Here is a 55,350-nt window from a genome sequence, read left to right as displayed (position 1 = left end):
ATGCTCCTGGTTTCCGCCTTGCTGTCTGTAGTTCACGCCTGAGTCAAGGCGACTGCCAAGGTCAGCCTTTTTTGACTTCCTTGACTTCAGCGTCCACCACATTGTCGTCGGCGGCTGGCTTGGCCTGCTCGGCGCCTGCTGCGGCACCGGCGCCAGCATCGGCTTGCGACGCCTGCATGTCGGCGTACATTTTCTCGCCGAGCTTCTGGCTCGCTTCCATCAGGGCTGTGTTCCTGGATTCGATCGCAGCTTTGTCGTCGCCCTTGAGGGCTTCTTCCATATCCTTGATGGCGGTCTCGATTTTTTCTTTCTCGCCGGCTTCCAGCTTGTCGCCGTACTCACCCAGCGATTTTTTCACGCTGTGGACCATGGCTTCGGCGCTGTTCTTGGCCTGCACGAATTCGACTTTTTTCTTGTCTTCTTCGGCGTTCAGCTCGGCGTCTTTCACCATCTGCTGAATCTCGGCTTCCGACAGGCCCGAGTTGGCCTTGATGGTGATCTTGTTTTCCTTGCCGGTGCCCTTGTCCTTGGCGCCGACGTGCAGGATGCCGTTGGCGTCGATGTCAAAAGACACTTCAATCTGCGGCGTGCCGCGTGCTGACGGTGGAATGCCTTCAAGGTTGAACTCGCCCAGCGCCTTGTTGCCCGAAGCAATCTCGCGCTCGCCCTGGAACACCTTGATCGTCACGGCTGGCTGGTTGTCTTCAGCGGTCGAGAAGGTCTGGGCAAACTTGGTCGGGATGGTCGTGTTCTTCTTGATCATCTTGGTCATCACGCCGCCCATGGTTTCAATCCCCAGGGACAACGGCGTCACGTCGAGCAGCAGCACGTCGGTGCGGTCGCCTGACAGCACTTGGCCCTGGATGGCGGCGCCAACGGCCACGGCTTCATCCGGGTTCACGTCCTTGCGAGGCTCCTTGCCAAAGAATTCCTTGACCTTTTCCTGCACCTTGGGCATGCGGCTCATGCCGCCGACCAGAATCACGTCCTGGATGTCGCCCACGCTGATGCCGGCGTCCTTGATGGCGGTGCGGCAGGGGGCAATGGTGCGCTCAATCAGCTCTTCGACCAGGCTTTCGAGCTTGGCGCGGGTCAGCTTGATGTTCAGGTGCTTGGGGCCAGACGCATCGGCTGTCACGTAGGGCAGGTTGATGTCAGTCTGGGCACTGCTGGACAGCTCGATCTTGGCTTTTTCAGCGGCTTCCTTCAGGCGCTGCAGGGCCAGTACGTCCTTGCCCAGGTCCACGCCTTGTTCCTTCTTGAACTCGGCAATGATGAAGTCGATGACACGCTGGTCAAAGTCTTCACCGCCCAGGAAGGTGTCGCCATTGGTGGACAGCACTTCGAATTGCTTCTCGCCATCGACATCGGCGATCTCGATGATGGAGATGTCGAAGGTACCGCCGCCCAGGTCATACACGGCAATCTTGCGGTCGCCCTTTTCGTTCTTGTCCAGGCCAAAGGCCAGGGCAGCAGCGGTAGGCTCGTTGATGATGCGCTTGACGTCCAGGCCGGCAATGCGGCCAGCGTCCTTGGTGGCTTGGCGCTGTGCGTCGTTGAAGTAGGCGGGCACCGTGATCACGGCGTCGGTCACTTCTTCGCCGAGGTAGTCTTCGGCGGTCTTCTTCATCTTGCGCAGAATGTCGGCGCTAACCTGCTGCGGTGCCATGCGGTTGCCGCGTACTTCGACCCAGGCGTCGCCGTTGTCGGCGGCGGCAATCTTGGAGGGCATCAGGTCGATGTCCTTTTGCACGTCCTTCTCGGAGAACTTGCGGCCGATCAGGCGTTTGACGGCGTACAGCGTGTTCTTGGGGTTGGTGACGGACTGGCGCTTGGCCGATGCGCCGACCAGCACTTCGCCGTCTTCCTGGTACGCAATGATGGACGGCGTGGTGCGCGCGCCTTCTGCGTTTTCAATGACCTTGGCGGTGTTGCCTTCCATGATGGCGACACAACTGTTGGTGGTTCCCAAGTCGATACCGATGATTCTTCCCATGATTTACTCCTGCGATATTAAAAATTCAGATGCAGCTAACTTGAAGCCTGTTCAGTGGAATTCAAGTGATATTTGTGGCCGGGCTGCGGTGGCGCGCCTGTGCTATTTCGGCGCCGTCACCGTCACCAAGGCAGGGCGCAGCACGCGGTCTGCGATGGAATAGCCCTTCTGCAGCAGGCTGACGACGGTATTGGCTTCCTGCTCCGACGGCACCACGCTGATGGCCTGGTGTTGATGCGGGTCAAACTTGGTGCCAGCCGTTGGAGCAATGGCGACGACCTTGTTGCGCTCCAGCGCTGCAATCAGCTGGCGCAAGGTGGCCTGCGCGCCTTCGCGGATTTGCTCGACCGTACCGTCCTTGATGGTCAATCCGGCTTCCAGGCTGTCGGCGACGGGCAGCAGGCTTTCAGCAAAGCTCTCGACCGCGAACTTGCGGGCCTTGGAAATTTCGTCCTCGGCACGTCGGCGGGAGTTCTCTGCATCAGCCTTGGCCCGCAGATACTGGTCTGCCAGGTCGCCGGTCTTGGCCTGCAGGGCCGCCAGTTCTGCCTGCACCTGCGCCAAGATGTCCGGTTCGGCTGCGGTCTGCGACGCAAACATGCCTTCGGTGCTCTGGAAGCTGGCTTCGGATGGGTCTTGTTGGGGGGAGGATGGCGTGTCAGACATGCAATTGGATAGAGGTTTGACGGTTGGTACAAATGGGTGAGCCTAGTTATGGGGGCCCACCAAGGCAATTCAAGAGGGCGCGCAGCCCTTTTTGTGCCGGGATATTGTGTCTTCGGACAGGTATCAGGCGGATGTGCCCAACAATTCAACGTCGAACTTGAGGGTCGCATTGGGTGGAATGACGCCACCGGCGCCGCGTGCGCCATAGCCCAATTCGGCGGGGATGATCAGGGTGCGTGCACCACCGACCTTCATGCCGGCTACGCCTTCGTCCCAGCCGCGAATCACCATGCCGGCACCGAGATGAAACACAAAGGGGTCATTGCGGTCTTTGCTGGAGTCAAACTTGGCACCCTGGGTCGCGTTGTTGTACAGCCAGCCGGTGTAGTGCACGGTCACGCTCTGACCCTTGGCGGCAACGGCGCCGGTTCCCTCGATGGTGTCCTCGTATTGCAGGCCGGTGGCGGTGGTGATCATTGAAAATCCTTTGGTGAAAAGCCTTAAATTATGCCGCAGACAAAAAAAAGACAGGCAGAGCCTGTCGTCTTTTTCACGGCCTGCAGGCCATCGGAAACGGGAATCAGCTGGCTTTTTTGGCCTGGCTGGTGGCCCATTTGCCGGCAAACGCCTGCAAATCACCCAGGCGCTTGAGCAAATCGGCTCCCAGATGGGTTACGGAGTAGCCGTCGCTGCCATGGGTCATCAAGCCTGCTTCGCGCAATTCCTTGATACGGGTGTTCAGGGTGTTCGGGGTGATGCCCCCAACGCTGTCTTGCAGCAGACGAAACGTCTGGGCGTGGCCGTCGCGCAGAGCCCACAGCACCCGAATGGCATACCGTGACTCCAATAGGCTTAATAACTGGCCAATGGCAAGCGATTCTTTTGCACTCATTAACTTACCTCTCCTCGATGCGGTTTTCTTGCAGGCGCATGGACAGGCTGGTTAGCCGCCATCGCAAATATATGTACAGCCTGTTAAATCAGTGCAAACTATATCGCAGTTTTCGCCATGCTACAAGTTTCATAGCTATCGGCTGGGCGGTGAGTTCGCTTGTCAGCAGCAGGTGGAGATGCTAAGGTTGTAATAAGAACGCTTTGTTTGTGTCGTGTTTTGGAGATTTCCATGGTGTTTAATTTTGAGCAGGTCCACAACTATTACGAACGCCTGGTATTTGAAGAAGTGGCGCGCCGCGCCGAGGCGCATCCCGATTTCACGTCGGACATGCTGGGCGATGTGGCCTGTGTAGCGCTGAACCGGCTCCCGGCACGCTATGTGCGCCATGACGTGGATCTGATGTTCTACCTGACCGAGCATGAGCGCCATGCCATTGAGCTGTCGATGGAGGAAGTGCTGCAGTTCGCCTTTGGATTCGTGTTGGAGCGGGCCAACAAATCAGGGCGCGGGGCCTAGCGACAAGCGCCGGGGTTAAAACGTTGCCGCCAGCTTGGCCAGTAGTTCTGGCGTGACGCCAGGGCTGACGCCAAACCAGGCCTCAAAGGCCGCCCGCGCCTGGTGGACCAGCATCCCCAGCCCGTTGACGGTCGCGTTGCCGCGTTGACGGGCGGCGGCCAGCAAGGGCGTCTCCAGGGGTACGTACACAATATCCGACACCAGCGCCTGCGGGTGCAGCCGCTCCAGCGACAGGTCCAGCGCGGGCTGGCCGTGCATGCCCTGGTTGGTAGTGTTAACCAGCAGCCCCAGATCATCCAGCGTGTCGTGACGGTCTTCCCAGACCACGGCGCGGACCGGGGATCCAAATTCCTGTGCCATGTCGTGGGCCTTGGCCCAACTGCGGTTGATCAGCCGGATGTCGCGCGCGCCGCTGTCGATCAGGCCGGCCAGGACCGCACGCGCCGCGCCACCGGCGCCCACTACCGTGACCGGGCCTACGCTGGCTTGCCAGCCGGGTTGGGCTTCGAGCAGGCTCTGGATAAAACCCAGTGCATCGGTGTTGCGACCGGTCAAGGCCCCTTCGTTTCCGACGACGATGGTGTTGATGGCACCAATACGGGCCGCCAGCGGCTCGATATGGTCTACCAGGGTCATGGCCGCCACTTTGTGCGGAATGGTCAGGTTGCAGCCGGCAAAGCCGAGTATTGGCAGGGCACGTAGGGCCGTCTGCAACTGCTCCGGTTGTACCGGCAGCAACACATAGGCTCCTTGCAGACCATGCTGGGCAATCCAGTGGTTGTGGATGACCGGTGAGCGCGAATGCGCCACCGGCCAGCCCATGATCCCCGCGAGCTTGTAGGTCACAGGTTGTCGGTGAAGCTGCGCAGCTTGTCGGAACGGCTGGGGTGCTTGAGCTTGCGCAGCGCCTTGGCTTCGATCTGGCGGATGCGCTCGCGCGTCACGTCAAACTGCTTGCCGACTTCTTCCAGCGTGTGGTCGCTGGTCATCTCGATACCAAAACGCATGCGCAGCACCTTGGCTTCGCGCGGTGTAAGGCTGTCCAAAATGTCGTTGACCACATCGCGCAGGCCGGCCTGCATCGCGGCTTCACTCGGCGCGGTGTTGGCACCGTCTTCGATGAAGTCGCCCAGGTGGCTGTCGTCGTCGTCACCGATAGGCGTTTCCATGGAGATCGGCTCTTTGGCGATCTTCATGATTTTGCGGATCTTGTCTTCCGGAATCTCCATGCGCTCGGCCAACACACTGGCATCGGGCTCAAAGCCGAACTCCTGCAGATGCTGGCGGCTGATGCGGTTCATCTTGTTGATGGTTTCGATCATGTGCACCGGAATACGGATGGTGCGGGCCTGGTCCGCAATGCTGCGGGTGATGGCCTGGCGAATCCACCAGGTGGCGTAGGTGGAGAATTTGTAGCCACGACGGTATTCGAACTTGTCCACTGCCTTCATCAGGCCGATGTTGCCTTCCTGGATCAAGTCCAGAAACTGCAGGCCGCGGTTGGTGTATTTCTTGGCGATCGAAATGACCAGGCGCAAGTTGGCCTCGATCATTTCCTTCTTGGCCGCACGTGACGAATACTCGCCTTCGTTCATCCGCTTGTTGATGTCCTTGAGCTGGTCCAGCGGGACCACGACACGGGCTTGCAGATCCGTGAGTTTTTGCTGCAGGTCCTGCACCGGCGGAATGTTGCGCGCCATGATGGCGCTCCAGGGCTTGCCGGCGGCGGCCTGCTTCTCGATCCATTTCAGGTTCAGCAACTGGCTGGCAACCTTGTTGCCATTCTTGTCGCGGCCACTGAAGTCGGCAATGAAGTTCTCTTGCGGGTAGCCGCATTTGTCCACAATGATGCGGCGCAGTTCGCGCTCTTTCTTGCGGACATCGTCCACTTGAGCACGCACCATGTCACACAGTTTTTCAATCGCCTTGGCGGTAAAGCGGATTGACATCAGCTCTTCGCTCAGCAGCTTCTGTGTCTTGATGTAGCTGGGTGTGCCGTACCCTTCCTTGTCATAGATCTTGTGGATCTTTTCAAACAACTCACGCATCTTGTCGAAGCGGACCATTGCCTCGCGCTTGAGCTCTTCCAGTTTTTTCGTGAGTGCTTTGGAGCCGCCTTTGCCATCGTCATCGTCGGCAGCATCAAACTCGTCAAAATCTTCCTCTGCCACGTAATCGTCGGCTTCATTGGGGTTGGAAAAGCCGTCCACGATGGTGGTGATGACGATCTTTCCTTCGCGGATGTCTTCACCCAGGCGCAGAATTTCGGCAATGGTGGCCGGGGATGCCGAGATGGCCTCCATCATGGCCATCAAGCCGCCTTCGATGCGCTTGGCAATTTCGATTTCACCTTCGCGTGTCAACAGCTCGACCGTTCCCATTTCGCGCATGTACATGCGCACCGGGTCGGTGGTGCGCCCAAACTCGCTGTCCACGGTTGAGAGCGCAGCTTCGGCTTCTTCTTCGGCTTCTTCTTCGGTGGCCGCGGTCGAGACATTGTTGTTGAGCAGCAGCGTCTCAGCATCCGGTGTCTGCTCATAGACGGCCACACCCATGTCGTTGAGCATCGCGATCACGACCTCGAGCGTTTCGGCATCGACCAGCTTGTCGGGGAGGTGATCGGAAATCTCGCCGTGCGTGAGGTAACCGCGTGTTTTGCCGAGCTTGATCAGGGCTTTGAGGCGCAGGCGACGCTTGGCGATGTCTTCTTCAGACAGCACCGTTTCGTCCAGGCCAAACTCCTTCATCAGCGCGCGCTCTTTGGCCTTGCTGATCTTCATGCGCAGGGGCTTGACTTTTTCGCCGGCGGCTACTGGTTCACCCACCAGGTCGGCTTCAATGTCGGACATGTCCATGTCGTCCGCACCGCCGGACGGGACGGCGTTTTTGGGTTTGCGGCCTCGCTTGGCCCCGGTTTTCGGCGCTGCACCGGATTCCGCGGTTGCGATTTTGGGCGGGCGCCCCGGTTTCTTCTTGACAACAACTTCGACGGCTGCGGCGAGGGGTGCCGCTTTTTTCAATTCAACGACGGACGCTTTGACGGGAGACTTGGATGCGGGCACTGTTTTGACTCTCAATTCGGGCTTTTTGATGGCGGTCTTGGTTGCCACTTTGTCCTGAGCCTTGGGAGGCGCGGACCTGGAAGCCGATTTGGCGGCAACCTTTGTGGCGGGCTTTGCAGCGGACTGGACAGGCTTCTTGGACTTTTGAGCAGGCATGTAAAAACCTCAGAACTTCAAAAAAACAGACAGAATGGACAGACGCCGCAATCGACCGGCGCAGTTTGTGTGACAGAGGAAACGAATCCCCGGTGGCAAGATGTGAGGGCGAACATTTGGTGTGCAGTCCTTGCGGTAGGGTAGCCGGTCGTGAACAGTGTCATCGTTTGGCTGGGCCCGGAGGTGCTGCTGTCGCTCTTGCCGAAAATCAACCTTGGATTATACCTCGGGTTTTCAAAAAATCAATTTTGAAGACTCATCCCCCAAGTTGGGCCATGCCGGGCCGTTTCAAGCTGGCGCAATTAATCGGCCCGGGAGAGCGCTGTTTCCAGTTGCAGTCTGCGGGACTGAAGCTCGCGGTAGAGGAGGAGGGCGGCCGGGTCCGCCTTGGAGGCCGCGATGGCCTCGGTTTGCTGGATTTTGATGCGCTCGACCAGCATACGGTTGAGGAGATCGCGCAGTTCGGCGGCGGATTCGTCCGCTTCTTCAGCGTCGCCGAGCTCGTGATCGGCCATGAGTCGAAGGGCGAGGTCTTCGCCCTCGTGCCCATGCAGTCCCTCACGCAGAGCCACCCAGGGCTGCGGGCCGTGTTCATGCAGTTGACGTTCCAGCCAGACAAACAGGGGGCCGTGCGGTGGGGGTAGCTCGCACAACATGGTGTGGTCTTCGGCCGACAAGACTTCAAGCGCAGCCATATTGCCCAGCAGGATACGGGTGGCATGGTCGGCCCGGCTGGCTGGCAGGGTGCGGCCACCTGAACGGGGTCGCGGGGCAAATTTTTTACGTGAAATACCGCTGTAGCCCCCGGATTCATTGTGTAACTTGCTATCTTTTGAATAGCGTTTTTGTTTTTCATCGCCGCTGCCTGCCGGCTTGGGGTTCCACACCTCGCTCAATTCGCGGTTGGACAATTGCACCAGGTCGGAAATTTCGCTTAATAACTGCTGCTTCAGCGCCCCATCGGGCAGTTGCATCCACAGGGGCTTGGCATTGCTGGCCATATGGGCGCGGCCTTCTGCGGTGTTCAGATCGCAGCCCTCACGCGCCGCATCGATCAAGAATCGACTCAAGGGAACCGCTTCGCTCACATAGCGTGCGAATGCTTCCTTGCCGAACTCGCGGATGAAGCTGTCGGGATCGTGCTCAGCCGGCAAAAACAGGAACTTGACGCTGCGCACATCGGTGGCAAAGGGCAGGGCGCCATCCAGTGCCTTGCGGGCGGCGCGCCGACCTGCGGCGTCGCCGTCGAAGCTGAATACCACCGAATCGGTGAAGCGAAACAGCTTTTGCACGTGCTCCGCCGTGCAGGCCGTTCCCAAGGTGGCTACCGCATTCGGGAAGCCGAGTTGGGCCAGAGCCACCACATCCATGTAACCCTCGGTCACCAGGGCGTAGCCATGCTCTCGCAAGGCATTTCGGGCTTCGAACAGGCCATACAGTTCGCGGCCTTTGCTGAAAACCGGTGTTTCAGGCGAATTCAGGTACTTGGGTTTTTCGTCACCCAGCACGCGCCCGCCAAAGCCAATGCAGTCGCCTTTGACGTTTCGGATGGGAAACATGATGCGGTCGCGAAAACGGTCATAGCGCTTTTCATTCTCGCCTTCTTCCGCGCTCAGGATCACCAGCCCGCTTTCCACCAGCAGGGGATCGTCATAGTTCGGGAAAACGCTGGCCAGGCTGCGCCAACCCTCGGGCGCATAGCCCAGTCCATATTGCCGCGCTACTTCGCCCGAGAGACCGCGCTTTTTGAGGTAATCCACCGCTCTCGGTGAGTTCTTCAGCTGTTTTTTGTAGGCGTCGCCCGCTTTTTCCAGCACATCAGACAGGGTGGTCTGCTTTTCCCGCTGTTCGGCCGCGCGCGCGCGGTCTTGAGGGCTGGCGTCGTCCTCGGGCACCTGCAGGCCGTATTGCTGGGCGAGGTCTTTCACCGCCTCCACAAAGGTCATGCCGGCGTGGTCCATCAGGAAGCTGATGGCATTGCCATTTTTGCCGCAGCCAAAGCAGTGATAGAACTGCTTGGCAGGACTCACTGAAAATGACGGCGATTTTTCCCCGTGAAACGGGCACAGGCCCATGAAATTGGCACCGCCTTTTTTGAGCTGCACATAGCGGCCCACGATCTCCACCACATCAGCGCGTGAGAGCAACTCCTGGATGAAGGTCTGGGGAATGGACATGCGTGGATTGTAGAAAGCTGAAAACCGGGCTGGCGTTCAGTCGCCGAGTACCACTCCTTCACGCCGGGGATCGGCACCACCAAAGAAACCGGCGGCGGTACGCTGAATGGCTTGCAGCCCGCTGGTCATGTTGACTTCGAGTACCTCATGGCCGCGGGCGTTGAGCGCTTTGATGGTTGCGGACGGGAAACGCCCCTGTTCCAGCAGGGTTGGGCCGTTGAGAGAGGCAAAATTAGGCAGGTTGATGGCGTCCTGCGCGTTCAGCCCCCAATTCAGGACGCCGTAGAGCGTCTTGGCTGTGAAGTGAATGATGAACGCGCCACCCGGGCTGCCAGTGCTCATCACGAGTTGCCCGGTCGCCTTGTCGAATACCAAAATCGGAGCCATCGACGAACGGGGTCGCTTGCCACCCTGAACGCGGTTGGCGATGGGAGCGCCTGTTGCGTCAGTCGGTGCAAAACTGAAGTCAGTGAGCTCGTTGTTCAGCAGAAAGCCGCCTGAGAGCCCAACGCCACGGTTGACCATCAGGCGCGCGCCCCAACCGTCTTCAATGGTCGTGGTCATCGCCAGTGCGTTGCCCCAGGCGTCGACGATGGAGATGTGCGAGGTGCCGTATTCGGGTTGATCGGGCATGGGCGCAAAGCCCTTCTTGACATTGCCGGGCCGGCCCGGCCGGGCTGTCTTCATGCTGGGGGCGCCACCCCCGGTGCCGATCAGCTTGCTGCGCCTGGCCAGATAGTCTGGCGCCAGCAGACTCATCCAGTCGCCGGCCGGGGCGCTGACGAAATCCGGATCAGCCAGGAACTGCGCCCGGTCGGCAAAGGCCAGCCGCGATGCTTCGGTATACAGGTGCAACCATTCGGCACCGGGTGCGACGCCGTGCAATGCGGGTTCAGGCGGGTGCGTGTCAGCTGCCGTGTTGTTCAGAATACCCAGAATCTGCGCGATGGCGATCGTGCCTGAACTGGGCGGCGGCATGCCGCAGATTCGATACTCCTTGCGGACAGCCGTTACGAAACGGGGTGGCTGAGCCGAGTAGTCAAAGCACAGCGGTGCGCGTCTTTTGGCCCGGTACCCAGCCAGGTCGCTCAGGGACAACAGGCCGGGATTCGCAGGGTGCCGCCGGACCTTGGTGACGATTGCCTGCGCGATGTCACCCTCCATCAGTGCCATTGCGCCGCCATTGGCGATGCGTCGGAGAACGGCTCCCAGTTCCGGGTTTATAAGCAGATGGCCGACGGGCCAGGCCTGGCCATTGGCATTGAAGAAGTAGCTTGCGGCTACCGAATCTTCTTTCAGGTGTTGTTCGCTGGCCAACAGTGTGTTCATGCGAGCACTGACTGGGAAGCCGCTCTCGGCCAGCGCAATGGCCGGCTCAAACAGTTGGGCCCAAGGCAATTTGCCGTGCTGGCGGTGGGCCATCTCCAGCATGCGAAGTGTGCCCGGCGTGCCGACCGAGCGGCCACCCACCACGCCCTCGATGAAGGGAACCGGTTTTCCATCCATGCCGATGAAGAGTGTCTCGCTCGCGGCAGCAGGGGCAGTTTCACGACCGTCAAAGGCTTCTGTTTCCTGGCCGTTGTAGTGCAGCAGAAAGGCGCCACCACCGATGCCACTTGACTGGGGTTCCACCAGCGTGAGCACCATCTGCACGGCGATGGCGGCGTCAACTGCGCTGCCTCCGGCCTTGAGCGCCTGGTAGCCGGCGTCGGCGGCCAGCGGGTTGGCGGCGGCGACAGCAAATCTGGATGTGCTCCACCCCGGCTTTTTGGAATAACCTGATGCGCGTTCAGGCGGGCTGGAGTTGCTGGAATTGAAATTGCCCTGGTTGCTGGCGCAGCCCGCTGCAAGCAGCGCCGCCAGCAGGGACAGGGCAACGAGTTTCATGGACGGCTCCTTGTGCCGGGAGCGTCCATATCTTTTGGTGGTGTCGTCGTGTTAACGTGGGGCCAGGCGAATGGCGCCGTCAAGGCGGATCACCTCGCCGTTGAGCATGTCGTTCTCGAAAATGTGCTGGGCCAGTTTGGCGTAGTCCTGCGGCGTGCCCAGGCGCGAGGGGAAAGGCACGCTGGCGGCAAGGGAATCCTGGACCTCCTTGGGCATGCCGAACATCATGGGCGTGCCAAAAATGCCGGGGGCGATGGTCATGTTGCGAATGCCATTTCGCGCCAGGTCGCGGGCGATGGGCAGCGTCATGCCGACGATGCCGCCTTTCGACGCGCTATAGGCTGCCTGGCCGATCTGGCCGTCATAGGCGGCGACTGAAGCAGTGGAGATCATCACGCCGCGTTCACCCGTGGCTTCCGGTTCGTTTTTGCACATGGCGTCGGCAGCCAGGCGAATCATGTTGAAGCTGCCCACCAGGTTGACGGTGATGCATTTTGTGAATACACCGAGGTTGTGCGCACCATTCTTGCCAACGGTTTTTTCGGCTGGCGCAATGCCGGCGCAGTTCACCAGGCCCATGAGTTTGCCCATGGACACAGCCTTGGCAACCACTGCCTGGCCATCGGCTTCCTGGCTGACGTCGCACTTGACGAATGCACCACCAATTTCTTTGGCAATGGCTTCGCCTTTTTCGGACTGCATGTCAGCGATGACCACTTTGCCGCCCTTGGCTGCCAGCATGCGGGCGGTGCCTTCGCCCAAACCCGATGCGCCGCCTGTGACGATGAATACTTTACCTGCGATGTCCATGTGAAAACACTCCAAAAAAATGCGGTTGACGTTGACGTTGACGTTGACGTTGACGTTGACGTTGACGTTGACGTTGACGTTGACGTTGACGTTGACGTTGACGTGAACGTCAATTATGGAGTATCCGTTTCAGATCCATTTTTCTTTTGCTGGCAGAAAAAATGCTCCAGGATTGCTGATATACTTTGTGGCTTCGGATAGTTTCAGGCGCATAGCTCAGCTGGTTAGAGCACCACCTTGACATGGTGGGGGTCGTTGGTTCGAGTCCAATTGCGCCTACCAAATTTCACTTTTGGTTTTTCACGCATCCTCAGGGTAAACCTTGGGGATTTGCGGTGGGACACTCCCTAAAATGTGTTGCAGTGCAATACAGTTTATTCAGCCTTGGTCTGAGTCAGAGGGACCCACATGCAAAACAAGAAAACCGCTGAGACAAAAGTCACCCAGCGCGTTATAAAGAAATACCCGAATCGGCGCCTTTACGACACTGACACGTCGAGCTACATCACACTGGCAGAAGTCAAACAGTTGGTGATGGACAGCGAGCCTTTCGTGGTGCGCGATGTCAAGACCGGGGAGGACCTGACCCGCAGCATCTTGCTGCAAATCATTCTTGAAGAAGAAGCCAATGGTTCCCCGATGTTCACAGCGCCGGTGCTGGCCAGTGTGATCCGTTTTTATGGGCATGCCATGCAGGGTCTCATGGGCGGGTACCTGGAGAAGAATATTCAGTCCTTGATGGAAGTTCAGGCTAAATTCGCTGAGCAGTCCAAGGGTTTGACGCCTGAAATGTGGGCCCAGTTCGTCGCCATGCAGTCTCCTGTACTGCAGCGGATGATGGGCGGCAATCTGGACCAGTCAAAAAATATGCTGGCGCAGATGCAGGAGCAGATGCAAAAACAGACCGACCAGATGCTCGGGGCTTTTGGGATCAAACGCTAACCAGGGCGAATGCTGGGACAATAGATACATGAGCGAAGTTATTACAAAAAGCAACACTGCACCCAAAGTCGGATTTGTCAGCCTCGGATGCGCGAAGGCGTTAACGGATTCCGAACTGATCCTCACGCAACTGAGCGCCGAGGGTTATCAAACCTCCAAGACATTTCAGGGTGCCGATCTCGTCATCGTCAACACCTGCGGTTTCATTGACGATGCCGTCAGGGAGAGCCTGGACACCATTGGTGAGGCGCTGGCCGAAAACGGCAAGGTAATCGTGACAGGCTGCCTCGGCGCCAAAGCGGGCGAGGGTGGCGGCAACCTGGTCAAACAAATGCACCCTAGCGTGCTGGCCGTGACCGGCCCGCAGGCAACGCAGGAGGTGATGGATGCCGTGCATGCCAATTTGCCCAAGCCACACGATCCGTTTATAGATCTGGTTCCCAATGCATTTGGTGTGGCAGGTGTGAAGCTGACGCCCCGACACTACGCCTACATCAAGATCAGCGAAGGTTGCAATCACCGTTGCACCTTCTGCATCATTCCGTCCATGCGGGGCGATCTGGTATCGCGCCCCATCGGGGATGTGCTGAAGGAAGCGCGAGCCCTGTTTGAAGGCGGCGTGAAGGAGTTGCTGGTGATCAGCCAGGATACCTCTGCCTATGGCGTTGACGTCAAGTACCGCACCGGATTCTGGGACGGCAAGCCGATCAAGACGCGCATGCTGGAATTGGTACAGGCACTGGGCGACATGGCGGAGCCGTATGGCGCCTGGGTTCGCTTGCACTATGTGTATCCGTATCCCAGCGTGGATGAGGTGATTCCCCTGATGGCCACCGGCAAGGTGCTGCCCTATCTGGACGTCCCCTTTCAGCACAGTCACCCCGATGTGCTCAAGCGCATGAAACGCCCGGCCAGTGGTGAGAGAAATCTGGAGCGCATCGAACGCTGGCGCGAGGCATGCCCTGAGATAGTGGTTCGCAGCACCTTTATTGCGGGCTTTCCGGGTGAGACCGAAGAAGAGTTTTCTCATCTGCTGGATTTCATGCGTGAAGCCAAGATTGATCGTGCCGGCTGCTTTGCCTACAGTCCGGTGCAGGGCGCTGCTGCCAATGACATTCCCGGCATGTTGCCGATGGAACTGCGGGAAGAGCGGCGTGCGCGTTTCATGGCCGTTGCCGAGGCTGTGTCGGCGGCCAAGTTGCATCAGCGCATCGGCGCCACCATGCAGGTGCTGGTGGATTCAGCGCCGGCAATGGGCAAGAAGGGTGGGCTGGGACGTTCCTATGCCGACGCGCCTGAGATTGACGGTGTGGTGAGGCTATTGCCGCCTGAAAAAATTAGCAAGACGCTAAAGGTCGGCGAGTTCACCAAGGCCCGCATTGTGGGTGCACAAGGACACGATCTCGTGGCCCAGCCGTTTTAAAACTAAACGCTTGAGATATTTCACGACAACAAAAAAGCTGCTGGAAGTCCAAGGACTAACAGCAGCTTGTTTGCAAAAAAAAGACCGGGAATCCTTGTTTAAAAGACTCCCGGAATTCATTTATATTGGTGCCCGGAAGAGGACTCGAACCTCCACACCTTTCGGCACACGGACCTGAACCGTGCGCGTCTACCAATTCCGCCATCCGGGCATTTCAGGAAAGAGAGTTATTGTATCAAAAATATTAGCCAAACCAGCGGCTTGCTGGACGAAGTTGAAGGAATTGTTCAAGGCCATCGCGATGGCCACGGTTTCGTGGCCCGTGATGACGGTGAATCCGACATCTATTTGCCACCCAATGAGATGCGTGCTGTGCTGCACAAGGACCGCGTCAAGGTTCGTATTGTGCGCAGTGATCGCAAGGGCCGGCCAGAGGGCCGCGTCGTTGAAATCGTTGAGCGGGCAAAACAACCCATCATTGGCCGCCTGTTGCAGGAAAGCGGGATCTGGATCGTTGTTCCTGAGGATAAACGCTATGGCCAGGACGTACTGATCCCCAAGGCCGCGACGGGCTCGGCCAAGACAGGCCAGATTGTTGTCGTTGAACTGACGGAGGCGCCGGCCTTGTACGGCCAGCCGGTGGGGCGCGTCACGGAGGTGTTGGGCGAGGTTGACGATCCCGGCATGGAGATTGAAATTGCGGTACGCAAATACAGTGTGCCGCATGAATTTTCCGAGGCTTGCATTGCGCTGGCACGCACGCTACCGGACAAGGTGCGTCCGCAGGACAAGAAGCACCGTGTCGATTTGACGGACGTCGCATTGGTGACCATCGATGGCGAAGACGCCCGCGATTTTGACGATGCGGTGTATTGCGAGCCGGTAAAACTTGGCAAGGGTAAATCTGCCGCCAAGGGCTGGCGTTTGCTGGTGGCCATTGCCGATGTCAGTCACTATGTCGAAACCGGTTCTGCCATTGACGTGGACGCCTATGAGCGCGCCACCAGTGTTTACTTCCCGCGCCGCGTCATTCCGATGCTGCCTGAGAAGCTGTCCAATGGGCTGTGCTCGCTGAATCCGGAAGTTGAACGCCTGTGCATGGTGTGCGACATGATGGTGACTGAGGACGGCGAGGTCGACGCGTACCAGTTCTACCCTGCGGTTATGTGGAGCCATGCCCGTTTCACCTACACCGAGGTAGCGGCGATTTTGGCCAACACGCGGGGCCCCGAGGCGCTCAAGCGCAAAGAGCGCGTGACGGATTTGATGAATCTGCACGATGTGTACCGGGCGTTGCTGAAGTCGCGCGTGCGTCGCGGGGCCGTGGATTTCGAGACGGTTGAGACTCAAATCGTTTGCGATGAAAGCGGGCGTATCGAGAAAATCGTGCCGCGCACCCGCAACGATGCGCACAAACTGATTGAAGAGGCCATGCTGGCAGCCAACGTTTGCAGCGCGGATTTCATTGCCCAAAGCAAGCACGCTGGTTTGTTTCGCGTGCACGTGGGGCCCACGCCCGAGAAAAAGGAGGTTCTTCGCAACTACCTGAAAGTCACTGGCGTGGGGTTGACCATCAGCGACGATCCTTCGCCCGGTGAGTTTCAGGCCATTGCCGCTGCGACGAAGGACCGGCCGGACGCGCAGCAGATTCACTCGATGTTGTTGCGCTCCATGCAGCAAGCGATCTACACGCCGGTGAATGAGGGCCACTTCGGCCTGGCTTTTGATGCTTACACCCACTTCACCAGCCCGATACGGCGTTACCCCGATCTGCTGGTGCATCGTGTCATCAAGGCGATTCTGGCCAAGACCCGGTACCAGTTGCCAGTGTTGCCCACACCGGGGGAAGCCCATGCCAAACTGTCGCGACGTCTGGAAAAAGGGCTGGCGTCGCGCGTTGCGGAGCCGGGGCAAAAACCCAAGAAATTGAGCCCGGAAACCCAGGCCTGGCAAGCCGCCGGCATGCATTGCAGCGCCAATGAACGTCGTGCCGACGAGGCCAGTCGCGATGTCGAAGCGTGGCTCAAGTGCAAGTACATGCGCGAGCACCTTGGAGAGGAGTATGGTGGCGTGGTCAGTTCCGTGACGAGCTTTGGAATTTTCGTCACGCTGGACGCCATGTATGTCGAAGGACTGGTGCATATCACCGAGCTGGGTGGCGAGTACTACCGCTTTGACGAGGCGCGCCAGGAACTCCGTGGCGAGCGCACGGGTATGCGCTATGCCATTGGTTCACGGGTTCGGGTGCAGGTTAGTCGGGTTGACCTGGATGGCCGCAGAATCGATTTTCGGTTGGTACAGGACGGGGACGGCCAAGTCGTCAGGAATGCACGAGACAAGGGTTTGGGAAAAGATGATCTGGAAGCGCAGGGCCAGCCGCCCAGGCGCGGGAAGGGTGATCGCACGCAACGCGAGACGACGGTCCATACTGTCATGCCGTCGATCAAGGCGCTGAAGGATTCTGTAAAGAAGGTCAGTGAACGCAAGAAGAGCGGCAAACCCCGTCGACGTTCCTGAGCAGGCGTCCTCAGGTGTTTCGTTCCTTGCGAGTGCAGGGGCGGTGCCGCCTGGTATCTGTTCTGGAGGGCGCAGCGTGTGCCAAGGCACTGCGTATGACGCTGTCGGTCGGGTCAGTCGCCTGAAGGCGCCTGTCGGCGGGCCAATGATCCAGCCACCAGCGTCGACCCAGCGGGCCATTGGTCGGCCGCAAGGCCATGTCGATACACCGTCTGGCACGCTGCCGCGAAGGCATCCAGCCCGCTGGCCAGGCGCGCCCCCACCATGCCGGCCAGCACATCGCCGGTACCCGCAGTGGCCAGAAGGGCGTTACCGGTGGAGTTGATGACTGGTATCTGTCCGGGCGCTGCGATAACAGTGCCCGAGCCCTTGAGCACCACCGTGCAGCCAAAGCGTTGCGCCAGTTGCTGTGCGGCTGCCAGGCGGTCGTGCTGCACCTGCATGGCTGTGATGCCCAGCAGACGGGCGGCTTCCAAAGGATGGGGGGTGAGTACGGTGGCCGCAAGACGCTTGCCCCGGGCCATCAGCAGGGTCTGCAGCTGACTGTCGATCGCTATCATATTAATAGCGTCCGCATCAATAACGACGTTGGTTGAGGTCGACAATATCCTTGGAAGCGGGCCGCGAACGGCATCACCGCCGCCGCAACCACACACCGTCGTCATGGCCGAGAAGTCCAGTGCATCGACCGGCCGGAACATCAGCTCGGGCTGGCTGGCATCGACAGCCATTGAACCGCCATCAAGCAAACCCACAAAAACCCGTCCCGCGCCCCCATACAGAGCGGCCGACGCCGCCAGCAGGGCAGCACCGGTCATGCCCGCCGCGCCGCCGACCACGACCACATCGCCGTAGCTGCCTTTATGCGAGGCATGAAGGCGCGCCGCGGCCAACGGTGCGCCCGCCAGCCAGGCCGTGGGAGTGGCGGTCGACTCGTTGGCCGCCGTGTTGTGAGCGGTATCCAGGTCGTCCAGCCACACGGTGCCCGCGGCGTCGCGTCCATGGGCGGTGAACAGGCCGGGTTTGAGCGTCAGCAGGCTCAAGGTGTGCCAGGCCTTCACACTGTGCTGCGCAACAACGCCGGTGTCGGCATGCAGCCCGGTGGGCAGGTCCACGGCCAGCACGGGGGGTGTGCCGGCGTTCATCAGGTTGATCCAGTGGGCCATGCGGCCTTCTGGCGCACGAACATCTGCACCGATGCCCAGCAAGGCATCGATGGATAAGTCGTAGTCATCGGGTGGCGTCTCGGCGAAGGCGACGCCTGCTTCAAACGCGCGCTGGTACGACGCGGCAGCATCCGGCGGCGCTTTGTCCAGACTACCCAGCCAGGTCACTACCGGCAGTTTGCCCCAGCGCTGCAGGTGCATCGCGGCTTCCAGCCCGTCGCCGCCGTTATTGCCGGGGCCGCACGCAATCCAGATACGTCGGGCATGAGGTGTCAGCGCCAGCGCCAGTTGCGCCATGGCCAGCCCGGCCCGTTGCATCAGGGTATGGGGGGGCAGGGCAGCCTGGGCGGCGCGTTCGATGCGGCGCGTGGCGTCAACGTTGTACAGGGCCTGACGCGAGCGGGAATCGATTTTCAGCATGGGACCAGTCGGTCAATCTAGAACTCGTAGGTCTCGCCCTCGCGGGCCAGGCGATAGTCGGGGCCACCGGCCTGCGGTGGATTGTCGACAAGCACCTGCCGGAAGACCGCATCGAGGGCGTCGTCGCTGCGGGTGGGTTCGTGGTGCGTGCAAAACAGCACCTTGGCACCCGCGTCTTTGGCGTACTGGATGCTGGTGTTGAAGGTTCCGTGGCCCCAACCCTTTTTGGCGGGGTATTCCTGCTCGGTGTAGGAGCAGTCGGCGATCAGCACGTCCACTCCCTGCATGGCGCGCAGGATGCTGTCGGCTTTTTCATCGACGAAGGTCTGGTACTCGGCATACCCCTCATCACCCGGCTCATAGATATTCTGCGGCGGTTCGTGGTCACCGGTAAAGAACACCGATTTGCCGTTGGCTTCAATACGGTAGCCGAAGTCAATGACCGGATGGTTCATGAGATATGGCGTCACCGTGGCGGACCCGATCTGGATGCTTTGTTCAGGCGCGAGCGTGACGTATTCAATTCGCGCTTTCATCTCGGCTTCGCGCACCGGAAAATAGCTGTATTGCAGCTGCACCGACATGACCTGCTCCACGCCCTTGCCTGAAACCGGGTCAAATGCACCATGGAGGCGCAAGGTGTTGCCGGGGATGAAGTTGGGGATGAAAAAGGGCAGGCCCTGAATGTGGTCCCAGTGTGAGTGGGTGATCAGCACATTGGCCGTCACCGGCAATTCGGCCAGCAGCGTTTGCGACAGCGGAAAGATGCCGGTTCCGGCATCAATGATGATGAGTTCGTTGTTGTCGGTGCGAATCTCGATACAGGTGGTATTGCCACCATAGCGCACGGTATTCGGTCCAGGTGAGGCAATGGATCCCCGCACACCCCAAAATCTGACTTTCATGCCTTGCCCTCAAATTTTCGAAAATATCTTGGCTTCCTCGAACAGCGGAGCCAAGTCTCCCAAGGAAACTATGACTTCATCCAGGGTGCCTCCCAGGCGCTTGGCGATCGTGGCCGGGAATTCTTCAACGCAGGGGTTTCCGCCAAAACCGAATGCCATCTTCTTACTGATCTGGTTGGCCGCAAAGACGCAGGCGATCATGTCGGTGTCTTTGAGGTCGGGTCCGTACTGATGCTGGATCGTCTCGATCAGACTGGGCGCAAATCGCCATTTTTCAACCAACATCGCGCCGACAACCGCGTGGTCCACGCCGATGACCTTGCGCAGGGCCAGGTGCAGAGAGCTTCCATCTGATTGACTGGTCTCCAGTGCCAGTCGAAACTCCTTCGGCATGAACTGCGCGAACACCACCTTCCCAAAGTCGTGCAGCAGACCGGCGATGAAGCAGTCCATGGGGTCGGCATCGTCAACCCGCAGCGCCAGTTGCTTGGCAATGACCGCAGTGGCGAGCGAGTGCAGAAGATACTGCTGGGCATCGAAGCCCGCCGCGTTGTCCTTGGGCAGCATGCCAATGGCTGCGATGCTCAAGGCCAGATTCTTGATGGTGTTGAAGCCCAGATAGACCACCGCATGGTTGATGGAGGTGATCTGCTTGGGCAGGCTGTAATAGGCCGAATTCACCACCTTCAGGATTTTGACCGTGACCACCGGGTCCTTGTCGATCACCTGCACCAGATCCTTGGGCGAGCAATTGACGTCCCGCGTCAACTCCAGAATATTCTGGACACTTTTGGGAAATGCGGGCATGCCGTCAACCGCTGCGGCCAGTTTTTGGGAGAGTTCAGGGCTCATGGCGTGGATTGTTTGTCAACTTCCCATTGTGCCAACATATTCAGCGCGCCATGTCAGCGATTGAGCCGCTCGACCCCAAATCCGGTGACATCCAGGTCAGGTGCCCGGCCACCGAGCAAATCTGCCAGGACCCTGGCGGAGCCGCAGCTCAGGGCCCAGCCACTGGAACCATGCCCCAGGTTCAGCCACAGTCCCGCGATGCCGCTGGCGCCCAGAATGGGTGGTCCGTCCGGCAGCATGGGACGTGCGCCTTTCCATTCCTGTACGCCGTTGGAGAGGTTGGCTGCGCCGGGAAACCAATCGTGCAACACTTTGTAAAGAAGTTGAAGGGAGTTGGCGCGCTTTTTGTCAGGCGAGCCGCCGATCTCGGCACTTCCCGCCACCCGCACGCGGTTGCCCAAGCGGGATATAGCCACCTTGTAGTGCTCATCCATCACGGCACTGCGGGGGCCGTTGAGCGGCTCTCGAATGGTGGCGCTGACCGAATAGCCGTAGACGGCTGCCAGTGGAATTTTCAGACCCAAAGGCCTCAGCAGCCGGGCCGAATCCAGGCCGGCGCACATCACGGCGGCGTCGTATTGCCGTGGTGTGTTGTCGCCTGCCACGTCCAGCGCGATCCCATCCGATGGCCGGACTTGCGTGACGGTGGTGTTGAACGAGAACTTCACGCCCAGTCGTTGCGCCTCGTTTTTCAACATCAGGGCAAACTGGCGACAGTTTCCCACTTCGTCATCAGGCAAATGGACGGCGCCAAAAAATGCGGTGTCTGGATTGAGTGCCGTTTCGATTTTGCGGGCCTCCACCGCGTCAATCTCTCTGAATGCCACGCCGGCATCGCGCAGCACTTGCAGGCCAGGCTGCATCCCTTTGCTGTCTTTTTCGGACCGCAGCAGCACCATGTAACCGTCGCTGCGGTCGTAGTCCAGCTTCAGGTCGGCCGTGATGTAGTGCAGTCGCTCCCGGCTATAGAACGCCAGGCGCTGCAAATGAGCGCGGTTGGACAGATAGGTGTCAAGCTTGCAGGCCCGATACCACTTCCACATCCAGGCCAAATCTCGACCCGAGAGCGGCAGCCCCACTTTGACCGGTGCGTAGCGACTGAACAGATGCTGGAGCACTTTGGCGCGCATCTGGGGTGCTGCCCAGGGCGTGACGTAGCCGGGCGCCACGATGCCGGCATTGGCAAAGCTGGTTTCCTCGGCGGCGGCCCCGCGTCGCTCCAACACGGTGACCTCGTGCCCGTCACTTGCCAACTCGTAGGCCGTGGTGACGCCGATGATGCCGGCACCAATGACTGCAATCTTCATGAATCCCTTTTTTCTATGCCGAAAATGGCTCTAGCCCCCGTCAAATATGCGCGGACAGCTATTGTTTTTGTAGTAACGTTTCGATCTGAAGCGCTATGTTGAGCACCGGGTCGTCACCCATGGCGCCGGCCCAGACCATCAGACCAACGGGCAACTCGTCGGGTGCATGGCAGGGAAGAGACACGGCACAGCCATCGAGCATGTTGATCACGCTGGTGTTGCGCAGGAGCAGGGCGTTGACCCTGAAAAAGGCGTCATCGCGTTCGGGCCCCGGTGCCACATCCGCAATGGGGGGCGCCACCATGGGCACGGTTGGCGACAGGAAAGCATCAAAGCCCCGCATGGCGGCATCCATTCTCTTTATCCAGCGGTTGCGCGCGCCCTGCAGCTCGATGTAGTCGCAAGCGCTCATTGTCGCACCCCGCTGGATGCGGGCCGCGACGCGAGGGTCGTAGAGCTGGGTCTTGTGTTCAAGCAGATGGTGGTGCCAGGCGTAGCTCTCGGCGGCCGAGAAGCCGCCGGTGGCCTGAATTTGCTGAAGGTCATTGATTTCGGACAGCGCAAGCTCGTCTATCCGGGCGCCGGCATTGCGCAGTGTTGTCAGGGTGCGCTGCCAGGCGCGGGACACGGTGGGATCCAGTCCGTCAAGCATCAGGGTGCTGGCTACGCCCAGGCGGTAAGCTGAAAGAGGCGCTGGGCTGCGGGTCACCCGCCGCCGGGCCAATAGCTCGTGGACAAGTACCGTGTCCTGAACGGAGCGGGTGAGGGCGCAGACGGTGTCGAGCGTTGTCGACAGAGGCAGTGCGCCGTCGGTCGGCACCAGCCGGGCGGTATTTTTGAAGCCAACAATGCCGTTGAGCGCCGCCGGAATGCGGATCGAGCCACCCGTGTCCGATCCCAGTCCAGCGAATGCCGCGCCCGTCGCCACCGAAATTGCCGCACCGGACGATGAGCCCCCCGGTATGCGGGCCACATCGCTCGCACAGGCGTTGGCCGGGGTACCGAAGTGGGGATTGACGCCCACGCCGGAGAATGCAAACTCCACCATGTTGGTTCGCCCGATGAACGCGGCCCCTGCGCGCCGCAGCCGGTCGACGGCCACACTGTCCCGCCTTGCGGGCGGGGCGTCACGCAGTGCGATGGAGCCCGCGCTGGTGGTTTGCCCCGCGACGTCGAACAAATCCTTGATGGATACTGCCAAGCCCGCCAGTGGCTTTTCCCGGATGTCCGGGCTGCCCGCCACCGCGCGGGCCTCGCCAAACATGCGGTCAAGAAATACGTGTTGGCAGGATGCTGATTGCGCTGCCTCTATGGCGCGCTCAATTTCTGCCTGTGGGTGGGTCTGGCCGGTTCGCAGCAAGTGCCGCGTCGTGAGGAGGTCTGGGAGCATGGGGTTGCCGGGGCTGTGCTATAGTCTTTGGGTTTTGCTGAGTGGCCACATGGCTATTTGGCAAGCAAATCAGCAAACCAGTTTCATCAAGGTGTTGCAACTTTCACAGGCAATTGAACAAGTGCCATTGAAAGAAGCAAAAACGAACTGGATTTTAGACCTAACCTTTGGAGTTAAACATGTCAGTAACCATGCGCGAAATGCTGGAAGCCGGTGTCCATTTCGGCCACCAGACCCGCTTCTGGAACCCCAAGATGGCCCCGTTCATTTTCGGTCATCGCAACAAGATTCACATTATCAACCTGGAAAAATCGCTGCCGATGTTCCAGGAGGCCGCCAAATTTGCGCGCCAGATCTCCGCCAAGCGCGGCACGGTGCTGATGGTTGGCACAAAACGTCAGGCGCGTGAGACCGTCGCCCAGGAAGCCCAGCGTGCTGGTGTTCCTTTTGTTGATCAGCGCTGGCTCGGCGGCATGTTGACCAACTTCAAAACGGTCAAGACTTCCATCAAGCGCCTCAAAGACATGAAGATCCAGCAGGAAGCCGGTCTGGACAGTCTGAACAAGAAAGAGCAACTGATGTTTGCCCGCGAACTCGCGAAGCTTGAGCGTGACATTGGTGGCATTCAGGACATGACTGTTCTGCCGGATGCCATTTTCGTGATTGACGTGGGTTTTCACAAGATCGCCATCGCTGAAGCCAAGAAACTCGGCATTCCCCTGATTGCGGTGGTTGATACCAATCACTCGCCTGAAGGCATTGACTATGTCATTCCTGGCAACGATGACTCATCCAAAGCAGTTGTCCTGTATGCACGCGGCATCGCCGATGCCATCATTGAAGGCCGTGCCAACATGGTTGACGACGCCACCAAAGCGATGGTCGCTGAGAGCGCAGACGAATTCGTGGAAGTGGACGAGGCATCTGCCTGAGTATTGTCCGCGACCCCAAAAAAGGGGGCTTCTGTGCCCCTTTTTTTTAGTCCCCTTTTTTATATTGTTGAACTGAGTACGGAGAATCAAAATGGCTGCAATTACCGCAAGCATGGTGGCTGAACTGCGTGGCAAGACCGATGCGCCCATGATGGAGTGCAAACGCGCTTTGACAGAGGCTGATGGCGATATGGCCAAAGCCGAGGAGTTGTTGCGTGTCAAGTTGGGTAGCAAAGCCGGCAAGGCCGCAGGTCGCATCACGGCTGAGGGTGTAGTCACCAGCTATATCGATGGCGGCGTGGGTGCACTGCTCGAAGTCAACTGCGAAACCGATTTCGTCACCAAGAACGACAGCTTTCTGGCGCTCGCCAATGCGGCTGTCGAACTGATTGCCAAGAACAACCCGGCTGATGTCGCGGCGCTGGGTGCTCTGCCTTATGCCCAGGACGGCTTTGGCCCGACGCTGGAAGATGTGCGCAAGGGTCTGATCGGCAAGATCGGTGAGAACATGAGCTTTCGCCGTTTCAAGCGTTTTGCGTCCGGCAGCAAGCTGGCCGCCTATTTGCACGGCACGCGCATTGGTGTCGTCGTTGAGTTTGAGGGCGATGAGACTGCAGCCAAGGATGTGGCGATGCACGTCGCCGCCATGAAGCCCGTGGCCTTGTCCAGCGCGGATGTGCCCGCCGAACTGGTGGCCAGGGAGCGTTCCGTTGCGGCCGCCAAGGCGGCTGAAGATGCTGCGGTTGCGACGGCTGCCGGCAAACCGGTGCAGTCGGATGAGATCGTGGCCAAGCGGATCGAAGGCGGTGTGCAGAAATACCTCAAGGAGGTGTCGCTGTTTAACCAGTCGTTCGTGAAGAACGACAAGCAGACCGTCGAGCAGATGCTCAAGGCCACTGGTACGACCGTGAAGGGCTTTACGCTCTACGTGGTTGGCGAAGGCATTGAGAAGAAGGTCGACGACTTCGCAGCTGAAGTGGCAGCCCAGGTGGCTGCCGCCCAGCAGGCAAGCTGATCGCCATCCCGCCAACGAAAACGGGATTTTTCAAGATCCAAATTCAATTCGAGATCATCGGCCTGAATTTGGATTGTTCCCGCTCACCAGTCATCACATCAAGGAGTCCATCATGTCCGTCGCCAAACCAGCCTACAAGCGAATACTGCTCAAGCTGTCAGGCGAGGCACTGATGGGGGACGACCAGTTCGGCATCAACCGCGACACCATTGTTCGCATGGTGGATGAGGTGGCCGAGGTCACCCGCCTCGGCGTGGAAGTAGCGGTGGTCATTGGCGGTGGCAATATTTTTCGCGGTGTGGCAGGGGGCTCGGTCGGCATGGATCGGGCCACTGCGGATTACATGGGTATGCTGGCTACAGTCATGAATGCACTGGCTTTGGGGGACACCATGAACAAGGCGGGCTTGACGGCACGAGTCATGTCGGCTATTGCCATCGAACAGGTGGTCGAGCCCTATGTCAGACCCAAGGCGCTGCAATATCTGGAAGAGGGCAAGGTTGTCATTTTTGCCGCAGGCACGGGTAACCCATTTTTCACGACCGATACGGCGGCTGCTTTGCGTGGCGCCGAGATTGGCGCGCAAATCGTGCTGAAGGCAACCAAGGTTGACGGGGTTTACACGGCCGATCCCAAAAAGGATCCGCACGCGACCCGATACAGCAAAATATCATTTGATGAAGCGATTTCTCAAAATCTGGGCATCATGGATGCCACCGCTTTTGCCTTGTGTCGCGATCAAAAACTGCCCATCAAAGTATTCTCCATTTTCAAACATGACGCTCTCAAGCGCGTGGTGATGGGGGAAGATGAGGGTACGCTGGTCTACGCCTGACCATGTCAAAATTGCACTGCCCGAATAGCACTTTGTGAACAGTCGAGTGAGGAGAAAAACATGCCTATTGCCGAGATAAAAAACACGGTTGAAGTCAAGATGGATCAATCCATCGCTGCGTTCAAGAACAACCTGACCAAGATTCGTACCGGCCGGGCGAACCCTGCGTTGCTGGACTCAGTCCAGGTGGACTATTACGGCTCCATGCTGCCGATCAGCCAGGTGGCCAATGTGTCCTTGCTCGATGCCCGCACTATCAGTGTCCAGCCTTGGGAAAAGGGGATGGGAGCCAAGATTGAAAAAGCGATTCGCGACAGCGATTTGGGATTAAATCCTTCGTCCATGGGCGACTTGATTCGCGTCCCCATGCCGGCCATGTCGGAAGAGCGCCGCAAGGAGCTGACCAAGGTTGTCAGGAACGAAGGCGAAAGCGCCAAGATCGCCGTGCGCAATCTGCGTCGCGATGCCAATGAGGCGGTCAAGAAAGCAGTCAAAGACAAGCTCGCCTCTGAAGATGATCAAAAGCGGTCTGAGGCAGAAATCCAGAAAGTGACCGATCGGCATATCCTCGCGATCGATCAGTTGGTTGCAGCTAAAGAGCAAGACATCATGGCGGTATGAGTTGTTGCCGATGAGTCACGCACCTCACCACATCGCAATCGTGATGGATGGCAACGGCCGCTGGGCATCCAAACGGTTTCTGCCGCGTGTCGCCGGGCACAAGCAAGGTGTTGATTCGCTTCGCCGATGTGTCAAGGCATGTGCGCAACGGGGTGTGGGCGTGTTGACCGTTTTTGCCTTTTCTTCAGAAAACTGGAGTCGTCCAGCAGAAGAGGTGTCCGGTTTGATGGAACTGTTCGCCCTGGCGCTGACCAGGGAAGTGCCACAGCTCAAGGCTGATGGTGTCCAACTGCACTTTGTCGGTGAACGCGCCAATCTCTCGACGAAAGTGGTCGCCGGCATTGAAAAGGCCGAGTTGGCAACGGCCTCGAATTCACGCCTGATTTTGAACGTCTGTTTCAATTACGGCGGTCGCTGGGACATCGTGCAGGCGGCCGCCAAATTGGCGGCTCAGGGCACACCAGTCACTGAATCCAACTTGAGTGGGGAGATGGCCCTGGCGCACGTTCCGGATCCCGACCTGGTCATCCGTACCGGTGGCGAGCAGCGCATCAGCAATTTCCTGCTTTGGCAATCTGCCTATTCAGAGTTTTATTTCAGCGGCAAGCTCTGGCCAGAGTTCGATGAGGCGGAGCTTGACGTGGCCATCGCGGCCTTCAATCATCGTGAGCGGCGCTTTGGCAAAACCTCAGACCAGTTGGTTGCGCAGGCGGCCACTTCAACCGTCGCCTGAGGATCTCAAATGTTAAAACAGCGCGTCATCACGGCCCTCGTACTGCTGCTCATCTTGCTGCCGGCGTTGTTCTATCACTCGCCCGCGCCGTTTTGCGCGATTGCGCTGGTGTTCATCGCGGCTGGTGCATGGGAGTGGGCCCGGCTCAACGGGTATGGTCCGGTGGCGTCGCTGTTCTCTGGTTTGGCCTGTGGGGTGGCATGTGCAGCAGCATGGTGGCTGGGTATGCTTGAGCAATCGCTGGTCTTGCTGTGGGTCCTTGCCGGCGCCACGTGGGTGCTGGCAGGCGCCTGGGCGTTGCATCGCGGGGTATCAGCGTGGTCTGCGCATCCACAGGCGGTCCGGCTGGTCTCGGGCCTTGTTGCTCTCTGGCTTGCCTGGCTGGCGGTAGCGCAGGCCAGAGTGATTGGCATCAATTTTCTGCTTTCCATCCTGGTCTTGGTCTGGGTGGCTGATATCTTTGCCTATTTTGCGGGCAGGGCATTGGGCGGGCGTTTCAGCCGGGGCAAACTCGCTCCCTCCATCAGTCCCGGCAAAAGTTGGGAAGGTGTTTGGGGTGGCATGGCAGGCGTGGTTGTCCTGGCTTTTGTCTGGCGTTGGGCCGATGCCACATGGGGCATTACGGCTCCCAGTTTGTACAGTCACCTTGGTCGACAAGGTGCCTGGTTGCTCTTGATCGCGGTCGTGTTCTTATCGGCGATGAGCGTGGTGGGCGATTTGTTCGAGTCGCTCGTCAAGCGCAGTGCGGGCGTCAAGGACAGTAGCGGCTTGCTGCCAGGCCATGGTGGCGTGCTGGACCGTGTGGATGCGCTGTTGCCCACGCTGCCTTTGGCGCTAATGCTCTACTCGGTGCTGCAGCCTCGATGAGTGATTGGGAAGACAAGGTGAAACAGCGTGTCGCGATCCTGGGGTCGACCGGGTCGATCGGCGTCAGCACGCTGGATGTGATTGCGCGTCACTCGGATCGGTTCGAGGTTTTTGCCTTGAGCGCTTCAACACAGGTTGACCTGATGCTGCAGCAGTGTGTCCAATTCAAACCGGTGTTCGCTGTCATGGCCAGCGAACCACATGGTCGCGCGCTGGAGCAAAAGTGCAGCGATCTTGGCTTGAAGACGCAGGTTCTTTGGGGTTCATCGGCCATCACCATGATTGCATCGCATGAACTTGTCGACGCGGTAATGGCTGCGATCGTCGGTGCTGCCGGACTCGCTTCCTGTCTTGGGGCCGCGCGGGCAGGGAAGCGACTGTTGCTGGCGAACAAGGAAGCACTCGTGGTTGGTGGCGACTACTTCATGCAGGCTGTCGTGCAGGGTGGCGCAAAACTGCTGCCGATTGACAGCGAGCACTCAGCCGTATTCCAGTCCTTGCCGGATGATGCAGCCACGTGGGCGACTCAGATTGACAAGATCATTCTCACCGCTTCGGGAGGGCCATTTCGACAGCGTGAGCCCCACACACTGTGTGATGTGACGCCAGAGCAGGCCTGTGCCCACCCCAATTGGGTCATGGGACGCAAGATATCTGTTGACTCCGCCACCATGATGAACAAGGCGCTGGAAGTCATTGAGGCACGTTTCCTCTTCGATGTCACGCCTGATCAGATCGAGGTTGTGATTCATCCGCAGAGTGTGATTCATTCGATGGTCCAATACAAAGACAACTCCGTGGTGGCGCAACTTGGCACGCCCGACATGAAAGTGCCCATTGCCTATGGGCTGTCGTGGCCGGATCGCATCGCGTCTGGCGCCGCTGCACTGGATTTCAGGTCCATGGCCGACATGACGTTCGAGTCGCTGGACTCGCATGGCCATGAGCAACGCTTTCCCGGTCTGAAACTGGCGTGGTCAGTTTTGAAAGCACCTTCAGGATCCACGGCCGTCTTGAATGCTGCCAATGAAGTGGCGGTGGCAGCGTTTCTTGATGGCCAAATTCGTTTTGACCAGATTCACGTGGTCAATCTGGAAACATTGGAGACGGTCACCACTGCCAGCCCGCAGTCATTGGAAGATCTCTTGGCGCTGGATGCGATGTCCCGTGATGCGGCCCGGCAGGTGGTGCGCCGTGTGGGCATTTAGAAAATTCACCCTGGAGCGATCATGCTGACCCTTGCTGCATTTGTGCTCGCCCTCGGGCTGTTGATCGCGGTCCATGAATACGGTCACTACCGCATGGCCGTGGCCTGCGGTGTCAAAGTACTGCGTTTTTCCATCGGGTTTGGCAAACCACTGGTTCGCTGGCAGCCAAAAGGCTCGGCGACCGAGTTTGTCATTGCTGCTTTTCCGCTGGGCGGTTTTGTCAAGATGCTTGATGAGCGTGAAGCGCCAGTCGCTGACGCGGAGCGCCATCTGGCATTCAACACCCAGCCCTTGCGTTCGCGTGTGGCCATTGTGGCGGCGGGCCCTGTGGCAAATTTGCTGCTGGCTGTAGTGCTGTATGCGGCGGTGAACTGGAGCGGCATGCAACTTCCGGCCCCAATTCTGGCAAGACCCGATGCGGGGTCGATCGCTGAACACGCTGGTTTGATTGGCGGTGAGAGGATACAGCGTGCCGGGTTTGACGGTGGTCAACTTCAGGACGTCGAATCGTTTGAAGATCTTCGCTGGTTCCTGACCCGGGGAGCCCTGGAGGGACAGGATGTACGACTGGTTGTGACCGGGCCCGCCCGCGGTACCGGCGGCGATCTGCTGCTGAAACTCAGTGACATGGACGCGAGCGAGGCGAATGCTGATTTGTTTCGAAAGATCGGGGTGGTCGGGCCGTTTACCCGCCCTGTCATTGGTGAAATCGTCGTTGGCGCAGCAGCGGACAAAGCGGGTCTGCGCGATGGCGATGTGGTTCGCCAGGTGGGGTCCGTGCCTGTGGTGGATGGCCAGCAGCTGCGCCAGCTGATTCGGTCTTCAGTCCTGAATGGTCAGGCGGTGTCTGCTGTCTGGAAAATCACGCGAGCCGGAACCGAGCTGGAAGTCACCGTCACGCCGGAGACCCGGCAAGATGGTGCGCTCCTGGTTGGACGAATCGGCGCCTATGTCGGTGCGATGCCGGAGCTGGTGACGGTGAAGTATGGTGTCGCCGATGGTCTGTGGCGCGGCATGGTTCGCACCTGGGATGTGTCCGTCTTGACGCTCAGAATGATGGGGAAAATGGTGATCGGCGAGGCCTCCCTCAAGAACCTCAGCGGCCCGTTGACGATTGCAGACTACGCGGGGAAGTCCGCGGGCATGGGTTTGACGCAATACCTGTTGTTCCTCGCCTTGATCAGCGTGAGTCTGGGCGTTTTGAATTTGCTGCCGCTGCCGGTTCTGGACGGTGGTCACCTGATGTATTATCTTTGGGAGGGCATCATGGGCAAACCCGTCCCCGACGCCTGGATGGAGCGCCTGCAACGGGGCGGTGTTGCAGTCCTGTTGGTCATGATGTCGATTGCCCTCTTCAACGATATCACCCGCTTATTTGGCTAAATGTCTGGTGTTGACAATCGACACTGGCTTGACTCTTCAATACTAAAAATGCAATTCAATCGCTTTCCAGTGCGCGCAATATCCGCCGTAGTTTCTCTCGCTTTTATGGCTGGCACGGCGTGGGCGGTGAATCCTTTCACCGTGCGCGACATTCGCATCGAGGGTCTGCAACGGGTGGAGCCGGGAACCATTTTCGTGTCGCTGCCGGTTCGGGTTGGGGATGTCTATGACGATGAGAAGGGGTCGTCAGCGATTCGTTCGCTTTTTGGTCTGGGCTTGTTCAAGGATGTGCGAATTGAAGTTAGTGGCGATGTACTGGTGATCATTGTCGAGGAAAGACCCACGGTCGCCGATGTTGATTTCATCGGAACCAAAGAGTTTGACAAGGAAGTGCTCAAAAAGGCGTTGCGTGATGTAGGTCTGGGCGATGGCCGGCCCTTTGACAAAGCCCAACTTGACCGGGCTGAGCAGGAGCTCAAGCGGCAGTACATCAATCGCAGTCTCTACGCCGCGGAAATTGTGACCACGGTCACACCGATTGAGCGCAATCGGGTCAACCTGACGTTTACCGTGGTCGAAGGGGAGCCCGCAAAAATAAGTGAAATACGGATCGTCGGCAACAAAGTCTTTGGCGAGTCGACGCTGCGTGGCCTGTTTGATCTTGATACCGGTGGCTGGTTGAGCTGGTATACCAAATCGGATCGTTACTCGCGGGCCAAGCTCAACGCAGATATTGAAACCCTGCGTTCGTATTATTTGACACGCGGCTATCTGGAGTTCAAGGTGGACTCTACGCAGGTTTCGATCCTGCCAAACAAGACAGACATTGCCATCACCATCAATGTGACGGAAGGTGAACGATTTGTTGTCAGTGGTGTCAAGCTGGAGGGGAATTTCCTTGGCAAAGACGATGAGTTCAAGTCGCTTGTCACGATCAAACCCGGAGAAGCCTATAACGCGGATGAAGTGGCCAATACCATCAAAGCGTTTACCGACTACTTCGGGAATTTTGGATTTGCGTTTGCGCGCGTAGAAGCTCGTCCGGAAATTGACCGTGCCAACAACCGTGTTGCCTTGATCATGCAGGCGAATCCATCCCGCCGGGCCTACGTTCGAAAGATCAATGTTGCCGGCAACAGCCGGACGCGGGATGTGGTTGTGCGCCGGGAGTTTCGACAATTCGAAGCGTCATGGTACGACGGCGACAAGATCAAGCTGTCACGTGATCGCGTCGATCGCCTGGGCTATTTCAGTCAGGTAGGTATCGAGACCCAGGAAGTGCCCGGTTCACCCGACCAGGTTGATCTGACCATCAATGTGGTTGAGAAGCCCACCGGAAGCCTGAGTCTGGGGGCTGGTTTTTCAAGTGGCGACGGGCTCGGACTTTCCTTCGGCCTGAAGCAGGAAAATGCATTTGGTTCAGGGAACTCGCTGGGCGTGCAGGTCAACACCAGCAAGGTCAATCGCGTTGTCGTTTTCAACACGACCGATCCCTACTTCACGGCTGACGGCGTCTCCAGAACCATTGACCTGTACCACAGGACAAGCAGTCCGTACGAGGATCAAAACTACTATCAGTTGGTCACATCGGGCGGCAGTTTAAGGTTTGGAGTGCCATTCACGGAGACCGACACCGTGTATTTCGGCGCTGGCGTCGAGAGGACAACCATTGTGCCCGGAACGCTTCTGCCAACGGTGTACCAAGACTACGCTAACCAGTTTGGCTACGACAGTACGGCCATTCCTTTGACGATCGGCTGGGCGCGCGATGGTCGTGACAGTGCGCTGGCACCGAACTCCGGCCGCTTTCAGCGCGCGAATGCTGAGTGGTCAGTTGCGGGCGACGCCCGCTACCTGCGTGCCACCTACCAATATCAGGAATTCTTTCCTATCAACAAACAGCTCACTGCCGCCTTCAACGGCGAGGTGGGTTGGGGCGTGGCAGCAGGAGATCGACCCTACCCGGTGTTCAAAAACTTCTACGGTGGTGGCTTGGGATCGGTGCGCGGCTTTGAGCAGGGTAGCCTGGGCCCACATGATGTGGGTGGGACCGTGGTGGGCGGCACCAGAAAGTTCAATCTGAACGCCGAATTGCTGGCACCTTTTCCCGGAGCCGGGAATGACAGGACCCTGAGGATGTATGCTTTCCTCGATGTCGGCGCTGTGAGCGGTCCGGATGGCGGTTTGGCCATCAATGCCAATGCAAACAGCCTGCGATCCTCTGTAGGCGTGGGTATCAGCTGGATCTCGCCCGTGGGCCCTTTGCGTCTGGCATTCGCCAAGCCCATCAAAAAGTTTGATGGCGATAAAATACAAACCATGCAATTTCAAATTGGGACGACCTTCTAATGAACTATGTTCTACGCCGATGCAGTGCCGGAATTTTGTTGGGGGGGCTGCTTGCCTATGCACCGGTGCAGGCGCAGGAGTTCCGAATCGGGTTTGTCAGTACCGACCGGATTTTCAAGGAAGCCAGCACGGCCAAGGCTGCGCAGGCCAAGCTTGAGCAGGAATTCTCAAAGCGCGAGAAGGAGCTCGTCGACCAGGGCACTACCTTGAAGTCGATGGCCGACAAGTTTGAGCGTGAAGCGCCGACTCTGGCTGAGGGGCAGCGCATCGCCCGGCAGAAGCAGCTTGTGGACCAGGACCGCGATTTTCAGCGAAAACGCCGAGAATTTCAGGAAGATCTCAACTCGAGAAAAAACGAGGAATTGCAGCAGGTGCTGGAGCGTGCCAACAAGGTTGTGAAGCAGGTTGCTGAATCTGAAAAATATGACCTGGTTCTCCAGGAAGCGGTCTATGTCAATCCCAAGCACGACATCACCGACAAGGTCATCAAAGTCCTGAATTCGGGCGGCGTCAAATAAGCAACTGCGCCCAAGGCATGTGACGTGTGAGCTTAACTCTAGGTTCGATTGTTGAAGTACTCGGGGGTGAGCTTCATGGTGATTCTGGCCTCAAGATCGAGGGGCTGGCGCCGCTTGAGACGGCAACGCCTCGACAATTAAGTTTTCTCAGCCATCCCAAGTACCAGAATCAACTGGCAGCGTCGAAGGCTGCCTGCGTGATTGTGAGTCCCCAGATGCGTACGGCCGCGCTGTTGCGTGGGGCCTGCATCGTGTCGGACCAGCCGTATCTGTATTTTGCCCGGGTCACACAGCTCTGGAAGAAAAGCCTTCCACAGGCCCAGCGTCAGCAGGTGCACCCCAGCGCGGTGATTGACCCAACCGCCTTTGTTCATCCGCTGGCCCGTATCGGTGCCTTGTGCGTGATTGAAAGGGGGGCCCGCATTGGCGCAGATACCGAGCTGCGGTCCCATGTCACCGTGGCTGAGAACTGTGTGATTGGCGACAGATGCCTGGTGCATTCGGGCGTCGTCATCGGTGCGGATGGTTTTGGCTTTGCGCCCAATGCGGGTGCCTGGGAAAAAATCGAGCAACTGGGTGCTGTTCGAATCGGCAATGATGTTGAAATTGGCGCCAATACCTGCATCGACCGCGGCGCCTTGCAGGACACGGTGATAGAAGATGGTGTCAAGCTCGATAACCTGATCCAGATCGGTCACAACGTACACATAGGCAGACACACGGCGATGGCCGGCTGTGTGGGCGTGGCTGGCAGCGCCATCATTGGCGCCCATTGCACGATTGGGGGCGCTGCGAACATACTGGGGCATCTCTCGCTGGCCGACAACGTCAACATCTCCGCGGCAACAATTGTTACCCGGTCCATCCGAAAACCGGGCACTTACACTGGCATATTCCCCCTTGACGACAATGCGACCTGGGAAAAAAACGCAGCATCACTCAAACAATTGCACAGCCTGCGCGATCGCATTCGGGCGCTGGAAGATAAATTAAAAACATTGGAACAACCATGATGGACATCCACAAGATTCTCAAGCAACTGCCGCACCGCTATCCATTCCTGTTAGTCGACCGGGTGCTGGCGATTGAAAAGGGCAAGAGCATCAAGGCGCTGAAGAATGTCACCATCAACGAGCCGTTTTTTGAAGGGCATTTCCCGCAGCGACCCGTCATGCCGGGTGTGCTGATGCTCGAAGCCCTGGCGCAGGCCGCAGCCCTGCTGGCATTTGACGCGGCCGGCACGTCTGCCAGCGATGGGTTCATCTACTATTTCGCCGGCATGGAGGGCGTGCGTTTCAGGCGTCCGGTGGAGCCTGGGGACCAGTTGATTCTGGAGGCGGAATTGTTGCGCATGAAGGCCGGTATTTTCAAGTTCAAGGCGCGTGCGCTGGTGGATGGCGAAGTCGCAGTGGAAGCCGAGTTGACCTGCGCCATGCGCGCCGTCAGCTGAGGGTTCCTGCATGACCGCGATTCATGTCACAGCCATTGTCGATCCCGGTGCCGAGCTCGACAGCTCGGTGACCGTGGGGCCATACACCGTCATCGGGCCTCACGTCAAGGTCGGGGCCGGTACTACCATAGGCTCGCACTGTATGCTGGAAGGGCATACCACCATCGGCTGCGACAACCGAATTTTCGCCTCCGCTTCTCTCGGCGCTGCGCCGCAGGACATGAAGTACCGCGATGAGCCGACCGAGTTGGTGATCGGTGACCGCAACACAATCCGTGAGTTTTGCACCTTCAGCCGCGGCACCGTGCAGGACGCCGGTGTGACGCGCGTCGGGGACGACAACTGGATCATGGCCTATGTGCACATCGCGCACGATGTGCAGTTGAGGCATCACACCATCCTCGCCAACAACGCGACGCTGGCCGGCCATGTGCATGTGGGTGACTGGGCGATCGTCGGCGGCCTGTCGGGCGTGCACCAGTTCAGCCGGATCGGTGCGCACGCGATGATTGGCTTCCAGAGCCATGTGTCGCAGGACGTACCGCCCTACATGACGGTCTCGGGCAACCCGCTGGCCGTCCATGGCTTCAACGCCGAGGGCTTGCGCCGGCGCGGGTTTTCGGCGGAGCGCATTGCGCAGGTCAAGCAGATGCACCGTTTGCTCTACCGCAAGGGCTACACGCTTGAACACGCCAGTGCAGAAATCGAAGCGCTCAAAGGTGGCGTCAGCGACGGCGATGACGACGTGCAATTGTTGCTTGGCTTCCTGGCCGCATCGACGCGCGGCATCGTGCGCTGAGTGTCCGCCCCACTTTCCATGAGTGGCCTGTCTGCCAGCCTGCCGGTTCGCGAAACGATGGCCTTGGCTGGGGCTCCGCTCCAGGTTGCGATGGTGGCCGGCGAAACCTCGGGTGATCTGCTGGCTGGCTTGCTGCTGGACGGCCTGCGCGAAGGTTGGCCATCCCTGGATGCGTTCGGTATTGGCGGCCCGCACATGGGTCTGCGCGGCTTTGAGGCCTGGTGGCCCCATGACAAGTTGTCGGTACACGGCTATGGCTGGGAAGTGCTACGTCGCTACCGGGAGATTGTGGGCATTCGCGAACAGCTGAAAAGCCGGCTACTGCAGCAGCGCCCGGATGTGTTCATCGGGGTGGACGCGCCTGATTTCAATCTGGATCTGGAAGCCGGACTGAAAGGGCAGGGGATCAAGACGGTTCATTTTGTATCGCCGTCGGTCTGGGCCTGGCGCGCGGAGCGGGTCGAAAAAATCCGTCGCAGCGTGGATCATGTGCTGTGCATCTTTCCGTTTGAGCCTGCCTTGCTGGCGCAGCACGGTATCCAGGCCACTTACGTAGGGCACCCGCTGGCCAATGTCATTCCCATGGTGCCAGACCGGTCCGCGGCGCGTGCCGCGTTGGGACTGGCAGAGGACGATCGTGTGGTCGCCATTTTGCCGGGTAGCCGGAAATCCGAGATTCGGCACCTCGCCCTTACGTTCTTTCAGGCTGCAGCCCTTGTAAAAAAAGCACAGCCTGCTACTAAATTCATAGTGCCAGCGGTGCCGGCGCTGAAAGCGGAAATAGAAGCGGCTGCCCGTGCCAGCGGCTTGTTGGCGAACCTGCAGATCGTCGAAGGCCAGTCCCACAAGGTGTTGGCCGCGTGCGATGTCACGTTGATTGCCAGCGGCACCGCCACGCTGGAGGCGGCCCTGTTCAAGCGGCCCATGGTGATCGCCTATCGCATGGGTTGGCTGTCGTGGCAGATCATGCGGCGCAAGCAGTTGCAGCCCTGGGTGGGCCTGCCCAACATCCTGTGCCGCGAGTTTGTGGTGCCCGAATTGCTGCAGAACGCCGCCACACCGCAGGCGCTGGCCGATGCGGTCTTGCTCTGGCTTGATGCCAAAGAGGCTGAACCTGAAAAACTTGCCACGTTACAGAAGAAATTCACCGCGCTGCATGCTGAACTGCAGCGCGACACGCCCCGAATAGCTGCCCATGCGATCCAGCAAGTACTCCAAGGCTGAGCCAGCCACCCAACAAGCCGCGCTGATCTGGCACGTTCCCGGCCTGGTCGCCGGCGTGGACGAGGCCGGGCGTGGCCCGCTGGCCGGGCCCGTCGTCGCCGCCGCCGTGATCCTGGATGACCTGCAGCCCATCAAGGGGCTGGCAGACTCCAAAATACTGACGGCCCTGCGCCGCGAAAAGCTGTTTGATGAAATCCGGGCCAAAGCCTTGTGCTGCTCCATTGCCGAGGCCAGCGTCGAAGAAATTGACCAGCTCAACATTCTGCAGGCCACGCTGCTCGCCATGCGCCGGGCTGTGGCGGGTCTGCGACTCAAACCGTCCAAAGTGCTGGTGGACGGCAACCGCCTGCCCGTGCTGGATGTGCTGGCCGAAGCTATTGTCAAAGGTGACGCCACCGTGCCCGCCATTTCCGCAGCCTCCATTCTGGCCAAGGTGCACCGCGACCGATGGTGTGCCGAATTTGACCAGCAGTACCCGCAATATGGCTTTGCCAGGCACAAAGGCTATGGCACCGCCGAGCACCTGGCGGCCTTGCGTGCGCATGGTGCATGTCCGCAGCACCGCAAGACTTTCCGTCCGGTGACGGATGTCTTGAGCGGGGTATCGCGATGACCCGTCCGCAGGATCAGCACATCACGTCGCGCGACAACGCTTTTCTCAAAGACCTGCGGCGCTTGTCGCAAGACAGCACCGCCTATCGCAAACAGGGGCGTTTCTGGGTGGAAGGCGATCACCTGTGCCGTGCTGCTCTGACGCGCGGCGTGCAGCCTGCGGTAGGCGTTTTTTCTGAGTCTTTTTGGCCTATGGCCCCCGTGGAATGGGCGCATGCCGCTATCAAAAACATAGTAATTTCCGATGGGCTGTTCCACGATATTAGTGGGCTGGAGTCACCTGCCAGCATGGGTTTTGTGTTCGATCTGCCTTTGAATGCTGCGTTGCAGCCTGACGCGGCCTCCGTCATTCTGGACCGTGTGCAGGACGCCGGCAACGTCGGCTCCATCCTGCGCAGTGCCTCGGCCTTTGGGTTCAAACAGATCATCGCCCTCAAAGGCACGGCGGCGCTGTGGAGCCCCAAAGTGCTGCGCGCCGGCATGGGCGCCCACTGGGGCTTGCGGCTCATCGAAGGTGTGGCGTTGCCGGATCTGGCGGCGCTGGCATTGCCGATTGTCGTTACCAGTTCGCACCGCGGTGCTTTTTTGCACGAAGCGCTCCAAAGGATGGAATTGCCCATGCCCTGTGCCTGGGCGCTTGGACACGAAGGGCAGGGCGTAGGCGCCGAACTGGAAGCGCTGGCTCGCCTGCACGTGCGCATTGCCCAGCCCGGCGGTGAAGAGTCGCTCAATGTTGCGGCCGCCGCCGCCATTTGCCTGCACGCCAGCGCGACGGCATCGGCGTCGCGATAACCGCCGCCAGGGCCAGCGTAGTGGGGACAACAACGCTCCCTCAGCTATAATGGGGAGCTTCACCGCACCCTGTACGCCTAGAGCCCTCTTAAGCCAATTCCCTAAAAAAAGCAAGCCAGGAGCTGTCTCTTGAGCGCGTTTGGGCGTACCCGAAAACCCCATCCGGAGAACCCAGTGCTTTTGTCTTTACAGGGAACATTCCCCCCCGCCATTTTGGCGCTCGCAGACGGCACGGTGTTTGTTGGTCATTCCATCGGAGCCACTGGCTCCACCGTCGGTGAGGTGGTGTTCAACACCGCCATGACCGGCTACCAGGAAATCCTCACAGACCCGAGCTACTGCCAGCAAATCGTCACGCTCACCTACCCGCACATCGGCAACTATGGCGTGAACGCCCAGGACGTGGAAGCGTCCCGTGTGCATGCTGCTGGTCTGATCGTCAAAGATGTGCCGCTGGTGATGTCCAATTTCCGCGCCAGCATGACGCTACCGCAGTACCTGGTGCAGGAGAAGACGGTCGCCATTGCCAATCTCGACACGCGTCAGCTCACGCGCCACCTGCGCACCCATGGCGCGCAAAACGGCTGCATTCTGGCGTTGGCTGCGGGAGAAACCATCACCCAGGCCGCCATTGATCAGGCGCTGGGGCTGGCACAAGCGGCACCCAGTATGGCAGGGACTGACCTGGCCAAGGTCGTGTCCGCCAAGGCCGCCTATGAGTGGACGCAGACAGAGTGGCAGTTGGCGCACCCGCAACTACAGGGCAACCCTGGCTATGGCGTGCAGGTGAGTCCGAGGTTTCATGTTGTCGCTTATGACTTCGGCGTCAAGTTCAACATCCTGCGCATGCTGGCAGAGCGCGGTTGCCGCGTCACGGTGGTGCCGGCACAAACCAGCGCGGCCGAGGCCCTCAAATACCAGCCCGATGGCATCTTCCTGAGCAACGGGCCGGGCGACCCCCAGCCGTGCGACTACGCCATCGCCGCCGTGGCCGAGCTGATCGAGACCGGCACCCCCACCTTTGGCATCTGCCTTGGTCACCAGATCATGGCGCTGGCCAGCGGCGCCAGGACCTACAAGATGAAGTTTGGCCACCATGGTGCCAATCACCCGGTGAAGGATCTGGACACCGGTCGCGTCAGCATCACCAGCCAAAACCACGGCTTTGCAGTCGATGAAAAAACGCTGCCTGCCAATCTGCGCGCCACCCACATCAGTTTGTTTGACGGCACGCTGCAGGGCATGGCCTACACCGACAAGCCGGCGTTTTGCTTCCAGGGTCATCCGGAAGCATCCCCCGGACCGCACGATATTGCCTATTTGTTTGATCGCTTCACCGCGCTGATGGAGAAGGCTCAGGAGAAGAAGAATGCCTAAGCGCACCGACATTAAAAGCGTCCTCATCATCGGCGCTGGTCCGATCATCATCGGCCAGGCCTGCGAGTTTGATTACTCCGGCGTGCAGGCCTGCAAGGCGCTGCGTGAAGAAGGCTACAAAGTCATCCTGATCAACAGCAACCCCGCGACGATCATGACCGACCCGGCCACGGCCGACGTGACCTACATTGAGCCGATCACCTGGCAGACGGTCGAGAAGATCATCGCCAAGGAGCGTCCCGACGCCATCCTGCCCACGATGGGTGGTCAGACCGCGCTGAATTGCGCACTCGACCTGTGGCACCACGGCGTGCTGGAGAAATACAAGGTCGAGCTGATCGGCGCCAGCCCCGAGGCCATCGACAAAGCCGAAGACCGCCTGAAGTTCAAGGATGCCATGACCAAGATTGGTCTGGGTTCGGCCCGCTCGGGTATTGCGCATTCGATGGATGAAGCTTGGGGCGTGCAGAAAACCCTGGGCTTCCCCACCGTGATTCGCCCAAGTTTCACGCTCGGCGGCACGGGCGGCGGCATTGCCTACAACTCGGAAGAGTTCGAGGTGATTTGCAAGCGCGGCCTGGAAGCCTCACCCACCAATGAGTTGTTGATCGAGGAATCCCTGCTCGGCTGGAAAGAGTATGAGATGGAGGTTGTGCGCGACAAGGCCGACAACTGCATCATCATCTGCTCGATCGAGAATCTGGACCCCATGGGCGTGCACACCGGCGACTCCATCACCGTGGCGCCGGCGCAAACACTGACCGACAAGGAATACCAGATTCTGCGCAATGCCTCGCTGGCCGTACTGCGCGAAATCGGGGTGGACACCGGCGGCTCCAACGTGCAGTTTTCCATCAACCCGGTGGACGGGCGCATGGTGGTGATCGAGATGAATCCGCGGGTCTCGCGGTCCTCGGCACTGGCCTCCAAAGCCACGGGATTTCCCATCGCCAAGGTGGCGGCCAAGCTGGCCGTCGGGTACACGCTGGACGAACTGCGCAATGACATCACGGGTGGCGCCACGCCCGCGAGCTTTGAGCCCAGTATTGACTATGTTGTCACGAAGATCCCTCGCTTTGCGTTTGAAAAATTCCCCACCGCTGACAGCCGCCTGACCACCCAGATGAAATCGGTGGGTGAAGTGATGGCCATCGGTCGCACATTCCAGGAATCGTTCCAGAAAGCCCTGCGCGGTCTGGAAGTCGGCGTGGATGGCATGAACGAAAAAACGCAAGACCGTGAAGAGCTGGAAAAGGAACTCGGCGCACCCGGCCCCGAGCGCATCTGGTACGTCGGTGACGCCTTTGCCCAGGGTATGAGCGTGGACGAGGTGTTTGCGCTGACCAAAATCGACCCCTGGTTTCTGGTGCAGATTGAACAGATCGTCAAGATTGAGCTTGAGCTGGAGACGACCACGCTGGACGCCATTGATGCCCCCACCTTGCGTGCGCTCAAGCAAAAAGGTTTTTCGGATCGCCGCCTGGCCCGGCAGTTGAAGACCACCGATACCGCCATCCGCGAGATGCGCCGCGCCTTGGGTGTGCGACCGGTATACAAGCGGGTCGATACCTGTGCGGCCGAGTTTGCGACCAACACCGCCTACCTGTATTCGACTTATGAGGCGGAGAACAGCGAGTGCGAAGCGGCACCGACGGACAAGAAGAAGATCATGGTGCTGGGCGGTGGTCCGAACCGGATCGGTCAGGGCATCGAGTTTGACTACTGCTGCGTGCATGCGGCCCTTGCCATGCGCGAGGATGGTTACGAGACCATCATGGTCAACTGCAATCCCGAGACTGTCTCGACCGACTACGACACCTCGGACCGTCTGTATTTCGAGCCGCTGACGCTGGAAGACGTGTTGGAGATCGTGGACAAGGAAAAGCCATACGGTGTGATCGTGCAGTACGGTGGCCAGACGCCGCTCAAGCTGGCGCTGGATCTGGAAGCCAATGGCGTGCCCATCATCGGCACCTCGCCCGACATGATTGACGCCGCGGAAGATCGCGAGCGGTTCCAGAAGTTGTTGCACGAACTCGGCCTGCGCCAGCCGCCGAATGCCACTGCCCGAACCGAGCCCGAAGCACTGGAAAAGGCGGCGGCACTGGGTTACCCCTTGGTGGTTCGCCCCAGTTATGTGCTGGGTGGCCGGGCCATGGAAATCGTGCACGAGCAGCGCGACCTGGAGCGCTACATGCGCGAGGCCGTCAAGGTCAGCCACGATTCACCCGTGCTGCTGGACCGGTTTTTGAATGACGCTATCGAGTGTGATGTGGATTGCATCCGGGACGCTGGCTCTAACGGCTCTGAAGGCGCCACCTTCATCGGTGGCGTAATGGAGCACATCGAACAGGCTGGCGTGCACAGCGGCGACTCGGCCTGCTCGCTGCCGCCCTACAGCCTGAGTGCTGAAACGGTGACGGAGATCAAGCGTCAGACCGCAGCGATGGCGAAGGCCCTGAATGTAGTCGGCCTGATGAATGTCCAGTTTGCCATCCAGAACATTGATGGCAAAGACGTCATTTATGTGCTGGAGGTGAACCCGCGAGCTTCCCGCACCGTGCCCTTTGTGTCCAAGGCCACCGGCATTCAGCTGGCCAAAGTCGCAGCGCGCTGCATGGTGGGTCAGTCGCTGGCGTCGCAGGGTATCAAGGGTGAAGTCACGCCGCCTTACTTCAGCGTGAAAGAAGCGGTCTTCCCGTTCGTCAAGTTCCCCGGCGTGGACACGATTCTCGGCCCCGAAATGAAGTCCACCGGCGAGGTGATGGGCGTGGGCAAGACCTTCGGCGAAGCGTTTGTGAAATCGCAAATCGGCGCCGGTACCAAATTGCCCAGGCCGTTCAAAGCCTCTGGCGAACCCGTGAGCAAGGTCTTCATCTCGGTCAAAAACAATGACAAACCCCGCGCGATCGAGGTAGCGCGTGCGCTGGCGGCCATGGGTTTTGCCGTGCTGGCGACCAAGGGCACGGCCGCTGCCATGAACGCGGCTGGTGTGTCATGTGGCGTGGTCAATAAGGTGACCGAAGGCCGTCCGCACATTGTCGACATGATCAAGAACAATGAAATTGCACTGGTCATCAACACCGTGGAAGAGCGGCGCAATGCCATTGCCGACTCACGGCAGATTCGTACATCGGCGTTGCTGGCCCGGGTCACCACCTTCACGACCATTGCCGGGGCCGAAGCAGCGGTGCAGGGCATGCGGCACCTGGATCACCTGGACGTGATTTCAGTGCAGGAAATGCATGCGCAGCTGGCTGTGGTTTGATCTTGAGCTGACAATCACGGCATAATCAGGACCTCTAGACACCGCCGAACGGCAACGCTCGGCGGTTTCCTTTTGTGTAACACCAAAAAATATCAACGGAGCAGTACGTGGCTACCATTCCCATCACCAAGCGCGGCGCTGAGAAGCTCAAGGCCGAGTTGCACAAGCTCAAGACAGTTGACCGCCCCTGGGTTATCAACGCCATTGCGGAGGCGCGCGCTCAGGGCGATCTGAGCGAAAACGCCGAGTACGAGGTCGCCAAAGACCGCCAGGGCTTCATCGAAGGGCGTATTCAGGAAGTCGAAGGCAAGCTGTCCGCGTGCCAGATCATCGATCCAGCTGACCTGGATGCCGGCGGTCGCGTGGTGTTTGGTGCCACGGTAAAGCTCGAAGACGAGGATACCGGTGATGTGGTGACTTACCAGATCGTCGGAGAGGACGAGGCCGACATCAAATTGGGTTTGGTCAATATTGGCAGCCCGATCGCCCGCGCCCTGATCGGCAAGGAACAGGGCGACACCGCGGAAGTGCAGGCGCCAGGCGGTATCAAGCACTATGAAGTGGTGGCGGTCAGTTACGTCTGAAATGATGTCACGCTTGTCGCTGTGGGTCGCTGCCTTGTGGTGGGCGAGCCTGACCACGCTTGGGTTTCTGGTTGTGCCTTTGCTGTTCGTGCATTTGCCAACGCCGGCCATGGCCGGCAGCATGGCTGCCAAGCTGTTCACGGCTCAAACCTGGGTGTCCACCGTCTGTGCACTGTTCCTGCTACTGCAGACACGCTCTGGCGGGGCGTCAGCCTTTGAGCATAGGGCGCGAGCAGCTATGATTTTTATAGTATCCGGGATGTTGCTGACTCTGCTGTCCGAGTTTGCCGTGGCGCCCCGGATTGTGGCGCGGGAGAATTTGCGTTTATGGCACAGTGTCGGCAGCTTGATGTATGTGCTGCAATGGCTGTGCGCCGCAGTGACATTTGGTAAATTGCTGCCGCCGCGGCAGACCGGTCAGGTCTGACTGCGCTGTTTTTTGACGCTGATTTGCTTGGGCTTGGCGCGCTTGACTTGACCACCCGCTGTGAGGCGCTGATTGCCAAGCACGCGCAGGGTTTTGACTTCCGGACGCTGGCCTGACTGCTTGCTGTATTTCAGCACTTTGAAATCGCGTGGGCCTGGCATGCGGTTTTCATCGACAACCTTTTCCCGTTCGGGCATAGGTCTCCAAAGCACGAGAAGTTTGCCGATATGTTGAATCGGTGCGGCATTGAGTTCGTCAGCCAGGGTCTGGAACATGGCTTCGCGTGCTGCCCGGTCGTCGGAAAAGACGCGGATCTTGATCAGGCCGTGGGCGTTCAACGCCGCATCGGCTTCTTTTTTGACAGCGGCGGTGAGTCCATCACCACCTACCATGACCACAGGGTCAAGGTGATGCGCTTCGGAGCGGTGTTCTTTACGTTGGGCAGGGGTCAATTGAATTTGGGACATGCCGGTATTATCGGTCACGAAGGTAAAAATGAAAGTCAAGACGAAAAGCACCAAGGTCAACCGGGCGTGGATAAACGATCACGTCAACGATACCTACGTCAAATTGGCGAAACTGGAGGGCTATCGCGCCCGCGCCGCTTACAAGCTCAAGGAAATTGATGAAACACTGGGCCTGATCAAGCCGGGCCAGCTGGTCGTTGATCTGGGTTCGACCCCCGGCGCCTGGAGCCAGTATGTACGCCGAAAGATGTCGCCCAAGACCGCCACCAGCGGGGGGGCGGCGGTTGGTGCGCTCAACGGCACCATCATTGCCCTGGACATCCTGCCCATGGAGCCAGTGGAGGGTGTCGTCTTTTTGCAGGGGGATTTTCGCGAGCCGGAGGTCTTGCAGCGCCTGGCCGATGAGATGAAGGGTCGCCAGGCGGATGTGGTGGTGTCAGACATGGCCCCGAATCTGTCCGGCATAGCGTCTGCCGACGCGGCACGCATCGAAAATCTGGTTGAACTGGCGATCGAATTCGCCCAGATTCACATGAAACCGCAGGGTGCATTGGTGGCCAAGGTCTTTCATGGTGGTTGCTACGACCAGCTGGTGAAACGATTCAAAGAGACTTTCCTAGTGGTCAAGCGGATCAAGCCCAAGGCTTCCCGCGACAAGTCATCGGAAACGTTCCTGGTGGGATTGGGTTTAAAGTCATCCTGAATCCCATGCTTTGCCTGTGGCTGATAAATTGAACACCGCGCCCGGCGCGTCTTGAAACGCCTAAAATAGGTCCCAACTGTGCCTAGTCTTCTAATTTGTGTCTCTATTGGAGCCTCGCTTGAATAATCAGTGGTTCTCGAAAATTGCCGTTTGGCTCGTCATTGCGCTTGTGCTCTTTACTGTGTTCAAACAGTTCGACACGCGAGGACCGGCGGGCGCCGGGTACGTGGGTTATTCCGATTTTCTGGAAGAAGTCCGTAGCAAGCGTATCAAGAGTGCTGTCATCCAGGAAGGACAAGGCGGCACTGAGATTGTTGCGGTGACCAATGACGACCGCAAAGTCAGAACCACGGCCACCTACCTTGACCGCGGTCTGGTGGGCGACCTGATTGCCAATGGCGTCAAATTTGACGTGAAGGCACGTGAAGAAGGCTCGCTGCTGATGACCTTGCTGGTCAGTTGGGGCCCGATGCTGCTGCTGATTGGCGTCTGGGTCTATTTCATGCGGCAGATGCAGGGCGGCGGCAAGGGCGGTGCTTTCAGCTTTGGCAAGAGCAAGGCGCGTCTGCTCGATGAGAACACCAATCTGGTCACGTTTGCCGACGTGGCTGGCTGCGACGAGGCGAAAGAAGAAGTCAAAGAGGTGGTGGACTTCCTGAAAGATCCAGCGAAATTCCAGAAGTTGGGCGGGCGGATTCCGCGTGGCCTGTTGCTGGTCGGCCCGCCGGGAACGGGCAAGACGCTGCTGGCCAAGGGCATTGCTGGCGAGGCCAAGGTACCTTTCTTCTCCATTTCCGGTTCTGATTTTGTGGAAATGTTCGTCGGCGTGGGTGCATCTCGGGTGCGCGACATGTTTGACAACGCCAAGAAGAACGCCCCCTGCATCATCTTTATTGATGAAATTGACGCTGTGGGCCGCCAGCGTGGCGCCGGGCTGGGCGGCGGCAATGATGAGCGTGAGCAAACCCTCAACCAGATGCTGGTGGAGATGGACGGCTTTGAGACCAACGTCGGCGTGATCGTCGTTGCTGCCACCAACCGCCCCGACATTCTGGATGCGGCGCTGTTGCGCCCCGGTCGTTTTGACCGTCAGGTGTATGTCACTTTGCCGGACATCCGTGGCCGCGAGCAGATTCTCAATGTTCACATGCGCAAGGTGCCTTTGGGTCAGGACGTCAACGCGGCTGTCATCGCACGCGGCACGCCTGGCATGTCCGGTGCCGACCTTGCCAATCTTTGCAATGAAGCGGCCCTGATGGCAGCCCGACGCAACGCCCGTACCGTGGAGATGCAGGACTTTGAGAAAGCCAAAGACAAGATCCTGATGGGCCCGGAACGCAAGAGCATGGTCATGCCGGAAAGCGAACGCAAGAACACGGCATATCACGAGTCTGGTCACGCCCTGATTGGCAAACTGTTGTCCAAGTGCGATCCGGTTCACAAAGTAACCATCATTCCGCGCGGTCGTGCCTTGGGTGTTACCATGAGCCTGCCGGAGCAGGATCGCTACAGCTATGACAGCGAATACATGCTCCACCAGATCAGCATGCTGTTCGGTGGCCGTATTGCGGAAGAAGTGTTCATGAACCAGATGACCACAGGCGCCAGCAACGACTTTGAGCGTGCGACCCACATTGCGCGCGACATGGTGACGCGTTATGGCATGACAGATGCCCTGGGCCCCATGGTGTATGCCGAGAACGAGGGTGAAGTATTTCTCGGTCGCTCGGTGACCAAGACCACGAACATGAGTGAGCAGACCATGCAGAAGGTGGATGCCGAAGTTCGCCGGATCATTGACCAGCAGTACAGCCTGGCGCGCAAGCTCATCGAAGACAACCAGGACAAGATGCACGCCATGGCCAAGGCCTTGCTGGAGTGGGAAACCATTGACAGCGAACAGCTGGACGACATCATGGCCGGCAGGGAGCCGCGTCCACCCAAAGACTGGACGCCACGCGTGCCGTCGACCGGTGGTGACAGCAGCAGTGGCGGTGGCGCACCGGCCGTCAAGCCCGACGCGGCGCCGACGGCAGCCTGAAGGCAGTATTCATCGACAAAACGGGGCCATTGCGCCCCGTTTTTACTTTGACGATGCAGATTTTGACCTTTGGCACTTCATTATTTCTCTTCTACCCAAAGTACCAGGTTCCCCATGAAATGGAACACCTCCCGCTTTTCAATTGATTTGACGTCCCCCAAAGTGATGGGCATCGTCAATGTCACGCCCGACTCTTTCTCGGACGGCGGGCAGCATGCCTCTGTATCGGCGGCCTTGCGGCATTGCGAGAAGCTGCTCAAGGACGGTGCGGATATCCTGGACATTGGGGGGGAATCAACCCGTCCCGGCGCCTTGCCGCTGGCCCTGGACGAAGAGTTGGCCCGGGTGCTGCCGGTCGTGCGGGAAGCCGTCAAGCTGGGTGTGCCGGTCTCGGTGGACACCTATAAGCCAGTCGTCATGCAGGCGGTGCTGGATTTGGGGGCCGACATCATCAACGACATCTGGGCCTTGCGCTGGATGGAAGCCAACCCTGCGCACAACGGCGGTTCCTCGCCAACGGACGGGATGCAAGTCGTGTCAAGGCACCCGGGGTGTGGCGTCTGCCTGATGCACATGCATGGCGACCCGCTGACCATGCAAATTGCGCCCATGGAGGGCGACGTGGTGCCGCAAGTGCAGTCGTTTCTGGAACGAAGAGCCCAAGACCTGCAGGAGCGAGGGGTTCACAAAGACCGCATTGTCATCGACCCCGGTATTGGTTTTGGTAAAACCGTAGCGCAGAACTTTGCGCTGCTGGCAAGGCAAAGTGAATTGCTGACTGGTGGCTATCCACTGTTGGCAGGTTGGTCTCGCAAATCATCACTGGCCGCCGTCACCGGGCTCGCATCCGGCTCGGTGACCAGCCTGGGTGTTCATGAGCGCATGGTTCCCAGCGTAGTCGCCGCTTTGCTTGCGGTTGAACGCGGCGCGGCCATCGTCCGCGTGCACGACGTGCGCGAAACTGTGCAGGCCATCCAAGTATTGAGTGCTATAAAATGAGTAGCGTTGAGTTGAACAAATTAAAGGGCTAGGGCACAAAAATGAGCAGAAAGTATTTCGGAACAGACGGCATTCGCGGCACCGTGGGGCAGGCGCCCATCACGCCTGATTTCGTGCTGCGCCTGGCGCATGCCGTGGGCCGCGTTCTCAAGAAATCCGAGGCACGACCAACGGTGCTGATCGGCAAGGACACCCGTATCTCGGGCTACATGCTGGAGAGCGCGCTGGAGAGCGGCTTCAATTCGGCCGGTGTGGATGTGGTGCTGCTGGGCCCCTTGCCGACGCCGGGCGTGGCCTACCTCACGCGAGCGCAACGGGCCTCGCTGGGCGTGGTCATCAGCGCCAGCCACAATCCGTTTGCCGACAATGGCATCAAGTTCTTCAGTGCCCAGGGCAGCAAGTTGTCCGACGCCTGGGAGATTGCGGTCGAGGCGGCGTTGGACGAGGCGCCGGTGTGGGCTGACTCCGCCAGCCTGGGCAAGACCCGCCGCCTTGAGGATGCGGCAGGCCGCTACATTGAGTTCTGCAAAAGCACTTTTTCCAATGACCTCACGCTCAAGGGCATGAAGATCGTGGTCGACGCCGCGCACGGTGCGGCGTACCACATCGCACCCAAGGTGTTTCATGAACTGGGCGCTGAAGTCGTGGCCATCGGTTGTTCACCCGATGGATTGAACATCAATCACGAGGTGGGCGCCACCCACCCGCAAGCCCTGATGGCCGCCGTCAAGGCCCACAAGGCCGATTTCGGCATTGCGCTGGATGGTGACGCGGACCGCCTGCAACTGGTCGACGCCGACGGCCGCCTGTACAACGGTGACGAGCTGCTTTATCTGATGGCAGATGACCGCCTGGGCCGTGACGAACACGTGCCGGGGGTGGTGGGTACGCTGATGACCAATATGGCGGTGGAGGTGGCCTTGAAGGCGCGTGGGGTGCAGTTTGTGCGGGCCAAGGTAGGCGACCGTTACGTGCTGGAGGAGCTTGACAAGCACAAATGGCTGCTCGGCGGGGAAGGCTCCGGTCACTTGCTGGCGCTGGACAAGCACACCACGGGCGATGGCCTGATATCGGCCCTGCAGGTGCTGCAAGCCTGCGTTCGCAGCGGCAAGAGCATGGCCGAGTTGCTGGCCAGTGTGACGCTGTTTCCGCAAACCCTGATCAATGTGCGCCTGAAGCCGGGCCAGGACTGGAAGGCCAGTGTCAATCTGGCCAGTGAAACGCAGGCCGTGGAGGCTGAATTGGGTGCGACCGGTCGTCTGCTGATTCGCGCAAGTGGCACCGAACCCTTGTTGCGGGTCATGGTGGAGGCGCGCGACGCTGGCCAGGCCAGGGCCTGTGCCCAGCGGATCGCCGACACGATCTCAGCCTGACCACACCTAGCATGCCCGGTACGTCATCCTTGCGCGTTTGCCGCGCCGACTACGCGAATCCCGTGCACGCCAGCGCACTGGTGAGCCTGCTGGACGCCTATGCCCGGGACCCGATGGGGGGTGGCGAGCCCTTGAGCGAGTTCGCTAGGGCCAACCTTGTGCCAGCGCTGGCGGCCCGCCCACAGGCCTTCAGCGTGCTGGCGTTTGGTGAGACTGCGGGCGGTGGCGGCGAGCTCCCGGTCGGGCTGGTGAACTGCATCGAAGGCTTCTCCACCTTTGCCTGTCGGCCTTTGGTGAATGTGCACGACCTGGCGGTGTTGCCGCAGTATCGGGGTCAGCGCGTTGCCGAAAAAATGTTGGCACTAGTTGAAGAAATCGCGCGGGAGCGTGGCGCCTGCAAACTTACGCTTGAGGTACTTCAAGGCAATGCCGGTGCCATCAAGCTCTATCACCGCGTTGGGTTTGCAAACTACCAGCTTGATCCGGTCATGGGTCAAGCCCAATTTCTCCAGAAGTGGCTTCGTTAGCAGAGATGAACTGGCGGTGCAGTACCCTTTCCTGCGCGTTGCTAAGGGTAAAACCTTACACTAACCGGTTGCCCCACATTTGTGCCCCATGAACGCCCCTGTTGACGTCTCTTTCTTCGCGCGCGCCGCCAAGCCGCTGACCAGCTACCGCAAGTACTGGGCGGCCCGCTTCGGCACGGCCCCGTTCCTGCCCATGAGTCGCGCCGAGATGGACAAACTGGGCTGGGACAGCTGCGACATCGTCCTCGTCACGGGCGATGCCTATGTGGACCACCCCAGCTTTGGCATGGCAGTGATTGGCCGCATGCTCGAAGCCCAGGGTTTTCGCGTCGGCCTGATTGCCCAGCCCGACTGGCAAAGCGCCGATCCTTTCAAGGTGCTGGGCAAGCCGAACCTGTTCTGGGGTGTCACAGCCGGGAACATGGAGTCCATGATCAACCGCTACACCGCGGATCGCAAAATCCGCAGCGACGATGCCTATACCCCTGGCGATGTGGGTGGCAAGCGGCCTGACCGCGCGGCCATTGTCTACAGCCAGCGCTGTCGCGAGGCCTACAAGGACGTGCCGATCGTGCTGGGCGGCATTGAGGGCTCACTGCGCCGCATCGCGCACTACGACTACTGGTCGGACAAGGTACGGCGCTCCATCGTGGTCGACGCCAAGTGCGACCTGCTCTTGTACGGCAACGCCGAGCGCGCCATTGTCGAGATCGCGCACCGGCTGGCGGCGCGCGAGCCAGTGGAAAAAATAACCGATGTGCGCGGCACCGCTTTCGTGCGCCGGCCTGACGACGAAAGCGGCAAGGGCTGGTTCGAGATCGACTCCACCAGTGTGGACGAACCGGGCCGGGTGGAGGACCACGTCAACCCCTACATGACCACTTCGGAGCAGGCCGCGGGGCAGGGCAGCACTTGCGCCAAGGAAGATGCGGAAAAGCAAGGTGCTACAAATAATGTAGCGAGTAACGCATATTCCACGGGGGCTGCAGGCAAAAAAGACTCAAAAATTGAGGTGAACCCGGAGATCAGGCCACTCACCTTTATGCCCAACCCCGCGCTTTATGGCAAGGGCAGCGTCAAGGTGCCGCCACGCGACCGCTCGGTGATTCGCCTGCCCAGCTATGAGCAGGTCAAAAGTGACCCGGTGCTTTATGCCCACGCCAGCCGCGTGCTGCACCTGGAGACCAACCCCGGCAACGCCCGCGCGCTGGTACAGGCGCACGGCGAAGGCGTGACCGCGCGCGATGTCTGGATCAACCCGCCGCCAATTCCACTGACCACGGCCGAGATGGACTTCGTGTTTGACCTGCCCTACGCGCGCAGCCCGCACCCGGCCTATGCGGACGAAAACGGTAGCCATGACGGAGTGACCAAAATTCCGGCCTGGGAGATGATTCGCTTCTCCATCAATATCATGCGTGGCTGTTTCGGCGGCTGCACCTTCTGCTCCATCACCGAGCACGAGGGCCGCATCATCCAGAGCCGCTCGGAAGACTCGGTCATCAAAGAGATCGAGGACATCCGTGACAAGGTCAAGGGCTTCACCGGGACGATCTCGGACCTCGGCGGTCCCACCGCCAACATGTACCGGCTGGGCTGCCGCAGCCCGCAGATCGAGGCCGCCTGCCGCAAGCCCAGTTGTGTCTACCCTGGCATCTGCCAGAACCTGACCACCGACCACAACCCCCTGATCAAGATGTACCGGCGTGGCCGGGCGCTCAAGGGGGTCAAGAAGATTTTGATCAGCTCCGGCCTGCGCTACGACCTGGCCGTGCAGAGCCCCGAGTACGTCAAGGAACTGGTCACGCACCACGTCGGTGGTTACCTCAAGATTGCACCCGAGCACACTGAACAGGGTCCGCTCACCAAGATGATGAAGCCGGGCATTGGCAATTATGAAAAATTCAAGACCTTGTTCGAAAAGTTCACTCTTGAGGCGGGCAAGAAGCAGTTCCTGATTCCCTATTTCATCGCGGCCCATCCTGGTACCAGCGACGAAGACATGATGAACCTGGCGGTCTGGCTCAAGAAGAACGGCTTTCGCGCCGACCAGGTGCAGACGTTCTACCCGTCGCCCATGGCCACCGCCACCGCGATGTACCACACGAACAAGAACCCCTTGCGCAAGATCACCCGCGACAGCGAAACCGTGGACATCGTGCGCGGCGAAAAACGCCGTCGCCTGCACAAGGCTTTTTTGCGGTATCACGACGCCAACAACTGGCCCTTGCTGCGCGAGGCGCTCAAGGCCATGGGCCGCGCCGACCTGATTGGCAACGGCAAGCACCACCTGATCCCGACCTTCCAGCCGCTGACTGATGGCAACTACAGCAGCGCGCGGCGCAAGAACTCAACCACTGTCGCGGCCCGGCCCGCACCGGGCAGCCAGGTCCGGGAAGGGCGTTTGCTGACCCAGCACACCGGCTTGCCGCCACGCGATACCGGCGCAGGGCGTCTGGGTGACAAGGCAGCGGGAAAAGCACGGAAGTGATCGGATTTTTGCCCCGGGACTTTCGTTGCTGCAGCGCAAAAGAACAGCGAAGCGCACCTTTTTCACCGGGCAGTGCCAGAGACGCATTGGGCGAGTGCCAGGGAAAACAAGCTGGCGAAAATCCGGACGGTCAAATATCACTCAGCCTGCCGGCGCCCGCTGCAGTTTGATGTTGGCAGCCAGGCCGCCTGAGGATGTGTTGCCCAGCATAAAAGTGCCACCCATGCGCAGAATGGTTTTCTCGACAATAGCCAGGCCCAGGCCGGCGCCGTTGGCCGCTGTCCGAGCCGCTTCCCCCCGGTAAAACGGCTTGGTCAGGTTGGCCAGCTGTTCATCTGAAACGCCCATGCCATGGTCGCGGACCCGGAGCAGCACCCATTTGTCACGCGCCTTGGCGGCAATATCAACCACTGCAATGCCGGTGTCCACGGACTTTCCATAGCGGCGTGCATTCTCGACCAGGTTGGTGATGACACGGCCGAGTTCGACCGGGTCGGCCAGCACCAGCAGGTCGTCGGCCACGTCCAGGTTGAACCGCATGTCGGTGCGGCTGCGGGCGCTGTAAAGACAGCTCTCAATGACATCGACCAGGGGGACCGGGCTGAGGTCGACACTGCCAGGCCGCGCGTAGTCCAGGAACTTGTCGATGATGGCGTCGAGTTGCGCTATGTCCGCCGCCATGTGGGCGCGGGCCTCGGTGTCGGCGACGCTGAGTTCGGTTTCCAGCCGCAAGCGGGCCAGCGGCGTGCGCAAGTCGTGCGAAATGCCCGCCAGCATGATGGCTCGGTCCTGTTCGATCTTGGCCAGCTTCTGGGTCATGCGGTTGAAACCGATATTGACAGCCCGGATTTCACTGGTCGCCACGGTTTCGTCCAGCGTACTGGCGTCGAAATCGCCGTCGCGCATGCGGCTGCCCGCGAACGACAGGTTCTTCAGCGGCAGGTTGATCAGGCGCGCGATCAGGGCCGCGCCGGCCAGCGACAACGCGGCGGCGGTGATGAGCCAGATCACCCAGGTGCTGCCGCGCGTTGGCCCTACCCTGGACGGGTCGGTGAGCAGCCAGTAGGAGTCTCCATCAATCGCAAAGCCGACCCACAAACCCTTCTGGCCATTGACCGTGCTGGCGATCACGGTGCCGGCGCCGAGCCGGGTTTTGAGTTCCTGGGCGATGCGCTCGCCAAATTCATCGCTCACAAAGGTTTCGAATTTGTCCTTGGGTTCACGCGGTGTGATGCGCACCTGTTCTTCCTCGGCCAGCGTCTTGATCAGTGAAACCCGGGCGATGGAGTCAGAGTAGCGCAGCGCGGCACGACTCAGATTGACGAGTGATGCCAGCTGCTGCGCGCTTTGAATCGCGCGCGGCTCGGATTCGAGCGCGCGAAAGGTTTGCAGCCAGGCCACGATGGATCCCAGCAGCAACAGCGCAAGAAAGAAAAAGGTCCGCCAGAACAGGCTGAAACCCCTGCGTGGTCGCATCTCCAGCGGCGCTGGGGCAGTTTCAAGCAGAATTGGTTTGGAGATGTCCATTGGGAAAGTGAGCAGGCCTTGAAAGCGGGAAGCTGGACCCGGCTTGGAGCACACAACGGTGCGCGGCGATAGTCAGCGGGGACTATCGGCGTTCACGCTGCGCGCCGTCAATGGGCGTTCGCGCGGCGGGCGTCAGTTGGTTCCGTCCGGCACAAAAACATAGCCAACGCCCCACACGGTCTGAATGTAGCGGGGCGCGGCGGCATCCACTTCAACCAGCTTGCGCAGGCGCGACACCTGCACGTCCAGGCTACGGTCAAAGGGCTCGAACTCGCGGCCGCGCGCCAGTTGCGCCAGTTTCTCCCGGGAAAGCGGCTGCCGCGGATGCCGCACCAGGGTTTTGAGCATGGCGAATTCGCCCGTGGTCAGCGGCAATTCCTCGCCATTCTTGTGCAGCGTGCGCAGGCCCATGTCAAATGAAAACGCGCCAAAGGTCACGACTTCCTGCTCGCTCGATGGCGCGCCGGGCACCTCGGCTGCAGGCCTGCGGCGCAGCACGGCGTGGATGCGGGCCAGCAGCTCACGCGGGTTGAAGGGCTTGGCCAGGTAGTCGTCGGCGCCAACTTCCAGCCCGACGATGCGGTCAACGTCTTCCCCTTTGGCGGTGAGCATGATGATGGGGGTGCGGTCGTTGGCGGCGCGCAGGCGGCGGCAAATCGACAGGCCGTCTTCGCCAGGCATCATCAGGTCGAGCACGATCAGGTCAACCGCGTCACGCAGCATGATGCGGTTCAGCGCCTTGCTGTCTTCGGCGAGGATGACTTCAAAACCTTCCTGGGTCAGGTAGCGCCGCAGCAGGTCACGAATACGGGCATCGTCGTCGAGAATCAGGATTTTGTCGGCGCGGGCATTTGAGATGGCTTGGTTCATGGTGGTTTGGTAATTTGTAACAGGGCCATTTTGAAGGCTGAAAACCCCGAATGTCTCATTTATCACTCACTTTGACACACTGTTACAAAAGTTGCGGAGAAATGCAAGCGGCCAGGCTGTTCCCCGGCAAGTAGTCGAGGGTAATTTTCAGCTGGCGCATCATGCAAAATGCATCATGAAACTTCGCAAGCCGATGGCATTCACCACCCTCACCCGATAAGGCCGAAATCCTCATGCGTACTACAAAATTGATAGCTGCTTGTGTCCTGTT

49 protein-coding genes and 2 tRNA genes are annotated in these 55,350 nt (G+C 59.4%); 32 read left to right on the top strand and 19 right to left on the bottom strand.

Annotated features, from left to right (window positions below; genetic code table 11):
- Window positions 1-61: 61 nt before the first annotated feature.
- From dnaK to Q7T10_RS04510, 4 genes are all read right to left on the bottom strand, one after another.
- Window positions 62-1,996, bottom strand: coding sequence for a molecular chaperone DnaK (dnaK, locus tag Q7T10_RS04525; RefSeq protein ID WP_304746381.1), 1,935 nt, complete (start codon window positions 1,994-1,996; stop codon window positions 62-64).
- A gap of 102 nt (window positions 1,997-2,098) precedes the next feature.
- Window positions 2,099-2,662, bottom strand: coding sequence for a nucleotide exchange factor GrpE (gene grpE, locus Q7T10_RS04520; RefSeq protein ID WP_304746379.1), 564 nt, complete (start codon window positions 2,660-2,662; stop codon window positions 2,099-2,101).
- A gap of 123 nt (window positions 2,663-2,785) precedes the next feature.
- Window positions 2,786-3,139: an FKBP-type peptidyl-prolyl cis-trans isomerase gene (locus Q7T10_RS04515; protein WP_304746377.1), complete on the bottom strand. Its 354-nt coding sequence runs from the start codon at window positions 3,137-3,139 to the stop codon at window positions 2,786-2,788.
- Between the two features lie 103 nt (window positions 3,140-3,242).
- Entirely contained in the window at window positions 3,243-3,554 is a 312-nt protein-coding gene (locus tag Q7T10_RS04510) for a helix-turn-helix domain-containing protein (RefSeq protein WP_304746375.1), read from the bottom strand.
- Window positions 3,555-3,785: 231 nt separating this feature from the next.
- Between Q7T10_RS04510 and Q7T10_RS04505 the strand changes: the two genes are divergently transcribed.
- Window positions 3,786-4,073, top strand: coding sequence for a late competence development ComFB family protein (locus Q7T10_RS04505; protein ID WP_304746373.1), 288 nt, complete (start codon window positions 3,786-3,788; stop codon window positions 4,071-4,073).
- Between the two features lie 15 nt (window positions 4,074-4,088).
- Here Q7T10_RS04505 and Q7T10_RS04500 read toward each other — a convergent pair whose 3' ends face one another.
- From Q7T10_RS04500 to Q7T10_RS04480, 5 genes are all read right to left on the bottom strand, one after another.
- Window positions 4,089-4,919 carry a shikimate dehydrogenase gene (locus tag Q7T10_RS04500; RefSeq protein ID WP_304746371.1) on the bottom strand — a complete coding sequence of 277 codons (831 nt, stop codon included), beginning with the start codon at window positions 4,917-4,919 and terminating at the stop codon, window positions 4,089-4,091.
- Complete coding sequence (rpoD, locus tag Q7T10_RS04495) at window positions 4,916-7,291, bottom strand: RNA polymerase sigma factor RpoD (protein ID WP_304746369.1); 2,376 nt, start codon at window positions 7,289-7,291, stop codon at window positions 4,916-4,918. The genes Q7T10_RS04500 and rpoD overlap by 4 nt, the downstream gene beginning before the upstream one ends.
- 302 nt (window positions 7,292-7,593) lie before the next feature.
- Window positions 7,594-9,468, bottom strand: a complete 1,875-nt coding sequence (gene dnaG, locus Q7T10_RS04490) for a DNA primase (RefSeq protein WP_304746367.1) — start codon at window positions 9,466-9,468, stop codon at window positions 7,594-7,596.
- 36 nt (window positions 9,469-9,504) lie between these two features.
- Window positions 9,505-11,355 (bottom strand): gamma-glutamyltransferase family protein, encoded by a 1,851-nt coding sequence (locus Q7T10_RS04485; protein ID WP_304746365.1) that lies wholly within the window; start codon window positions 11,353-11,355, stop codon window positions 9,505-9,507.
- Between the two features lie 51 nt (window positions 11,356-11,406).
- Window positions 11,407-12,165, bottom strand: a complete 759-nt coding sequence (locus Q7T10_RS04480; RefSeq protein WP_304746362.1) for a 3-hydroxyacyl-CoA dehydrogenase — start codon at window positions 12,163-12,165, stop codon at window positions 11,407-11,409.
- Here Q7T10_RS04480 and Q7T10_RS04475 point away from each other — a divergent pair, their 5' ends adjacent.
- From Q7T10_RS04475 to rimO, 4 genes are all read left to right on the top strand, one after another.
- Window positions 12,166-12,366 (top strand): hypothetical protein, encoded by a 201-nt coding sequence (locus Q7T10_RS04475; RefSeq protein ID WP_304746360.1) that lies wholly within the window; start codon window positions 12,166-12,168, stop codon window positions 12,364-12,366.
- 4 nt (window positions 12,367-12,370) lie between these two features.
- Window positions 12,371-12,447, top strand: a tRNA-Val gene (locus Q7T10_RS04470).
- A gap of 126 nt (window positions 12,448-12,573) precedes the next feature.
- Window positions 12,574-13,107 carry a polyhydroxyalkanoate synthesis repressor PhaR gene (gene phaR, locus Q7T10_RS04465; protein WP_304746358.1) on the top strand — a complete coding sequence of 178 codons (534 nt, stop codon included), beginning with the start codon at window positions 12,574-12,576 and terminating at the stop codon, window positions 13,105-13,107.
- 28 nt (window positions 13,108-13,135) lie between these two features.
- On the top strand, window positions 13,136-14,530 hold the full coding sequence (gene rimO, locus Q7T10_RS04460; protein ID WP_304746356.1) for a 30S ribosomal protein S12 methylthiotransferase RimO: 1,395 nt from the start codon (window positions 13,136-13,138) through the stop codon (window positions 14,528-14,530).
- Between the two features lie 126 nt (window positions 14,531-14,656).
- On the opposite strand, the gene Q7T10_RS04455 is transcribed toward rimO, so the two are convergent.
- A tRNA-Leu gene (locus Q7T10_RS04455) sits at window positions 14,657-14,741 on the bottom strand.
- 50 nt (window positions 14,742-14,791) lie between these two features.
- Between Q7T10_RS04455 and rnr the strand changes: the two genes are divergently transcribed.
- Window positions 14,792-17,047 (top strand): ribonuclease R, encoded by a 2,256-nt coding sequence (rnr, locus tag Q7T10_RS04450; protein WP_304746354.1) that lies wholly within the window; start codon window positions 14,792-14,794, stop codon window positions 17,045-17,047.
- Between the two features lie 113 nt (window positions 17,048-17,160).
- On the opposite strand, the gene Q7T10_RS04445 is transcribed toward rnr, so the two are convergent.
- Genes Q7T10_RS04445 through Q7T10_RS04425 form a run of 5 tightly spaced genes read right to left on the bottom strand, consistent with a single transcriptional unit; the run spans window position 17,161 to window position 23,087 of the window.
- A complete protein-coding gene (locus Q7T10_RS04445) occupies window positions 17,161-18,633 on the bottom strand; it encodes an NAD(P)H-hydrate dehydratase (RefSeq protein ID WP_304746352.1) in 1,473 nt (490 codons plus the stop codon).
- 17 nt (window positions 18,634-18,650) lie between these two features.
- Window positions 18,651-19,538: an MBL fold metallo-hydrolase gene (locus Q7T10_RS04440; protein ID WP_304746350.1), complete on the bottom strand. Its 888-nt coding sequence runs from the start codon at window positions 19,536-19,538 to the stop codon at window positions 18,651-18,653.
- Window positions 19,539-19,547: 9 nt separating this feature from the next.
- A complete protein-coding gene (locus Q7T10_RS04435; RefSeq protein ID WP_304746348.1) occupies window positions 19,548-20,390 on the bottom strand; it encodes an HDOD domain-containing protein in 843 nt (280 codons plus the stop codon).
- 53 nt (window positions 20,391-20,443) lie between these two features.
- Complete coding sequence (locus Q7T10_RS04430; RefSeq protein WP_304746346.1) at window positions 20,444-21,697, bottom strand: D-amino acid dehydrogenase; 1,254 nt, start codon at window positions 21,695-21,697, stop codon at window positions 20,444-20,446.
- Between the two features lie 58 nt (window positions 21,698-21,755).
- Window positions 21,756-23,087 carry an amidase gene (locus tag Q7T10_RS04425; RefSeq protein ID WP_304746344.1) on the bottom strand — a complete coding sequence of 444 codons (1,332 nt, stop codon included), beginning with the start codon at window positions 23,085-23,087 and terminating at the stop codon, window positions 21,756-21,758.
- Window positions 23,088-23,266: 179 nt separating this feature from the next.
- Between Q7T10_RS04425 and rpsB the strand changes: the two genes are divergently transcribed.
- The 20 genes from rpsB to Q7T10_RS04325 all read left to right on the top strand — a co-directional run bounded on the left by rpsB (window position 23,267) and on the right by Q7T10_RS04325 (window position 44,081).
- Window positions 23,267-24,019, top strand: a complete 753-nt coding sequence (gene rpsB, locus Q7T10_RS04420; protein WP_304746342.1) for a 30S ribosomal protein S2 — start codon at window positions 23,267-23,269, stop codon at window positions 24,017-24,019.
- A 91-nt stretch (window positions 24,020-24,110) separates the two neighbouring features.
- Window positions 24,111-25,034: a translation elongation factor Ts gene (gene tsf / locus Q7T10_RS04415; RefSeq protein WP_304746340.1), complete on the top strand. Its 924-nt coding sequence runs from the start codon at window positions 24,111-24,113 to the stop codon at window positions 25,032-25,034.
- Window positions 25,035-25,146: 112 nt separating this feature from the next.
- Window positions 25,147-25,869 (top strand): UMP kinase, encoded by a 723-nt coding sequence (pyrH, locus tag Q7T10_RS04410; RefSeq protein WP_304746338.1) that lies wholly within the window; start codon window positions 25,147-25,149, stop codon window positions 25,867-25,869.
- Between the two features lie 60 nt (window positions 25,870-25,929).
- Window positions 25,930-26,490 carry a ribosome recycling factor gene (frr, locus tag Q7T10_RS04405; protein WP_304746336.1) on the top strand — a complete coding sequence of 187 codons (561 nt, stop codon included), beginning with the start codon at window positions 25,930-25,932 and terminating at the stop codon, window positions 26,488-26,490.
- Between the two features lie 10 nt (window positions 26,491-26,500).
- Entirely contained in the window at window positions 26,501-27,223 is a 723-nt protein-coding gene (gene uppS / locus Q7T10_RS04400) for a polyprenyl diphosphate synthase (protein ID WP_304746334.1), read from the top strand.
- Between the two features lie 9 nt (window positions 27,224-27,232).
- Complete coding sequence (locus Q7T10_RS04395) at window positions 27,233-28,090, top strand: phosphatidate cytidylyltransferase (protein WP_304746332.1); 858 nt, start codon at window positions 27,233-27,235, stop codon at window positions 28,088-28,090.
- On the top strand, window positions 28,087-29,298 hold the full coding sequence (gene ispC / locus Q7T10_RS04390) for a 1-deoxy-D-xylulose-5-phosphate reductoisomerase (protein ID WP_304746330.1): 1,212 nt from the start codon (window positions 28,087-28,089) through the stop codon (window positions 29,296-29,298). The genes Q7T10_RS04395 and ispC overlap by 4 nt, the downstream gene beginning before the upstream one ends.
- Window positions 29,299-29,316: 18 nt before the next feature.
- On the top strand, window positions 29,317-30,681 hold the full coding sequence (gene rseP / locus Q7T10_RS04385) for an RIP metalloprotease RseP (protein WP_304746387.1): 1,365 nt from the start codon (window positions 29,317-29,319) through the stop codon (window positions 30,679-30,681).
- Window positions 30,682-30,729: 48 nt separating this feature from the next.
- Complete coding sequence (gene bamA / locus Q7T10_RS04380; RefSeq protein WP_304746328.1) at window positions 30,730-33,030, top strand: outer membrane protein assembly factor BamA; 2,301 nt, start codon at window positions 30,730-30,732, stop codon at window positions 33,028-33,030.
- Window positions 33,030-33,548, top strand: a complete 519-nt coding sequence (locus Q7T10_RS04375) for an OmpH family outer membrane protein (RefSeq protein WP_304746326.1) — start codon at window positions 33,030-33,032, stop codon at window positions 33,546-33,548. The genes bamA and Q7T10_RS04375 overlap by 1 nt, the downstream gene beginning before the upstream one ends.
- Window positions 33,549-33,574: 26 nt before the next feature.
- Entirely contained in the window at window positions 33,575-34,561 is a 987-nt protein-coding gene (lpxD, locus tag Q7T10_RS04370) for a UDP-3-O-(3-hydroxymyristoyl)glucosamine N-acyltransferase (RefSeq protein WP_304746324.1), read from the top strand.
- Complete coding sequence (fabZ, locus tag Q7T10_RS04365) at window positions 34,558-34,998, top strand: 3-hydroxyacyl-ACP dehydratase FabZ (RefSeq protein WP_304746322.1); 441 nt, start codon at window positions 34,558-34,560, stop codon at window positions 34,996-34,998. Before lpxD ends, fabZ begins: the two co-directional genes overlap by 4 nt.
- A 10-nt stretch (window positions 34,999-35,008) precedes the next feature.
- Window positions 35,009-35,797 carry an acyl-ACP--UDP-N-acetylglucosamine O-acyltransferase gene (gene lpxA, locus Q7T10_RS04360; protein WP_304746320.1) on the top strand — a complete coding sequence of 263 codons (789 nt, stop codon included), beginning with the start codon at window positions 35,009-35,011 and terminating at the stop codon, window positions 35,795-35,797.
- 90 nt (window positions 35,798-35,887) lie between these two features.
- Window positions 35,888-37,021, top strand: coding sequence for a lipid-A-disaccharide synthase (gene lpxB, locus Q7T10_RS04355; RefSeq protein ID WP_304746385.1), 1,134 nt, complete (start codon window positions 35,888-35,890; stop codon window positions 37,019-37,021).
- The gene (gene rnhB / locus Q7T10_RS04350) at window positions 36,993-37,634 is read left to right on the top strand and encodes a ribonuclease HII (RefSeq protein WP_304746318.1); all 642 of its coding nucleotides are present in this window, start codon (window positions 36,993-36,995) and stop codon (window positions 37,632-37,634) included. Before lpxB ends, rnhB begins: the two co-directional genes overlap by 29 nt.
- Window positions 37,631-38,425 carry an RNA methyltransferase gene (locus Q7T10_RS04345; RefSeq protein ID WP_304746316.1) on the top strand — a complete coding sequence of 265 codons (795 nt, stop codon included), beginning with the start codon at window positions 37,631-37,633 and terminating at the stop codon, window positions 38,423-38,425. Before rnhB ends, Q7T10_RS04345 begins: the two co-directional genes overlap by 4 nt.
- A gap of 174 nt (window positions 38,426-38,599) precedes the next feature.
- Window positions 38,600-39,802 (top strand): glutamine-hydrolyzing carbamoyl-phosphate synthase small subunit, encoded by a 1,203-nt coding sequence (gene carA, locus Q7T10_RS04340; protein ID WP_304746314.1) that lies wholly within the window; start codon window positions 38,600-38,602, stop codon window positions 39,800-39,802.
- A complete protein-coding gene (gene carB, locus Q7T10_RS04335) occupies window positions 39,795-43,070 on the top strand; it encodes a carbamoyl-phosphate synthase large subunit (RefSeq protein WP_304746311.1) in 3,276 nt (1,091 codons plus the stop codon). Before carA ends, carB begins: the two co-directional genes overlap by 8 nt.
- Window positions 43,071-43,177: 107 nt before the next feature.
- The gene (gene greA / locus Q7T10_RS04330) at window positions 43,178-43,654 is read left to right on the top strand and encodes a transcription elongation factor GreA (protein WP_304746309.1); all 477 of its coding nucleotides are present in this window, start codon (window positions 43,178-43,180) and stop codon (window positions 43,652-43,654) included.
- 1 nt (window position 43,655) lies between these two features.
- A complete protein-coding gene (locus Q7T10_RS04325; RefSeq protein ID WP_304746307.1) occupies window positions 43,656-44,081 on the top strand; it encodes a DUF4149 domain-containing protein in 426 nt (141 codons plus the stop codon).
- On the opposite strand, the gene Q7T10_RS04320 is transcribed toward Q7T10_RS04325, so the two are convergent.
- Window positions 44,072-44,548 carry a YhbY family RNA-binding protein gene (locus tag Q7T10_RS04320; protein WP_304746383.1) on the bottom strand — a complete coding sequence of 159 codons (477 nt, stop codon included), beginning with the start codon at window positions 44,546-44,548 and terminating at the stop codon, window positions 44,072-44,074. The two genes, Q7T10_RS04325 and Q7T10_RS04320, sit on opposite strands and share 10 nt — an antisense overlap.
- Before the next feature lie 28 nt (window positions 44,549-44,576).
- Here Q7T10_RS04320 and Q7T10_RS04315 point away from each other — a divergent pair, with 28 nt between their 5' ends.
- From Q7T10_RS04315 to Q7T10_RS04290, 6 genes are all read left to right on the top strand, one after another.
- Window positions 44,577-45,251 (top strand): RlmE family RNA methyltransferase, encoded by a 675-nt coding sequence (locus Q7T10_RS04315; protein ID WP_304746305.1) that lies wholly within the window; start codon window positions 44,577-44,579, stop codon window positions 45,249-45,251.
- Window positions 45,252-45,369: 118 nt separating this feature from the next.
- A complete protein-coding gene (ftsH, locus tag Q7T10_RS04310; RefSeq protein WP_304746303.1) occupies window positions 45,370-47,292 on the top strand; it encodes an ATP-dependent zinc metalloprotease FtsH in 1,923 nt (640 codons plus the stop codon).
- 114 nt (window positions 47,293-47,406) lie between these two features.
- A complete protein-coding gene (gene folP / locus Q7T10_RS04305; protein ID WP_304746301.1) occupies window positions 47,407-48,291 on the top strand; it encodes a dihydropteroate synthase in 885 nt (294 codons plus the stop codon).
- Between the two features lie 41 nt (window positions 48,292-48,332).
- Window positions 48,333-49,664, top strand: coding sequence for a phosphoglucosamine mutase (gene glmM / locus Q7T10_RS04300; protein WP_304746299.1), 1,332 nt, complete (start codon window positions 48,333-48,335; stop codon window positions 49,662-49,664).
- Between the two features lie 11 nt (window positions 49,665-49,675).
- Window positions 49,676-50,191: a GNAT family N-acetyltransferase gene (locus Q7T10_RS04295; RefSeq protein WP_304746297.1), complete on the top strand. Its 516-nt coding sequence runs from the start codon at window positions 49,676-49,678 to the stop codon at window positions 50,189-50,191.
- Window positions 50,192-50,279: 88 nt separating this feature from the next.
- Window positions 50,280-52,682 carry a YgiQ family radical SAM protein gene (locus Q7T10_RS04290; RefSeq protein WP_304746296.1) on the top strand — a complete coding sequence of 801 codons (2,403 nt, stop codon included), beginning with the start codon at window positions 50,280-50,282 and terminating at the stop codon, window positions 52,680-52,682.
- Between the two features lie 141 nt (window positions 52,683-52,823).
- Here the strand turns inward: Q7T10_RS04290 and Q7T10_RS04285 are convergent, their stop codons facing one another.
- The 3 genes from Q7T10_RS04285 to Q7T10_RS04275 all read right to left on the bottom strand — a co-directional run.
- Window positions 52,824-54,209 (bottom strand): sensor histidine kinase, encoded by a 1,386-nt coding sequence (locus Q7T10_RS04285; protein WP_304746293.1) that lies wholly within the window; start codon window positions 54,207-54,209, stop codon window positions 52,824-52,826.
- A gap of 132 nt (window positions 54,210-54,341) precedes the next feature.
- Window positions 54,342-55,079, bottom strand: a complete 738-nt coding sequence (gene ompR, locus Q7T10_RS04280) for a two-component system response regulator OmpR (RefSeq protein ID WP_304746291.1) — start codon at window positions 55,077-55,079, stop codon at window positions 54,342-54,344.
- Between the two features lie 82 nt (window positions 55,080-55,161).
- On the bottom strand, window positions 55,162-55,350 hold a 189-nt coding region (locus Q7T10_RS04275; RefSeq protein WP_304746289.1), incomplete at its 5' end, for a hypothetical protein.

The sequence above is a fragment of the Rhodoferax sp. genome, assembly GCF_030646845.1.
Classification (GTDB): domain Bacteria; phylum Pseudomonadota; class Gammaproteobacteria; order Burkholderiales; family Burkholderiaceae_C; genus Rhodoferax.
Note: the sequence above shows the minus strand (reverse complement) of the source record. Positions and strands in the feature narration are given on the sequence as shown.

What these genes read in the sequence shown, in the direction of transcription:
- ompR (WP_304746291.1), bottom strand. Translation starts at nt 55,079, where the DNA reads ATGAACCAAGCCATCTCAAATGCCCGCGCCGACAAAATCCTGATTCTC.
- ispC (WP_304746330.1), top strand. Translation starts at nt 28,087, where the DNA reads ATGAGTGATTGGGAAGACAAGGTGAAACAGCGTGTCGCGATCCTGGGG.
- glmM (WP_304746299.1), top strand. Translation starts at nt 48,333, where the DNA reads ATGAGCAGAAAGTATTTCGGAACAGACGGCATTCGCGGCACCGTGGGG.
- rpoD (WP_304746369.1), bottom strand. Translation starts at nt 7,291, where the DNA reads ATGCCTGCTCAAAAGTCCAAGAAGCCTGTCCAGTCCGCTGCAAAGCCC.
- Q7T10_RS04505 (WP_304746373.1), top strand. Translation starts at nt 3,786, where the DNA reads ATGGTGTTTAATTTTGAGCAGGTCCACAACTATTACGAACGCCTGGTA.
- Q7T10_RS04510 (WP_304746375.1), bottom strand. Translation starts at nt 3,554, where the DNA reads ATGAGTGCAAAAGAATCGCTTGCCATTGGCCAGTTATTAAGCCTATTG.
- pyrH (WP_304746338.1), top strand. Translation starts at nt 25,147, where the DNA reads ATGTCCGTCGCCAAACCAGCCTACAAGCGAATACTGCTCAAGCTGTCA.
- Q7T10_RS04395 (WP_304746332.1), top strand. Translation starts at nt 27,233, where the DNA reads ATGTTAAAACAGCGCGTCATCACGGCCCTCGTACTGCTGCTCATCTTG.
- dnaG (WP_304746367.1), bottom strand. Translation starts at nt 9,468, where the DNA reads ATGTCCATTCCCCAGACCTTCATCCAGGAGTTGCTCTCACGCGCTGAT.
- Q7T10_RS04515 (WP_304746377.1), bottom strand. Translation starts at nt 3,139, where the DNA reads ATGATCACCACCGCCACCGGCCTGCAATACGAGGACACCATCGAGGGA.
- rnhB (WP_304746318.1), top strand. Translation starts at nt 36,993, where the DNA reads ATGCGATCCAGCAAGTACTCCAAGGCTGAGCCAGCCACCCAACAAGCC.
- carB (WP_304746311.1), top strand. Translation starts at nt 39,795, where the DNA reads ATGCCTAAGCGCACCGACATTAAAAGCGTCCTCATCATCGGCGCTGGT.
- Q7T10_RS04325 (WP_304746307.1), top strand. Translation starts at nt 43,656, where the DNA reads ATGATGTCACGCTTGTCGCTGTGGGTCGCTGCCTTGTGGTGGGCGAGC.
- Q7T10_RS04290 (WP_304746296.1), top strand. Translation starts at nt 50,280, where the DNA reads ATGAACGCCCCTGTTGACGTCTCTTTCTTCGCGCGCGCCGCCAAGCCG.
- Q7T10_RS04425 (WP_304746344.1), bottom strand. Translation starts at nt 23,087, where the DNA reads ATGCTCCCAGACCTCCTCACGACGCGGCACTTGCTGCGAACCGGCCAG.
- rpsB (WP_304746342.1), top strand. Translation starts at nt 23,267, where the DNA reads ATGTCAGTAACCATGCGCGAAATGCTGGAAGCCGGTGTCCATTTCGGC.
- Q7T10_RS04480 (WP_304746362.1), bottom strand. Translation starts at nt 12,165, where the DNA reads ATGGACATCGCAGGTAAAGTATTCATCGTCACAGGCGGCGCATCGGGT.
- Q7T10_RS04485 (WP_304746365.1), bottom strand. Translation starts at nt 11,355, where the DNA reads ATGAAACTCGTTGCCCTGTCCCTGCTGGCGGCGCTGCTTGCAGCGGGC.
- fabZ (WP_304746322.1), top strand. Translation starts at nt 34,558, where the DNA reads ATGATGGACATCCACAAGATTCTCAAGCAACTGCCGCACCGCTATCCA.
- rimO (WP_304746356.1), top strand. Translation starts at nt 13,136, where the DNA reads ATGAGCGAAGTTATTACAAAAAGCAACACTGCACCCAAAGTCGGATTT.
- Q7T10_RS04435 (WP_304746348.1), bottom strand. Translation starts at nt 20,390, where the DNA reads ATGAGCCCTGAACTCTCCCAAAAACTGGCCGCAGCGGTTGACGGCATG.
- folP (WP_304746301.1), top strand. Translation starts at nt 47,407, where the DNA reads ATGAAATGGAACACCTCCCGCTTTTCAATTGATTTGACGTCCCCCAAA.
- lpxB (WP_304746385.1), top strand. Translation starts at nt 35,888, where the DNA reads ATGGTGGCCGGCGAAACCTCGGGTGATCTGCTGGCTGGCTTGCTGCTG.
- dnaK (WP_304746381.1), bottom strand. Translation starts at nt 1,996, where the DNA reads ATGGGAAGAATCATCGGTATCGACTTGGGAACCACCAACAGTTGTGTC.
- Q7T10_RS04445 (WP_304746352.1), bottom strand. Translation starts at nt 18,633, where the DNA reads ATGCTGAAAATCGATTCCCGCTCGCGTCAGGCCCTGTACAACGTTGAC.
- lpxA (WP_304746320.1), top strand. Translation starts at nt 35,009, where the DNA reads ATGACCGCGATTCATGTCACAGCCATTGTCGATCCCGGTGCCGAGCTC.
- frr (WP_304746336.1), top strand. Translation starts at nt 25,930, where the DNA reads ATGCCTATTGCCGAGATAAAAAACACGGTTGAAGTCAAGATGGATCAA.
- uppS (WP_304746334.1), top strand. Translation starts at nt 26,501, where the DNA reads ATGAGTCACGCACCTCACCACATCGCAATCGTGATGGATGGCAACGGC.
- phaR (WP_304746358.1), top strand. Translation starts at nt 12,574, where the DNA reads ATGCAAAACAAGAAAACCGCTGAGACAAAAGTCACCCAGCGCGTTATA.
- Q7T10_RS04375 (WP_304746326.1), top strand. Translation starts at nt 33,030, where the DNA reads ATGAACTATGTTCTACGCCGATGCAGTGCCGGAATTTTGTTGGGGGGG.
- Q7T10_RS04440 (WP_304746350.1), bottom strand. Translation starts at nt 19,538, where the DNA reads ATGAAAGTCAGATTTTGGGGTGTGCGGGGATCCATTGCCTCACCTGGA.
- grpE (WP_304746379.1), bottom strand. Translation starts at nt 2,662, where the DNA reads ATGTCTGACACGCCATCCTCCCCCCAACAAGACCCATCCGAAGCCAGC.
- Q7T10_RS04315 (WP_304746305.1), top strand. Translation starts at nt 44,577, where the DNA reads ATGAAAGTCAAGACGAAAAGCACCAAGGTCAACCGGGCGTGGATAAAC.
- Q7T10_RS04345 (WP_304746316.1), top strand. Translation starts at nt 37,631, where the DNA reads ATGACCCGTCCGCAGGATCAGCACATCACGTCGCGCGACAACGCTTTT.
- Q7T10_RS04295 (WP_304746297.1), top strand. Translation starts at nt 49,676, where the DNA reads ATGCCCGGTACGTCATCCTTGCGCGTTTGCCGCGCCGACTACGCGAAT.
- Q7T10_RS04320 (WP_304746383.1), bottom strand. Translation starts at nt 44,548, where the DNA reads ATGTCCCAAATTCAATTGACCCCTGCCCAACGTAAAGAACACCGCTCC.
- Q7T10_RS04285 (WP_304746293.1), bottom strand. Translation starts at nt 54,209, where the DNA reads ATGGACATCTCCAAACCAATTCTGCTTGAAACTGCCCCAGCGCCGCTG.
- Q7T10_RS04430 (WP_304746346.1), bottom strand. Translation starts at nt 21,697, where the DNA reads ATGAAGATTGCAGTCATTGGTGCCGGCATCATCGGCGTCACCACGGCC.
- tsf (WP_304746340.1), top strand. Translation starts at nt 24,111, where the DNA reads ATGGCTGCAATTACCGCAAGCATGGTGGCTGAACTGCGTGGCAAGACC.
- bamA (WP_304746328.1), top strand. Translation starts at nt 30,730, where the DNA reads ATGCAATTCAATCGCTTTCCAGTGCGCGCAATATCCGCCGTAGTTTCT.